We start from the raw sequence: 57,671 nt of genomic DNA on the forward strand, positions 1-57,671 counted from the left end.
AAGGCGGTTGTACGATCACACGCAGCGCAGTCAACGAGACTCCCCCCGACACACCTCGGCGAACACCTCAGTGATGGGTTTTCGCGGGAAGCGTTTGCTCAGGGCCTTGACCTTGGCGCTCAGGCGCACCAGGTCGCGGCCAGGCGGGGCCCATTGCTCGGGTGGAAGGGGTTCGGACCATTCGCGCATGGCGTCTGGCAATTCTCGACGTCCGACTTTGGCGATGCGCTTTATCTCCCACTCCACCAGCCGGTTCGGCAGTGTCCACAGGGTCATCACGTGGTAGAAGTACCAGAAAAACCCGTACACCCAACCTGCTTCTTTGTCCCGTATCTGCTGGTGCAGACGGGCGCGGGCATTGCGGAACGTGTGCAGGCCTTCGTGGAGTGGATCGTCAGGCCCTGACAACTCCAGCGGGTCCTGAACAGCCTTGAGTTCATCTAGTTCGTATTCCATATACCCGCGAACCGCCTCCCAATGGGCGATCGCCAACTGCAGCCCCCCGCACAGGAACTCCAGCCGCACCCACTCCCCTTCGTGCTCGAAACCCATGCCCATTTCATACTCACGTACCACCCCGTACTGGCTCGCTGCCTGCTCCTGCACCACCCAGGCCGACAACGACTCCCACGGCACAAACAACGGCTCCGCCTCCTCCTCGAGCATAAAACACACCTCCCGTCGCTGACGGTTGAAGCGCGTGGGAATGACCCGGATAAACAGCAGGTGATGGTAGAGCCAGATGGCGAAGCACATGGTTGATGCCGCTAGCCAACCATAGATAGCTGGTCTCCAGGCAGCAAAAAACATCCCTTTGATCGAGTTCAGAATAACCTCGCCACTTAATCCTAAAACCACGCCTATACCTCCCCCTATCAGAGGAAACCCAAAAGCAACCAGACAGGCGTACGCAAACACCCCTCCCAAATTCATCTGATAAGAAAACACATTCGGCATCCCGCCCCCAAAGTCCAGGTAGATATCGTTGTGGTCGCTGATATACGGGCAATAGGGCTGCGCCCCGGTGGGCAGCGGCAAGGGCGCCAGGTAGGTTTTCTGCCCGGCAGGGAAATACTCGATATCACCGGCACGTTTGACGGGTGAAGGAGAGGGCTTTACAACGTCAGGCTGCGTCATGCCCGGCCCTCCTTGGGCTCCCCCCGACACACCTCCGCGAACACCTCAGTGATGGGTTTGCGCGGGAAGCGTTTGCTCAGGGCCTTGACCTTGGCGCTCAGGCGCACCAGGTCGCGGCCAGGCGTGGCCCATTGTTCGGGTGGAAGGGGTTCGGACCATTCGCGCATGGCGTCAGGCAATTCTCGACGTCCGACTTTGGCTATGCGCTTTATCTCCCACTCCACCAACCGGTTCGGCAGTGTCCACAGGGTCATCACGTGGTAGAAGTACCAGAAAAACCCGTACACCCAGCCTGCTTCTTTGTCCCGTATCTGCTGGTGCAGACGGGCGCGGGCATTGCGGAACGTGTGCAGGCCTTCGTGGAGTGGATCGTCAGGCCCTGACAACTCCAGCGGGTCCTGAACAGCCTTGAGGTCATCGAGTTCATACTCCATATACCCGCGAACCGCCTCCCAATGGGCGATCGCCAACTGCAGCCCCTCGCACTGGAACTCCAGCCGCACCCACTCCCCTTCGTGCTCGAAGCCCATGCCCATTTCATACTCGCGCACCACTCCGTACTGGCTCGCTGCCTGCTCCTGCACCACCCAGGCTGACAACGACTCCCACGGCACAAACAACGGCTCCGCCTCCTCCTCGAGCATAAAACACACCTCCCGTCGTTGACGGTTGAAGCGCGTGGGAATGACCCGGATAAACAGTAGGTGATGGTAGAGCCAGATGGCGAAGCACATGGTTGAACCGGCTAGCCATGTCTTTACGCCGTATGACCAGGTAGCCAAGAAATAATCCCGCGCAAACAACCAGCTTTCTGCAGCACTGCCTCCCTGAAACACGCCCCAAAACCAGAGCAATATTGAAAACCCCCAAGTCGTGAGAGAGGCGCACATAAGCGGAATACCCAAGTTAGCTTGATAAGAAAACACATTCGGCATCCCGCCCCCAAAGTCCAGATAGATATCGTTGTGGTCGCTGATATACGGACAATAGGGCTGCGCCCCGGTGGGCAGCGGCAAGGGCGCCAGGTAGGTTTTCTGCCCGGCAGGGAAATACTCGATATCACCGGCACGTTTGGCAGGTGTCGGAGAGGGCTTTACAACGTCAGGCTGCGTCATGCCCGGCCCTCCTTGGGCTCCCCCCGACACACCTCGGCGAATACCTCAGTGATGGGTTTGCGCGGGAAGCGTTTGCTCAGGGCGTTGACCCTGGCGCTCAGGCGCACCAGGTCGCGGCCAGGCGTGGCCCATTGTTCGGGTGGAAGGGGTTCGGACCATTCGCGCATGGCGTCAGGCAATTCTCGACGTCCGACTTTGGCGATGCGCTTTATCTCCCACTCCACCAGCCGGTTCGGCAATGTCCACAGGGTCATCACGTGGTAGAAGTACCAGAAAAACCCGTACACCCAGCCTGCTTCTTTGTCCCGTATCTGCTGGTGCAGACGGGCGCGGGCATTGCGGAACGTGTGCAGGCCTTCGTGGGGTGGATCGTCAGGCCCTGACAACTCCAGCGGGTCCTGAACAGCCTTGAGGTCATCGAGTTCATACTCCATGTACCCGCGAACCGCCTCCCAATGGGCGATAGCCAACTGCAGCCCCTCGCACTGGAACTCCAGCCGCACCCACTCCCCTTCGTGCTCGAAACCCATGCCCATTTCATACTCGCGCACCACCCCGTACTGGCTCGCGGCCTGCTCCTGCACCACCCAGGCTGACAACGCCTCCCACGGCACAAACAACGGCTCCGCCTCCTCCTCGAGCATAAAACACACCTCCCGTCGCTGACGGTTGAAGCGTGTGGGAATGACCCGGATAAACAGTAGGTGATGGTAGAGCCAGATGGCGAAACACATGGTTGAACCGGCTAGCCATGTATTAAAAGCGATCCACCGGCCTGCCAAAAATGCACCGGTCATTCCCTCCCATATCTTCTCTATGCCACTCCCCATAAGTGCGAAACCTAAGCCAAGCAATAACGGAGCACCGACGCCAATTAAGCAAGCGCACATAAACGGAATACCAAGGTTAGCCTGATAAGAAAACACATTCGGCATCCCGCCCCCAAAGTCCAGGTAGATATCGTTGTGGTCGCTGATATACGGGCAATAGGGCTGCGCCCCGGTGGGCAGCGGCAAGGGCGCCAGGTAGGTTTTCTGCCCGGCAGGGAAATACTCGATATCACCGGCACGTTTGGCAGGTGTCGGGGCTGGCTTGATCTCACTGCTCATTGAAGAGTCGTTCACTGAGGAGCCGCTCATTGCACGACCTCCTCGAGTTCCAGGATATGCACCGCCAGCAACGGCAGGCCGGGGCTGGGCTGGCTCGGCTCGGTAGCGGGAAAGCGCCCGGTTTCCCGGGGGTTGAAGCGAATGCAATAGGTTTGCACCAGCACCTCGCCGCCCTCATCCAGGGTCTGCAGTACCAACTCAAGCACGATCTCCTCGGACATTAACGCTGAGGCTCGCTCAGGGTTACGCGGTAATCGCAACGTCAATGCCAGCGGGCTGCCCTGGCCTTCGCGCTCTTGCTGGCTCACCACCCGACTCAAACCGGCCTCCACCTCGGCACTGATGTCTTCACGCCGTACCAGAGGCAAGCCGCGGCTGCCCTCGCGAAGGGTGGTGGTGCGTTGCGCACCAATCAGCAAGCCACGCCAGGCTGTACCCTGCAGCGTGGCTTGAAAATCCGCGCGACTGAGCCCCGGGAAGACCAGGAAAACCTCACCCGGTTGGCTGGTGAGCAGCAGGCTGCGCCAGAACGGTTCCTCTTCTGCGCCCTTGATCTGGACAAAGGGCGCCTGCAACAGAGCCTGCAGGTAGAGCTGAAACAGCTCGAAGCTCACCGCCTTGCGCTTGTCGGCCTCCCGGCCCCACGGGGTGCATTGCAGCCATTTATCCTGGGCGCTGAGGTTGTAGCGGTTGTACAACCAGGTCCCGGCCAGCTCAAGAATCGTAAACAGGCCGCCGGCCGGGCTGGAACGAAAGAACACACGACTAAGCCGCTGTCCGGCCGCTCGCCATGCGGCCCGCCGGGCTTCTCCTTTGGCAGCCTTCAGTACGAGATAACCGGAATAAAAGGTATGGTTAAAACCGTAGGCGTTGCTCAGCATCAGGCCTCCCGCTGCGACCATTGTCACGATGGCACTGTGCTGGGCCGCCCGATTGCCGCTGCGCACCGCTTGCACCCAATTGGAGCGATATGCGTCAAGACTGATCCCCGCTGAAATGAAGCCCATAAGGTAAGCGCCTCCCCCTAGGCCAACGTGCAGTTTTCCCATCCACACTTGCAGCCGGCTCAATGTGTTGGTGTTCATTGCCAGCTGCAAGACTTTCGCCTGGGCACTTAATGCTGTGTCGAAAATACCCTGAGCCGCCGCAAAACCTGTGGCACCAGTTGCAGCTACCGCACTGTAGAAGGGTTTCCAGTCCTGTTTATTTGGGCTCTGACCTGCCAACTCCTTTATCACCTGCACCAAATTCACCGCCTGGGCCACAAACAGCAGCAGCGCCGCTCCATCCCCCAGTACGTTCAGCGGTGGCGCGCTGGTGATGCCTTTGCGGAAGTTTTCCATCAGGCCGGCGACTTGTTGCCGGCCCTCGGGCGGGAAGATGGCCGTCAGCCCCGCGCGTCCCGGCGTGGCCCCATACAGCCGTTCGTGGTAATCCGGCAGTTCCGGGATCGGGCTCATGCTGGCGGCCAGCCGTCGCTGGTTGACCTCGATCTGCCGGTTAAGCTCGTGGAGCTCTGCCATGAGCGCTTGGGATTTTGGGGACTTGTGCCCATTGAGACGATTGGACTGGCCGCGCTCTTTCTTGAGCCAGGCCTTTCTGGGCAGTTGCTCCGCCAGCTCCTGCAAGGTGGAACGCAACTTGACCAGCTCCTGCGTCGAGGCGAACTTGAACGTGACGCCTTCGGTTTTAGCCGCCACCAACAATCGGGCTTTGAGGCCAGTGGGCAGCCGGCGCAACAGGTCGTCGACATCGGGAATGGCTTTACCGTCAAACAAGCCCTCAAAGCTGGCGAGCAACAGCTCCAGCCCCCGATTGAGGGCCGGGGTCAAGGTGTGCTGCGCGGCATTGACCACGATCCGCGTGCTCTCGGGCAAGTCATCCAGTACCGGTAAACGTCCCTGCTCAATGCGCATCATACGGGCCAGCAGCTCAGGCCCGTTGTTGAACAGGGTCAGGCCGGCGGCGCTCAAAAACGCGTACTGCACCCACAATGCGGTTTGCTCACTAAAGGGCAAGGTGTAATAGAGCGGGCGGCTGAACTGCGGTTCGCGCTCGATGTAGTCAAACAGCTGGTCGCAGGCTTCGTCGCTGCGGCAAATGTCCTTGAGGCAGGCATATTCGAGGGTAAAGGCATGCCGGGCATGGGCGATGTAGAGCGGGTCGAAATACCACGCGGCCTTGTGAAAGGCGCCGCCCGTCACCAGCGCCACGCGATCGGCAGTGATGCGATCGAGCAGCAGGTTCCAGCGCGCCAGCCCGGCACGGTGGGCCGTCAGTTCGCGGTCCATGGCATCACGGTCAATCAGGTCATTGACCCCGCGCTGGCCCAGTTTGCTGCCGTGCAGGATGTCGTCGATCTGCCGATGCTGCTGCTTGCCCAGCGCCACCAGCGCTTCGAAATGGCTGTCGACGAAAGCAGCCGGCGCGCTCCGAAAGTGCTCGCGGGTAAAATACCGACGGTCGACATCTTCCATCGCTCCCAGCGCCTCCATAGCCAGGCCCCCGTTAAACGAAGGAGCACTCCGTGCAGCCTGTTCCTGCGCCGCTGCGCGGGCATCCGCCAGTGCTTCAGGCACCGCACTGCCAGCCGGTGGCAGCATCAGACCGCCCTTGTTCAGGTAGTCACGCAGCGCGGCCTGAGTCTCCCGACGCTCGGAGTCGGGCAAGCGCTCCAGGTCGGCAAACAGGGCATTGATCGCCAGGTCATCGCTGGTATTGGCCAGAGCCGAAAGATCAGACTCGCTCATTTGGCTGAGGGATTCGATGTAGCAGGCCAGCAGATAATCGCGCTCGTTATCGCCCTTCTGCGCACCGCCGCTGGCCCAGTCATCGATCCAGCCGATCACCTGATCCTGATAGTTGGCCAGGTCACGCAGCACCCCGAGGGTGTCATCCAGCACCAGGTACAGCGTGTCGTCACGGTAGTGCGGGTCGATGCAAGCGGTCAGCCGGTTCATCGACACCTGTTCAAAACGCTGGGGGCGTTCCCACACATAGGGCTGGCGCTCATGCTCGGGCAGCGCGTCATCCATTCGCCGGCGGGTGCTTTCTGCCTGCTCGTCCAGGGAGGATGCGTGCTGCCCGGCCTCGACCCGCTCGGTTGCCGCTTCAGCCAGCCAATGCTCTGCCATGTCATACGTCAGCAAATGCGGCGCACCGGTTTCACAATCGACGGCACTCAAATCCACCGCCTGCATGAAGTGATCACGCTCGCCGGGATCATCCAGCACCTGATGGCATTTTTTCGCCGTCCATTGCACCTCGGCATAAGCCACATGCACGGTGCTGGACTTGGCAAAGATCAGGCTCGGCAGATGGATCGGGGCTTCGCGCTCATCCTCCACCACCGCCTGGCCCTGCCACAGCATGGCGCTGACCAGACCGTCCTCCACGCGGTACTCGGACAACAAGCCGCTGCTGCCCTCGATCACGTACAACCAGCCATCGCGCAACAAGCGAATCCCCAGCGGACGCGCACTGAGGGCAAACGGCATCGTCACCTCGGCAGACGGATCCAGCATCGGATTGTCCACGAGCCCGTAACGCAACGGCACCAGTTGCACCGTGGACTTCATCAGCGGGCAGACGCCCATGAAGCTTCGTGCATCACTGCGCGACTTGATGACGTTGTTGGGGTTTTTAGGAAAGAACGCAGTCGACATCAGAAGGGCTCCTGCAGGCCTAGCGCTCTGCATCTGGCGATTTCAGCGGCTATTTCAACGCGCCGGGACGGGGTCAACGCCGAGCCACGGCTCAGAAGATGCTCAAGGTCAGGATGGGCATTGAGCGCGTCCTCTCCGAGATAACCGTGAATGTTGGCGTAAAGGGTGATATCGAGTTCGCTGCTGAATCCCCGCGCATACGATGCCGTTACCAGCTCATTCAACCGATCCCAACGCCCGGTCAGCGGGACATGCTCCAGGTAGGCAGGAAAGTAATGTTGCATGTGGGCCTTGAGCACCATCATTACGTTGCGCAAACTCACGGTTTCGAGCACTTCCAGGTCTTGCGCGGATAATGCGTAGCGCGTGCCATGTCGCGCTTTGGATGCAGGGCCTGGACGCGAGTGCAGATGCCAGCCACCCAGGGCGCCGTCGGCGAGCAGGATCTGATGACACGGGCCGAACAACGTGGGATCACCCGCCTCGACCGCCCTGTCCAGCAACCCATGTACGACACCCGGGTCAGCTATGCGCAGCAAAACATCCTGCCCGTACGGCATGCGTACCACGGTTAACCAGCGCAGATGTTCCATCAGGGTTTCCCAGGAGCCATCGCAGAACAGCAGGTAGCCCCACTCTTCATCAGCCTCGGCCAGAAACTGTTGCAACACCGCCTGCTGCGGGCCTTCAACTTTCACCACACGAGGCGACAGGCTCTCGAGGCCCGCCATATGCGCAGCGGTGTAAAGAGGCTCAAAGACCCAGGGATTGGTCCACTGTTCCAAGTGGCGGGATAATTTGATCAGGCGTACCGCATCCAGTAACAACCCGGTACAACCTTGCCAGTCCAGATCGACGGGCAAGCCGTCGGACAACGAAACTTCAGGTTTAAACATACTGAGTCACCTGCGTACGTCATCGGCCCGTATAAGGGCCGATGACGTGTTAGGGAAACCTGGGTTTAACTGGCGACCGGTGTCCGCCAGTCGTCAGAGCCGGAAGTCCCACTGATTTCGTGAGTCCATGTAATTTTGCGATACGTGAAGTGCACGTCTTCGAGGTGAGTGAAGTGCGAGTTGGCCGGGTCCTGGCAGTTATGCATGTAATCCTTGATATCCACGATGATCGCGTCTTCAAGCAGGGTGGTGTAGTAATGCTCTTGAGTACCGGAAGCCGAAGTCCGATACCACTTGATTTCTACCGAAGTAATCCGCTCACCGGAAGTCAGGGCTGCCAGTAACAGCGGCGAGGCCTTGTCAAAGACTTTGGTAATGCATACCGGTTTGTGAACGCGCTGCCCGGTGGGTTGGCCCGACTGGGGATCACGGGGAATGATGACTTCATGGCTGAAGGCCTGAACCATCACTTCGTCTTCATGCCCTTCCTGATAGATATTGCCCACTGAGTCGGCGGTAAAAGCACCACTCGTGATCAGACCTTGTCTCTCGCCATTGACAGACATATACGCTGGCGTAGCCATGGAACTCTCCTTGCAAAAGTTGTAGTTTTCCCGCGAAAAAAGTCTGCGAGACCACAACAAGAGTTCAAGACTTATGCCAACTTATATTCAACCCTTATAAACCACTGACTGCAGCGTAACTTTGTTTAGTTCAGGATAAAAAACACCCTTAAAACCACTAAAAGTTGCGCAAGAAGTTGCGCAGCGTGTGCAATTTCTTGCGCACTCCTCTACAGGCCTTGAGCGATAAGCCCTGCGAGGTGTTATCCACAACGTGATCAAGTTTGAACTGCGCAAATAATTGCGCAGTTCACTATTGCGACAATGGGCAGATTCAATCCTTGCACCTGCCCGTTAATGACTTAAACCGTCTGTGGTAAAAGTAAGTCGACTTCACTTTCGACACGGGCCGCATCGGGGATCCAGATCAAGAACGGATCCTTGGCAGGTCGATCGTCATGACGACGCGTGCTGCCCTCTTCGCTCCCCTCATCATCGCGCTGAAATCCAAACACCTGGCGCCGCTCGACATGAATGCTCGGCGCCGCACCTTCACCGCTGGCAGGTTCGATGTCCATCGCCTTCAAGGTTGCCAGCAGGTCATCGATAATCGCTTGGCGATTGAGGGTGAACGCCGAAGCAAAGCAGCGCCAGAAGCGCCAGCCCGCCCGTTCCAGAATGCGTTGCCGGCGCATGTCACTGTCCCAGCGATCCGGGCCGTGAAAGCGATCGCCATCGCACTCGATGGCCAGACGGCTGTCGTTATGCCCTTCAACCACCATGTCGATGCGATAGGCGCCCACGCCGACCTGCGGGATCACCCGATAACCACGTCGGGTCAGCTCATCGTACATATCGCACTCAAAGCCGGACTCACACAACTCGCGCAAGTCAGTGACCTGCACCGCATCCTGGGCAAACGGCGTTTCGAAGTGTTCGATCAGGCCACGGCGCAAACTGTCGACAGGGCTCAGGTCGCTGATCTCGACGCTGCGCACCAGGTACATGCGGTCACGTGCCCGTGAAGCCGCCACGTTGAAACGCTGGGCAATCGAGTCACGGGTATTGGCAAAACAGTCTCCCGGGGACGCGACCATCGACAGGAACATGATGTCGCGTTCCTTGCCCTGGAACGTACGCGCATCACCACAGCTGATCTGGAACTGGGTGATCACCTCTTCCCCCAGTGCCTGGGTCAGCATCTGCATGATTTTTTGCGCTTGCTCGGCTCCCAGCAACGAGACCACGCCGATGCTGCGGCCCGCAATCTGCGGCATGGCAATCAAGCGGCGGATTTCCTCGACGATCACATTGGCTTCGCCGAGGTTGAACTTGCCTTTTTTCACCCCGTCCATCACCAACAGGTCGATCAGCGGCGGGTCCAGCCGCTCGATCATCATCGGCAGGCGCAGTGGCTTGAGTTCGTGGTTATAAAACTCGCGCTTGGAGTATTCAATGATGGGCGCCACACAACGAAAGTGTTCACGCAGCATGGTTCCGCTCTTGGCAAACACCACTTTGAACAGGTCATAGAGCGAGCGCTCAGGGGACATCAATGGCCGATACAGCGCCACCTGATTGCCCAGAAAACGCGTCATCATGGTCTGCACGCGCTCTTCTTCCATGCCGATACCGTCCGGCGAGACCTGCTTGTCATCCCCCACTACCAGCACTTTCCTGGCCCGTAGCAACGCCGGCAATGCACTCAAATCAGACTGCGATGCTTCGTCGATGATCACCAGGTCAAATGCGCCGTACTGTGCCGGCAGGCTCTCGCAAATCCGGTAATGGGGCATGATCCAGCACGGGATAGCCGAGATCGCCACATCGGCCGCCAGCCGCGCATCCTGACGATAACGACCGGCTCGTACGCCGGTGCCCTTGCCGATTTTACGGATCGCCGTACGGTACAACTCAAGGGCCGCCCTGACACTTGGCGTGGCGTTCTCCGACAAGCGCAGCCAGGTCCGTTTAACCACGGCATCCTGATACAGCCGCGACAGGCTCAACTCCAGCTCACCGCGTACTTTAAACAACCGCTTGAGGTCTTTGCGGCCATCGATGCTCTCGAGGTAATGCGCCAAACGGCTCAGGCGCCAGACGTCCAGGCAGTTGTCCGCCAGCAGGGTATCCACCGGCTGCAAGCCGGGCTCTTCGCGCAAGCGTGCAGCCCAGATCAACCCACCGCTCTGTGCGATGAGGTCCGTCACCCGCTGTACGGTAGCGAGCGAGTCTGCCAGCGCCAGAACCCGGCGCAACTCGTCCATCAGCTCAGACCACTGCGCCTGAATGTCGGACGTATCCACGCCGGGTTGCCCCAGGCTCAGGTCGAAAAACCCTTGCAACCGCTCGCTCACCGCCCCGCCACAGCCCGCCAGCGCCTTGTTGAAGGCTTCCTTGGTGGCCCAGGTGGCGGCCAGGCGATGACGAATCAAATAGTGCTGCAAGATACTTTGCGCAGTGGCCAGTACCGCGTCATCCCCACTCAGCTGGCTGGCTTCAGCCCACTCCGGGAGTAACTGCCTGAGTTCAGCCTGGGCGCGGGTTTCCCAGTGATGAGCACGCACCAGATCATCGAATAGCTCAATCGCCCGGGCGGCGGCCACCAGATGCTCGGCATCCGTTTCCAGCGTCGGCAGCGGCATCTCGGCTGCCAGTGCATTCCAGCGCAGGAGCAGGGTTCGGCTGTGCTGCTGGAAGCGCACAAACCCATGCACATGCGCCCAGTCTTCATCGTTTTGCGGCTTGCTGCCGAGCACGACTATTTCGTCCAGCAACTGCCTTTGTGCGCCTTTGCCGATCAGTCCCGACAGGCCGAACGGGCGGCGGCCCTGGGCCAGGTTCTCGATGGCCGTCAGCACTTCAGGCTGCGCTTGCAGCTCAAACGTCAAGCTCACCGGCCGGGCCACGAAGGCTTTTCGTCCCGACAGGAGGGTTTCTATTTCACCCTTGAGAGTGTCGAAAAGCCCCAGTACATCGCTGTCACCGCTGCGTGACAGATAAGCCTGCATCGCGGGCACCCAGTCCTGGGCGGTGGTCTTGATCTGTGTACGCAGCGCCTGCAAGTGCTCCAGATGCTCAGCCAATGCCTGCGCCTGCTCCAGGGTTTGAGCACTGGAATCCACCAGCCGAGGCACTTCGCCCGTACTTTCCTTGTGCTGCAGCTGGCTTTCCCGAGCCAGGTCCTGATGAACCTGGATCAGCGTCTGTGCCTCTGGAAAATCAGCCAGCCGAGGTACGCTGTGTCCCAGGTAAGACAACGATTCCCGGAGCTCTGAACGGGCCTGACGCAAGGCGATAATGTCTTGCACAGTGAACTGCGGACGGTGCTCATCTCCCAGACTGAGACGGTCGGCAAAACGGGTGACTTCGTCCTGATGCGTGGCGACCTGCTGCGCGGCATGGGTCGGGCTGAGGCGCTCGCCGTCTATTTCGAGGTCCGACAGATTGCGCTCGGCCCAGTGAGTGATTTCCCGATCCACACCGGAAATCTGCCCGTGAAGCGCATTGATTTCGTCATCAATCTGACTGATTTCACGCTTGTACAGCGCTCGATCAATACGCTGAACCTCTGCCGATATCTTTTGAATCGCGAACTCGAACTGCTTCATGCCGTCCGCTTCACTGCTCAACAAACTGATCGCCAGTGGACGAATGTCTTCGGGGAGTTTTTCCTGGAGCACCGCCAGCGCCGGATCCTTCATGGACGTCACCAATACACGCTTGCCGTTGGCCAGGTAATGACTGATGACGTTGGCGATGGTGTGGGTCTTGCCGGTTCCGGGCGGGCCCTGAACCACAACGCCGTCATGCACTTCCAGCAACTGGATGATTTGCACTTGTTCGTCGTTATACGGTTTGGGGAAATACAGCTCGTGGGCCTTCGCAGCGGGGCTATCACCTCCTTGTGAGCCGCTGACATATGACAATCCGCGAAACGGCGGCAGCTCAAGGTCTTCCAGCACGTCTGAAGGCTCGGTCAAAATCGCCTGCAAAGCCGGTGGCATTACCTCCAGCGCGTCCATTGCGCCTTCAAACCGCCCCAGATCCTCGATAAACATATTGCTGTCGCGGGCACGTGCAAACAGGGTCCAGGTGTCTGTGACACACAGGTGCTCCCCCGCCTTGGGCACCGAACGGTCCTCTTCAGTGAGCGTGGGTGGCAGGTACACGCCCTGGGCATCCAGCAAGGTGGATGCCAGGCGAATCACAGGCTCATGGCTGGCGGCATCAAACGGGCTGATACCGGCCTGTTCCTGCTTGAAAAATGCCTTGGCCTGCTTATCCAGTGGCCCCACACCGGCGATTTCCGCCGCCACATAGGCGTCCACTTCGAGTCGGGGTTCGACCGAGCGCGGGCGCACTTCAATGGCCATGTTGTCCGGGTTAATGCCGACCTCGACCAACTGGCTAATCAACGGGTAATGGATGACACCGACCACGGGGTGTTCCCATGTCGAAACGCCCATCCCCCAGACCAGCTCCAGCTGGGCATCCCCCAGGTTGCCTTGCATCTGCTGCACCAGCAAAAACAGTTCAGCGTAAAGCTCAATGCTTTTACGGCGCTGCTTTTCTTCCACCGCCCATACCTGCCACGCGGTTTGGGTGTAGGACTTGAGCTGAGCCTTTATATCATCGGCATCCAGACAGTCGTCCAGATTCACCCACTCATCAGGCAAAACCTCTTCGCCGACATGGATACCGGTGGCCGTTAAGCGTGAACGCTCGGGTTCGGACAGCACACCGCTGTTGAGCAGCTCCTGGCGGTTCACCCGCGCTTTGAGGGCCGGTTCGGTCTGCGGAGTCCCCTTGAGTTCAATCCACTGCATCAGCAACAGGCTGAGTGGCGCCGGAGGCCTGGTTTCGTGCAATCGCTCAAGCCGTAACCATATTTCATCGTCGGCGGCGTCTTGCACATCCAGGCTGACGCCCGGCAAGGCCCTCAGTTTTTCTTCAGTGATGCCAAATGTTTTGTGCTGGCTCACTGTTAGCGCCGGGCGCTTTTGCATGAGCGCCGTCTGTTTGACGAATTCAATCAGACCGGCGAGACGTGCGCGTACTGTATCCATGTTTGAACTGAACCACTTTGATAAGAGGGCGCGGTCTTCATCGAGAAAACCTGAGTGCGCCGGGTGAAAGCGAAAAAACCTGCAATGGTCGACACGATACAGAGGTTCGGGCGGTAGTCAGCTACATCATTCTGTAAAAACCTCCCGTTATACAAGACGGTCCGGTTATTACAAAAAAAGGTCGTTCGCCATGCCCGCCTCACCCCAGCGCCTTGCACTCGCCATTGCGCTCATCAGCTCCAGTGGTTTTATCTCGCAGACGTTCGCCAACGACACCGTCCTGACTTCCCCCGAGACCGGCGCCCTGAAACTGAGCGCCAGGGATTCCTTGACCCTCCATTCGAACGCCAGCCTGACGACTGCCAAAGTGGCCGTCACCCTCAAGGGCAGCACCCTCGGCAAAGGGGTCGTGATCGATAACGCAGGCAGCCTGATCTCCACGGGCGGACGCGCTATCGACAGCAGCGGCAGTGAAGACGGCGAACACCGCTACAGTATTCTCAATCGCAGCGGCGCGACGATTCAGGGCAACAACGATGCCTTGCGTATCGATACCAACTTCAGCCGCGCCAGCCTGCTGATCGACAACAGTGGCACGATCCGTTCCACCGGCAGCGGCCAGGGCATTGACCTCGACGCGTTACGCAGTCCCGGCGTTTCCACCACGGTGCTCAATCGTACGGGAGGTGTGATTCGCGGGGAGTTCAGCGACGGGATAAAAACCGGCGCCCATGCAACGATCCTCAACGATGGCGAAATTTCTGCGGGCGATGCACTGACCGACAACGACAAGTTCGACGGCATCGACATTGACTCTGCCCCCGGCGTTGTCGTGACCAACCACGGCAGAGTGTCCGGCGGACGCCACGGGATAACCACCGACCTGGGCGCCACGCTGTACAACCACGGCGACGTGACCGGGCGTAACGGTTCGGGCTTCGGCTCGGATGGTAACGGCACGGTGATCAACTACGGCACCATTACCGGTGCTTACTCCGGGCTCAAGCCCAACGGTGATGGCGACGGTGTGGACATCGACCTGGTCGCCCATATCGAAAACTACGGGGTGATTGAGGGCGCCGGCGCCGGGGGTGTCGACAAGAACGGCTTCGCCAACGGCAGCGAAGGTATTGCCCTGGGCGGTGGTTATGTCCTCAACGCCCAAGGCGCACGGGTCATTGGCGCCAACAATGCGTTGCTGGTGGATGATGGCAGCGAGGGTTCCGGTGTCGCCGCAACGACGCTGGTTAACCAGGGCAGCATTGAGGGGCAAAACGGGTTTGGGGTGAAGTTTGTCGGCGAGTTTGATGATCGGGTGCTCAACCACGGCCTGATCAGTGGCAGCAATGGCCAGGCACTGGATCTGGGTGCAGGCAATGACTCGCTGACATTGGGCGGTGCCAGCCACTTCAACGGTGTGGTCGACGGCGGCAGGGGTGATGACCGTGTGGTGTTTGAGGACCCGGCGGGCGGCAGCTTCGGTAACAGTCGAAACTTCGAATGGCTGGACGTGAAGGCCGGCAGCTGGACACTCACCAGCCAGGATGACTTCAGCGCTGGCGGCAAGATTTTCAGCGGCGCACGCCTGATCAATCAGGGCGCCATCAACGGCACCCTGACCGTCGATGAGGGCGGTGTTTATGCGGGCGGGGGCAGTGTCGGCAACCTGTTGGTCAACGGTACACTGCAAACCGATGCGCAACGGGGCAGCGTAAGCGTCATCCATGACCTGATACTCGACCGGGGCGCCACCCTGGCCTATGGCGTCAATGCCGATGGCAGCAGTGCGCCCCTGCACGTCGGAGGCAGCGTCAACCTGAACGGTGCCACCCTGGCAATCAATGCCGGCAGTGGCACTTATCCCTGGCTAAGCCAGTACACGGTGCTGAACGCAGGTTCGGTCAACGGCACCTTTGGTGAAGTCACCAGTGATTACGCCTTTCTCACCCCCACCCTCAGCTACACCCCGGGCAGCGTTGAGCTGAGCTATGCGCGCAATGACGTGGCGTTTGCCGATTACGCCAGCAGCGCCAACGGTCGCAGTGCAGCCCTCAGCCTGAGCCAGCTAAAACCGGGCAACACGTTGTATAACGCCCTGCTCAACACTCATGCACAAGCCGCTGCGCCAGCCATTGAGCAACTGGCAGGCAGCAGCAATGCCAGCCTGAGCAGCGCCACCCTGGGCGCGACCCGACAAGTCGGCAACAGCCTGCTGGCAGCCATGTACTCACTGGGCGCGGGCCACGGGCTACAGGTGGCAACCAGCCGTCACGACACCCCGTCGCTGGTGGCTACCGGGGTTCCGTCCGGAGTACGCCACCTCAATGATCCACAGGCACAAGGTCGACTCTGGCTTCAAGGGATCGGCAGTTACGGTCGACTGGACGGCGAGCACGGCAGCAACGATATGACGCAGCGCACCCAGGGCGGTTTGCTGGGTGCGGACTGGGCACTGACCCCGGACTGGCGCATGGGTCTGCTGGGGGGGTATTCAAAAACCGAGGTTGACTCCCGCGGTATGGACGGTGCGGTCAACAGTTGGCATGCCGGCGCATATGCCATTCGCCAAAGCGGTGCCCTGGCCTTGCGTTTGGGGGCGGCCTATAGCGGCCATAACGGCGACAGCAAACGCACCGTCGCATTTGACGGTTTTTCAGATCAGCCCAAAGGCGATTACCACGCCAACAGTCAGCAAGCCTTTGCCGAGTTGGGCTATGCGCTGGGCAGCGGGCGTCTGACTGCTGAGCCTTTCGTCAATCTGGGTTATCAGCGCTACCATCGCGAGCGCTATACCGAAAAAGGCGGTGCCGCGGCACTGCGAGTGGAGGCGCAAACCCAGGAAAACGCCAGCAGCACACTGGGCGTGCGTTTAGCACACATGGGCCACCTGCAGAACGGCATGAGCCTGACACCGCGCCTGAGCGCTGGCTGGAAGCACACCTATGGCGATACCGGCAGTTCTACCCGCCAGGCCTTTGTACTCGGCGGATCAGCGTTCAATGTTGAAGGCAGCTCGCTGGATCGCAACAGTCTGGTGCTCGAAGCCGGGCTTGATCTCGGCCTGTCAGCGCACCAGACACTGGCCGTCGGCTACACCGGTGATATCGGCAGCAACAGCCGCAACCACGGTCTGATGGGGCAATGGCAGCTGAGCTTCTGAGGAAAACCTGATGGGTTACCCGCGGCTGCCGCTACAAGACCGGCATTAAAAAAGGCCCTTTCCGAAACCGGAGAGGGCCTTTTTATTAACGCCGGGGTTTAGCCCAGGTTAACGCCAAAGTTCGATGCCAACGGTGCCAGACCGCCTGCAAAGCCTTGGCCGATTGCCTTGAACTTCCACTCTTCGCCATTGCGATACAGCTCGCCGAAAACCATCGCGGTTTCAGTCGACGCATCTTCACTCAGGTCAAAGCGTGCCAGCTCTTTGTTGTCAGCCTTGTTCAGAACGCGGATGTAAGCGTTCGACACTTGACCGAAGCTCTGCTTGCGGCCTTCAGCTTCGTGAATGGTCACGGCGAAAGCCAGTTTCTTGGCTTCTTGTGCCAGGCCAGCCAGGTTTACGTTGACCTGTTCGTCATCGCCCTCACCTGCGCCCGAGCGGTTGTCGCCCTGGTGCACGACGTTGCCGTCCGGAGAAGTTTTGTTGTTGTAGAACACAAAGCTGCCGTCGTTCAGCACTTTGCCGCTCTCACCCACGATAAATACCGAGGCGTCCAGGTCGAAATCCTGACCGTCGGTAACCCGTGGATCCCAACCCAGGCCGACAATAACTTCTGTCAGGCCAGGTGCTTCTTTAGTCAGGGAAACGTTACCGCCTTTACTCAGACTTACTGCCATGTTCGTGAACCCTTATATAAAAAGTTGATGGGGACAGATCAGAATTTCAGGCCATAGCTTTCAGCCAATGGCTTCAGGCCACCGGCGAAGCCTTGACCGACCGCGCGGAACTTCCACTCGGCGCCATTGCGATACAGCTCAGCAAAAATCATCGCGGTTTCGGTGCTGGCATCTTCAGCCAGGTCATAACGTGCGACTTCGCTGTTGTTGTCCTGGTTCACGATGCGGATGAATGCACCGCGTACCTGACCAAAGTTCTGCTTGCGCGCTTCGGCTTCGTGAATGGTCACCGTGAAGGCGATCCGGTCGATATCGGCCGGGACTTTGGACAGGTCGACCTTGATCGCCTCGTCGTCGCCGTCGCCTTCGCCGGTACGGTTGTCACCGGTGTGCTCAACCGAACCATCGACGCTTTTCAGCTGGTTGTAAAAAATGAAATCGGAGTCAGCCCGGACTTTACCGTCAGCCTTGAGCAAGAAAGCGCTCGCATCCAGGTCGAAATCTTGACCATCGGTGGAACGAGCATCCCAGCCCAGGCCTACCAGGACTTTAGTCATCCCGGGGGCTTCTTTGGACAGAGACAGGTTGCCGCCTTTGGAAAGGGAAAGTGCCATGAGTAATTCTCCTTAATAATGTGCGATCAAGCGTTCGTGTCGTTTTTAACGTCGGATTGCTCTTCATCCTTACCAGGAAAGATGATGCTGGCCACGATACCAATGGCCAATACCACCAACACCACGATCAGGCTGGTGTTTGGATCAATTTCATAACCATGGCCAAACAAGTGATCGGTCGCGTTCAGGGCCAGCTTGCCGGCGATAAAGAACAACAGTGCGATAACCGCTTTTTCCAGGTGAACCAGGTAACGCTTCAGGGCTTCGAGGACAAAGTACATGGTCCGCAGGCCCAGGATGGCGAACATCATGGCCGAGTAAACGATCAACGGCTCACGGCTGACTGCGATCACTGCCGGTACGGAGTCGAAAGCGAACAGAATGTCCGAAACCTCGACCACCACCACACACAGAAACAGCGGCGTCGCAAACAAAGCGCCCTTGCCCACCAGGGTCATTCCCTTGTTCTGCGGCTTCGTGATCTCTTTTTCAAGCTCTTTGCGTGAAACAAAGAAATTATGTCCGTGCAGTTTCGGCCAGACCGGGAACAGTTTTTTCGCAAAACGGTAGGCCATGTGCTTGGAATAATCTTCCTCTTCGTCTTCTTCCTTGCTGCGCAACATCATGATCGCCGTCCAGGCCACGACCACCGCGAACAGCACTTCGACCCAAGGGCCAAAGGCCAGCAGGCCGGTACCGATAGCTACGAAGATCAGGCGGAATACGATGGCGCCGATGATCCCCCAGTACAGCACCCGGTGACGCAAGGCATCAGGGATCTTGAACCAGGCGAAGATCGCCATGAACACGAACAGGTTGTCGACACTGAGGACTTTTTCCAGTGCGTAACCGGTAACGAACAGGCTGGCCACGCTTGGGCCGTGGGCGTAATACAGGTAGCCCGCAAACGCGAGCGAGATCAGCACCCAGAACACCGACCAGACGGCGGCGTTGGTCAGCGAGACCGGTTTATCGCTTTTGTGGGTGAACAGGTCGATTGCCAGAGCAATGACCGCCAGAGCCACAAATACAGCGATGGTAGTTGGCGGAAAGCCAATTGCCGTGTTTTCCATGATGTCCTCAGAGATCAAAATCGCCAGGGTTCAACCCCAGCTCATTGCAGATAGTGCGGCAAGCAGCCCGCTCACTTTCATCAAAGTTGCCGTCGGCACTACCGATTGCGCAGCACACACGCACCAGCAGACGGGCAGCATCTTCTTTTTTACGTAATTGACCAATCGCCTTCAGTGCTTCTGCACGGCCGATTTGCTGGTCAAATTCAAACTTGTCGCAGACCTCGCTGAACGACTTGATCACGTCTTTGACATCAAACGCTTTCAGCTCATTCGAGTTCTGGATAAAACCGATCATCTTCTGTTTTTCGCTGCTGCTGATGTCGCCATCGGCAGCCGCAACCAGTGCACACCCGGAAACCACGGCTTCCATGAATTCACGGTTCTTGAACTTGCTGACTTCCGATGAAAGCTTGTCACGGGCAGCCGTTGCGTTGGTTTTCAGCCATTCGAGCATGGGAGTTACCTTTTCAAAAGTTGAGGGAACAGCGCCTGCCTCGGCAGGCGGCCAATTACACAGCGCTCATTTGGAGCCGGCAGACCAGCGCATGCCCCAGCCAAACGCTTTATCCATATCTGAATGCCCTTTGAAAAACTCGACCTTGCGGTTCACCTTCACGCTGCCGCCGACGTTTTCGAGCAGAGCAATGGCGCACATGCCCTTGGTACCGCCCTCTTCGCTCAGACGCACCTCGATCGGCGGTTCACCCGGTATGTACAAGGTGATGACACCGTCCGTGGTTTGCCAGTTCGGTGCACCTTCGTAGATAAACGCGTAAACCAGCACACGGCGCATCTTGCGCCATTCCTTACCGTTGATCCGCAGCCACTCGCCATCGCTCACGGCACCGGTACGGTCATCGCCCATCAACTGGATGAACGGTTCGTCACGGAAGTCGCCAAAGGCATTGCCCAGGGCCTGGACCGCGCCCTTGCGGCCATTGTCCATTTCGTACAGGCAGCCTACATCCAGGTCGATGCCGCCCGACTTGCCGCGCAAGGAAGCAAAGAAACCGCCACCGCCGCTCGGCGTGGCGCGGTTCCAGTTGAGGTTGATTTTGATCTCGCCAAAATCCCCGTCCTTTTTCTCAAGGCTGATCGACGGCCGTTGCTTGTCCAGGGTGATCTTCGACAGGTTGACCCTTGAAGCAGGGGCTGGCGCGGGGGCAGCAGGGGCCGGGGCTGGCGCCGCTGCAGGTGCAGGTGCAGGTGCAGGTGCAGCAGGTGCGGGTGCAGCGATTTCGACACCAAAATGCTGAGCGAGGGGGGCCAGACCACCGGCAAACCCCTGGGCAACGCAACGGAACTTCCACACGCCCTGGCGACGATAGAACTCACCGAGGATCAGTGCGGTTTCCTGCATGCCCTGGGTCGGAATCGGTGCTTCAATACCGCCACTCACCGAGACCGTCAGCTGTGGGAATGCGGCGAAGTTGGCCTTGTTCTCATAGATGGTTGCGGTCAGCGCGACTTTCTCGATCGCAGCATCAATCGCATCCAGATTCAGGCTGAACACACTGCGCCCGGCAGCTGACTCAACCAGCTTTACGGCGCCATTATTGACGCTCTGCTGGCCGAAGAAACACATGTCATTGTCGCCACGCACCTTGCCCGATTCATTGAGCAGGAACGCCGACACGTCCAGGTCGGCGCCCGGTACAGGGGTGTAGCCGATCGTGACGCTCAACGTACCGGAAGCGACCGCCGTGTTGGCGCCCGGGGTCAAAGTAGTCATGCGCGCACCGCCTTGGCTGCCTCGTTGCTCAGATCCTGAGCAGTACGACCATTGGCAACCGAGCCGATTGCCGTCAGGTCCCAGCCCGCCGACGTGCGGCTCAGGCAGGCCATGACCACACCCGTATGACGGCCTTTCTCGGACAGGTTGAAACGCGCCAGCTCTTTACCGGTGAGTTCATCGACGATACGGCAGTAAGCATTTTCTACCGCTTCAAAGTTTTGCCCGGTGAACGAGTTCACGGTAAACACCAGATGCTTGACCGCCGAAGGCAGTTGCTCCAGGTTGACCTGGATCGACTCGTCGTCGCCATCGCCCTCGCCCGTGCGGTTGTCGCCGGAGTGAACAATAGAGCCATCGTTGGATTTGAGCTGGCGAAACCACACCAGATCCAGGGGTTGCTTGCCGCTGTCGAGCACGATGCACGAAGCATCCAGGTCGACAGCCGCATCGCTGCTCAGCAGCTTGGCAAAGAAACCACTCGGTTTGACCGGGTCCCAGCCAAGGCCCATGCGGATTTTCTTGAGGCCGGTTCCGGCTTCTTTCTCAAGGGATATGGTTTGGTTCTTGGACAGCGAAATGGCCATGAAGCGTCTCCTTGTCTGCAATGGTGCACGAGGTGCTGTTTACCATAGGGGATTGCTGATTATTGACATGCCTGGCTTACGCCTTGCTTACAGTTCTTCACGCAAGCACACATCAAGTGGCCGCTTGCGGCGCCACAGCGCGTGAAACTCGCGCCAATGTGGCTCATGAGCAGCCCCGAGCATTTGTTCATCGCCCCGGGTGTCACCCCAGGCGCGCAGTGTGTATTGGGATAAAGGCCCATAGTGCGCCTCCAGCCGGATGACTTTTTGTTCACAGCGACAGTTGGTACCGTCGATCTCACCGGTGAGCACGCCATCGACGGACGCCAGTTGAGTGCCGATCAGGCCAATGCCCAGTTTTCTCGCAAAAGGTGCCAGCACCAGTTCGGGTGATGCAGAGCAAATCGTTACGCGAGCGCCCTGCTCAAGCTGGCTGGCGACAGATGTTAAGCCCAAAGGTCGCATTAGACGCTGCCACGAAACGTCACAAAATGCTTCGGCGCGTTCCTTGACCCACGCCTCTTTGGCACCGGTCAGGTACACCGTGATCAGCTTTTCCTTCAGGTCGTTACGCGATATCCGCCCCACTAAATAGCAAAGGGTAGACGGAATCATTCGCAGCAAGCGCATGGCGAACAATCGGTTGCCAAAGGCAAAGCGTAAAAACGGCACAAAACTGTCGTGATAGGTCAGCGTTCCATCGAAATCGAAAGCCGCCAACACCTGTTTTGATGTAGCCGGGGAATTTAAAACTTTGTTCAACCTACCCATTCAGCCAATCGCAGGCTGCCTCCAAAAGTGTCCGTCGAGCTGGCGGTTTCAGGGCGAACCCCTTGCCAGTGCGCTCGTTCAATTATCGTTTGCGCCCATTTGTAGTGGGTCGCCGGCTCGCACATGGCGTCGTTGAACCTGAACACAGCAGGCGCCGCCTCATTGACTATGTGGCGTGCACTGTTGAGATCTTCAAGGCTGACTTGCAGCGCTTTGTGAATCACGCCTATTTGCGACGGGTGGATTGCGGTTTTACCCACCAGCCCGTGAGCGAGATCCAGCCCCAGCTCTTGTTCCAGCAGGTGCGGTGTATTGAGCTGTTCAAACACCGGGGCCGTCAGGGCAAAGCCCGCTGCGCCCATGATTCCGCACAACATCGGGATCACATAGCTCATGGGCGTGCTGTACAGGGTCATCGCAGGGTTGCGACGCAATCCCAGGCATCCCATCAGGTCATTGCCACCGATGCGCAAGGCGATAATACGCCCGGGCAGTTGCTCAAGCATGGCGCTGCGCAGCTCGACCATGGCACCGGGATCAAAGACTTCCGGCGTTTCAAGTGTCGGCATCAGGATCAAGTCACTGCGCGTAACGGCCAGCTCCCATTCGCGGATATTGCTCAGGCGCAGCTTGGGCACCACGAAGCCATCGACGTGACGCATCAAGGACCACTCGTTCAGCACCGCCGCCATTTCCGCATCCCGAGGCCGGACGAACAGCAGAGGGCCGCCAACCGGGCGGCAGCCACGTGCCTCGATCCCAAGTAACAGGTTTTTCAGGTTGTTCAGTGCCTGCTGCACGTCGGTTTCGGCCACTGCGTCTTCCAGACACACGACCAGCGAACGCAACCCATGAATTTTCTCACCCATGACCACGTCCAGGATGTCAGGACGGGTGGCTGGCATATAAAGCGTGGCCCCCAAGGCATAGGCTGAATACTGGCTCATCAGCTAACACTCCTGATTACGGTCACTGCGCGATACGGACCCAACTCATCACCGACTTCTTCGACCTCGATGCTGGCCTGGCGAGTCAGGTGCATCAATAGCTGCACATCCTGATCATCTCGGCTGCGAACCAGCACGTGGTCAGGCACGCGACGCATGACAGCGCGAGTCGCTTCGGCAATGCCGGGCTTGACGCGGTTGGGGTTGCTCACCGCAAAACGTGTCGAGATACGTTCGACAGCAGCCACCGCCGACCGTTGCAACAACAACGCTTCTTCCGGCGTCCAGGGCTGGGCCGCGGCCACCGGCGCCAGCTGTGCACGTTCGGCTTCGATGCTGTGGATAAAACTCATGGTCACGTCATGTCCGGCCAGGTGTTCGTACACCACGCAGCCATGCAGCCCGGGCGCTTGAGGCCAGATGGAACGTGAAACAAGGCCGGAAACCGTCGCCCCGAGAATGCCTGACGGGATCAACCAGTCTTGCGCGGAAGCCGCCAGCCAGGCACGGCCGCACGGGTCGGCCAATACCACCAGGCGTGGATCCGCCGGAAACCGCGAGTCTCCCGCCAGGCTGTCACGGATCTGGCCGCTGATCGCCCCTTTACCGGTCCAGCCGTCGACAAACACGATGTTCTCGGCGCCGTGGGTCTTGATGATAGCTTCGAGTGCCACGTTGTCGATGCCGCGATCACGAATAATGCTGATCCCGTAATGCCGGGCATCGCGGCCCATTTCAACCAGAGCCCGACGCAGCAGCACGCCAAGAGGCAAGCCCGCCCGGACAAATGACACCAGCGCAATCGACGCGCCGTTGTAACGCTCGTTCAGGGCCAGAGCCAGGGCCTGCACATCGGCAGCCATGCGGGCGCCATTTTGTGCCAGGGCCTTTTGATACAAGCTTTTATGCGTATCGGACGGCGGATGCTCCTGACTGATCATCTCGGAGTAATGGCGCTGCCGGGTCTGAATCAGGCGTTCCTTTTCCTGCACGTCGGTGACTTCAATTTCCATCGCCTGCAGTAAAAAGTGCACGTCATCCGCGTCGTAGCTGCCGCTGCCAACGGTGCTCAGCCCTTCAAACGCGTTATTCATGATCCACACTCGCCAGCACATGACTGGCCAGTTGACCGCGCTTTGGCGTGCCCCACCAGTCGCATTCCGCCATAAAGCCGAGGTCTGACACGCTGTCGCCAAAACCGAGCAGTGGACGTTTGCCGTTGATCGCCTGATCGCGGCGGATCCACTCACGCACTGCCTCACGCTTTTGCAGCGTCAGTGGCAAAAACGCCAGGTTGTTGCCATTGCCGTGGACATATAAACCGTCCAGCAAGCCTCGCGCCTTGACCTCTGCGAGGACAATGCGCAGCGCTTCGTCGGTTTCGTTGTTGTGTTTGGTCACCACATAATTGGCCAGCCCTTGCTCTTCAACGACCCAGCCACGCAACGAGAAGCCCAGTTCGGCGCCAATGAGCAGCGTTTGCTCGCTCAATTCATGCAAACGGGTTTGCTCGAATGCCAGCTCATCGCACATGCGGGCGTGCCACTGCGCGTCCAGAGTGCCGTCGGCGCCCAGAATCACGCCCCCGTGAGCACACACCGCGCCGTGGACGAACGGTAATTGCACGCGCTGGTAGGCCTCGATACTGCGAGCGGTCACGGGCACCACATCGCTGGTGGCCAGCAGCCATTCAACGAAGCTCTTCTGAGTGGCGCTCATAAAGCCGTTGGGCTGTCCGTCCACATCCAGCGTGGCCGGGAAGCGCGGCTCATCACCCATCTTGCGGGCGGTCTGGAACAGCGTGTCGTCAAGATCAACGAACACCAGTGGACGATTACTTGTCATCAACGATCACCTGCGCGCTCAACGCGCTGACCAGCGCCGGGTCGACGGCTGCCGCCGGGGTTTCGCTGCAAATCAGCACGCGGTCAAACTGGCCGGGGGCAACGTTGTACAAAAAGTTGGGAATGCCCAGGCCATAGTTGTCCGAGAACGACAGCGCATGATCAATCGCATGCCCAAGGGCAATCGGCGAACGGCTGGTGGAGCTGAAGTGCACATCGGCACCCGCACGTTCCAGGCGCTCTGCCAGCAGAAACGGACGCCACACGAATTCGCTGGTACCGATCACCAGCACACGCTCTCCGGGCTTGACCTGCAACCCCGGCGCCAGAGTGTCGAGGTGCTCGCGCACGCCCATGCGGCCCCAGTCACGGCTCGGATCGAGCGGCCAGTCACCTTGGGCAACACTGCCCACTTCGGGCATGTCTGGCAGTTCGGCGGTGACATCTTCGGCGAACGTGTAGCGACCATCGAGCAGTGACACGCTGCTGACGTGATCCCCCATTGCCTTGCGCACGGCATCCTGCGACCAATCGGTCAGGGTGGCAGTGACAACCCGCTCAATCGAATGCAGCCCGGCTTCAGCCAGGGCTCGGGAGAGGTTGATAAAGGTGTTGCCGGTCGAGGCTTCATCGTCCACCAGCACCAGCGACCGAGCGTTCAGCATCAACTCGCGGGTCTCAGGGTCCTGCGGCAGATGCAACAAATGCGAGCTGGCGTGGCTATGTTCTTCTTCAAAACGGGCAAACAGCTCACTGCCAGTAGGGTGTCGACTGCTCACCAGATACACGCTGTCGTCGCGGGTCTGGCTCAGCGCCCGGTGCACGCCCGCACCGAGGCCCACGGCGGTTTCAGCCATGCCGATGACCAGCACCGGGCCGGGCAGGTCTGCAGGGATTTTGGCCGCCAGGGCATTGAAGCTGTCGGCCATCAGCGATGGTCGGGCCGGAATATGTCGCCCCAGCACGCGGGACACAAACAAAAAGGCGCGCTTGGGGTTACGACGCTCAGCAAAACTGAAAAGAGCCTGAGGGTCGAAGGTCGATGAATTGACTTCGACTTCCAGACGACCGCGCTTAAGGTTTGCGTGCAAAGCCTTGGTTTCGGTCATTGAGTTACCGCTGTTCATCAAAGTTTATTACCTGGAAATACTTAAAAAGTGGGGGACAATTCGCGAGTTGAGGATTTAAGACAAGCGCAAAATGGTTACTGGAGATGGCTAAGATCCATTCACCCTCACCCGGCCTGTGTAGCCGGGCCGGATCGGCATGCCTGGAGAGACGCTCGCGGCCCCCCGGTTAAGCCGGCACGCGAGGTTCATGGATGGGCGTCGGACGCCACTACGGTCTTGATCCGGCAGCCACCGTCAAACCCGATGACCGGCAGTTGCTCGGGCTTTCTAGCACCTTAACAGCTCATCTGCGCGAACCGAAACGACGACCGTAATCGCTTTGACCTGCAGGTCCTCACGCCATGCACTCACAGGCTCGGGCAGACCGAGACGACGCGCGGCGAAAATACCCGGCAAATTAACCCCCGCTTCACGGGTATAACCAATGCCGCCGGAATAACGCAGATTGATCTCAAGCAAATGCGGCTGGCCCGCGGCGTCATCGCGGGTCTGCACGTTGACGATGCCGTCACACTTGAAATGCCGCGCCGCCTTGATCGCCAGTTCCACAGCCGCACTGTCACGCTCGAACGACTGCATCAAGCCTTGCTTGCGGCGCCCGACGTAAGCCACCGCCTTGCCCGCTTCGCACACCATGTCCACCGAGCACTCACTGCCAGGCATGTAGGGCATCACCAGCAATGGCTTGGGATCAACCGATTGACCGTAGGCCCGGGCGAATACCGCAGCATTCACTTCATGGGCATCCGCGTTGGCAAAACTGCGGAAGGGATCGACGTCATCAGCCAGGCGCCAAAAGCCCTGGCCATAAATGCCACGGGTCGGCTTGACGCACACCTGGCCGTCACGGGACAGCCGGGCGTAAGCGTCTTGCAGCTCGTCCTGAGTGTGGACAGTAATGGCCGGAATACAGGCCAGTCCCGCTGCCAGCGCTTCACGGGTAAACACCGACTTGTCGTCAACCCGCTCAAAGGTGTCCCCATCCAGAGCACCCGTCACCAGCTGCAACCCGGCGGCTTCAAAATCAGCACGATGGGTTTCATAGACGTGGCCCACTCGTCCGGCCAGCAGCACCTTGATCTGGTTGGCACGGGCCTGCTCGATAACCCAGGCGATGCGCTCTTCGTTGTCCAGCGGTTCACGCCAGGCGACATCGGCCAGGCCAGTGATTTCAGGACGACTTTGTCGGTGTGAGGCAAAGATTCGAACGGCTTCGGGCAGTGCCAGGCGGGCACCTGCAATTACGTCGCGTTGGCTGGATTGCCCTTCAAGAAACCAGATCATGGACATCCCTTGCTTCAGATAGAGGAGAAACTCGTTAAGCGCGGGATTCTAGCGGATGAGGTCTGCTGATGCCGCAGTCATTGCGACTGCGCGAAAGGTTGTTGAAGGACGGCCCGCCGCATGACCGGCGACAGGTCACAAATGCGATGTCTCCAGGCCGGACGTAACGGCCCCCGTCATGCCGGGCACCAGATGCCCCCAGTCTTCGGGGGCAATATAGCCCAGCATTTTCGGCTGGGCGCTGCTGCCATCGACCTTGATGAACAATGCAGAACCGTAGCTCAAGGCCTTGTCGGTTGGCACCTGCAGGTCCATTTCCATCTGCTCCATGCACTCGCTGTGAGTCACCAGTACCAGATTGCGGCCCGGCACCTTGTGCCGGAGCGCATCACGCAACATCGTTCCCCGGCAGCTGAACAACCAGTCCTGCGCCTCAACGGGACGAATAAACATGGCATCGGCTGTTTGGCGGGCCCGGGTCAGCAAGCTGCTGTAAATATCGACGGTATTAAGCCCTAACTGTTGAAAGTCCATGCCCAGCTTTCGGACGGCCGCTTCGCCGCGCACGGTCACACCGTCTGCGGGCCCCAAACAAGGGGCTGTCGAGCGGTCACAGCGTTCGGCATGACGCACCAGGGCAATCACATCGCCGCTTTCCCAGCTTTCGGTCAATGCGAGCACCCGGCTGGCGTTACCGGGTTGCGCCAAATCCGGCGCCGATGCAGGCGCCAGCAATTTAAGGGTGAGCGCCACCGTGAGCAGCGTCGCTGCGGTCACCACCAGCACATTTTTGTAACGTGCCAGCCCGCTGAGTAATTGCGCTGGCTTAACGCCGGTCAGACGAAGACTCGATATCACAGTAAGCATGCCTTTAGGCCGTCGGTGAGTAACACAGGCCGCCACCCTATCGGACGAATATGACAAGGGAGCAAGGGGCGACCTGGAGGAAAGAGACGATCCTGAATGCAACCGATCTCGCTAAATGAGCGCAGTCTAAAAAAGCCCACGTCGGAGCCAGGTGAAACGAATGTGAAAAAAAACGTGAACGCCGGACTTGTCCACACGAATAAAAGGGGTGTTCATCCCGGGAGCGATGCACCGAAAAAAACGTTTCAGCTCTGGGCAATCCCGCCGATACAGCCCCACACACCTTCTGCTGGGCCAGAACAATAAAACCCTCCAGCGAACTTCCCCCAGACGTGCACTGTTCCTGGAGAACAAAATGAATAGCTGGTTGAGCAACATCAGCGTTAATTTGAAACTGGCTCTTGGCTTCGGCCTGGTACTGGCCCTGACGTGCCTGATGGCAATCGGTAGCTGGTTCAGCCTGGACACCTTGATTGATCGCAGCAACTGGATGAGTGACATCACGCGGCTCAACAGCGCGCTGACCAACCTGCGGGTCACGCGCCTGCAGTACATGCTCACCAACGGCGACGAAACGGCTGCCCAAGTGGTGCAAAACAGCCTGGAAGCGTTTGCAGATCAGGAAAAACAGCTGATCGCCAGCTTCAAGAGCCCGGAAAACCTCAAGCTGCTCAATGAGCAACTCGACATGATCAATCGCTATCAGAGCGCGCTGGTGATCATGCGCAAGGCGTACGTTGAATCCGCCGTGTCCCGAGACACTATGGATCGCCAGGCCAACGCGGCACTCGCCGCCATCGACACACTGAATGACCGCGTATTGCAACGCGCTGCCGGCGAAGACGGACGTTTCGAACAGTTCCAGGAAGTGACCCGGGTACGCGAGCAGTTCCTGATGGCCCGTGATCAGGTACGGGCCTACATCGGCTCACCCACCGCCACCACCGAACAGGCCGCACGCACCCGACTCAACCTGGCCTCGGCCAGTATCGAAGGGCTGAATGCCCACTTTGCCAACACGTCAGCCGACACCTTGCGCTCCCTGCGCGAGGCTATCGCCCAGTACAAAACGGCGCTGCAGCAATACGCCGACACGGACAACACCATCGTAGAAATGCGCAAGGAAATGACCGAGTACGGAAATGGCATCGTTAGCCGCAGCAACGAACTGTATAAAATTCAGCTCGAACGCCGCGACATCGAAAGCGCCGAAGCCAACAGCCTGCAAATGATCAGTACGTTGTTGGTGTTGCTGTTCGGAATCAGTGCCGCCGTGATCATTACGCGCCAGATCACCCGCCCGCTGCGCGAAACCCTGGAAGTTGTAGAACGTATTGCCAGCGGCGACCTAAGTCAGGATCTGCGCGTGACCCGCCGCGATGAGCTGGGTGTACTGCAACAAGGCATTGCACGCATGGGCAGTACCCTGCGCGAATTGATTGGCGGTATCCGCGATGGCGTGACACAGATCGCCAGCGCCGCCGAAGAACTGTCTGCCGTTACGGAACAGACCAGCGCCGGTGTTAACAGCCAAAAGATCGAGACCGATCAAGTGGCAACCGCCATGCACGAGATGACCGCCACCGTGCAGGAAGTCGCGCGTAACGCCGAGCAGGCTTCGCAAGCTGCCGCTGCGGCTGACGGCGAAGCCCGCGAAGGTGACAACGTGGTGAATCAGGCGATTGACCAGATCGAGCGCCTGGCAGTGGAAGTCGGCCGTTCGACCGAGGCCATGGCCGTGTTGCAACAGGAAAGCGACAAGATCGGCAGCGTCATGGACGTGATCAGGGCCGTGGCCGAACAGACCAATCTGCTGGCGCTCAACGCCGCTATCGAAGCCGCTCGAGCCGGTGAAGCGGGCCGTGGTTTTGCCGTGGTCGCCGATGAAGTGCGTGGCCTGGCCCAACGCACCCAGAAATCCACGGAAGAGATCCATACCCTAGTCGCCGCACTGCAAAGCGGGACTCAGCAGGTGGCCAGTGTCATGCACAACAGCCGTACCCTGACCGACAACAGCGTGGCCCTGACTCGCCAGGCCGGTACATCACTGCAGGGCATTACCCGTACCGTGTCGAATATTCAGTCAATGAATCAGCAAATCGCCGCAGCGGCCGAACAGCAAAGTGCTGTGGCCGAAGAAATCAGCCGCAGCATTATCAATGTGCGCGATGTGTCGGAGCAGACCGCTTGCGCGAGCGACGAAACCGCCAAGTCCAGCGTCGAGCTGGCGCGACTGGGCAATCAACTGCAAATGATGGTGAGCCACTTCAAGGTCTAGCCCCTGAATGCTGCGGGCCCCCGCGCACGGGCCCGCAGCAAGGACTCTAAACGTGCTGTACGCGGGCGCGCTTGAGCAGTTTTTTACAGCGCTCGGACAGGTGCAAAACCCGCAGGTGCTTGCCCGCTTTGCTGTAGCGCTCACGCAACGTGTTCAAGGCCGCAATGGCTGAGTAGTCGACGAAGCTCAAGTGACGGCAATCCAGTGTCACCTGGGCCGGATCACTGGCCGGGTCGAACTGCTTCAGAAATGCAGTAGTCGAGGCAAAAAACAGCGTGCCATGCACCCGGTAAAGCTTGCTGCCGTCACTCTCAAGGTTCGCGTCGGCATACAGCTCGCGGGCCTGTTGCCAGGCGAAATTGAGCGCCGCGATGATGATCCCGCACAGCACCGCGGTGGCCAGGTCGGTAAACACCGTGATCACGGTGACCGCAATGATCACCAGGACATCGTTCAGCGGCACCTTGTTCAGCACCCGCAACGACGCCCAGGCGAACGTTTGCTGTGACACCACGAACATCACCCCCACCAGTGCTGCCAGCGGGATGCGCTCGATGAACGGGGCGAGAAACAATATGAACAGCAGGATCATGATGCCAGCGGTCACGCCTGACAGTCGGCCCCGCCCGCCTGAGCTGAGGTTGACCACGGTTTGCCCGATCATGGCGCAACCGCCCATGCCGCCAAACACGCCCGAGACCATATTCGCAGCCCCCAGTGCTACGCACTCGCGATCCGGGTAGCCGCGGGTTTCGGTGATTTCGTCGGTCAGGTTGAGGGTCAGCAACGTTTCCAGCAGCCCCACCAGCGCCATCAATATCGCGTAGGGCGCGATGATGCCCAGGGTCTCCAGCGCCCACGGAATATCCGGAAGGCTGAACGTCGGCAAGCCACCGGCAATGTGCGCCATATCGCCCAAGGTACGGGTCGGCAAGCCCAGCAGGTACACCGCCAGCCCCACCCCCAGAATCGCCACCAGCGCCGGCGGCACGGCACGGCTCAGCCGCGGCAGGCCGTAGACAATGGCCATGGTCAGCGCCACCAGCCCGATCATCATGTACAGCGGTGTTCCGGTGAGCCAGGCGTCTCCATCCTTGAAGTGATCGAGCTGAGCCATGGCAATGATGATGGCCAGGCCATTAACAAAACCGAGCATCACCGGGTGCGGCACCATGCGCACCAGTTTGCCCAGCCTGAGCACCCCGAACGCCAGCATGATCAACCCGCCCAGCAGCACCGTGGCCAGCAGATACTGCACCCCGTGTTGCACCACCAGCGCGACAATGACCACCGCCATTGACCCGGCGGCACCTGACACCATGCCCGGGCGTCCGCCGAAAAGCGCGGTCAGGGTGCAAATAATAAAAGCGCCATATAACCCCATCAACGGGTTGAGGTGAGCGACCAGCGCAAACGCAATGCACTCAGGCAACAGGGCGAACGACGTCGTGAGTCCGGCCAGAACATCGGCACGCAGACGGATAGGTTTCATGGGTTACCTGAAGGGGAGAAACGGGTCACATATGGTAACAAACTGTAAAGCTGAATCCTGCATCTGCAAAACCTGTAGGCGCGAGCTAGTTCGCGATGGCGTCTAAAACGCAGTGTGTATCCAGCAAGTACACGCGTAATCGTCAGCGACTCTCGCGAGCAAGCTCGCTCCTACAGGGGGTGGTTTGCTTACTTCACGACCATGCCGACACCACGACCACGCGGGTCGGAAGCGGTTTCAAGCTGGGTGCCGTTAACCCGGATGGCCTGGATATCCCCCATGTTCCAGCCCTGATCTTCCAGGGTGTAACCCATGGCCTTGAGCTCATCGGCGACTTTGCCCGACAGGGGCGCGTAAGCGTCGTAGTAGATCGTATCTTTAGGCAACAACTGGTGATGCACGCGCTGGGCGGCCACGGCCTTTTCCAGCGGCAGGTTGTAGTCATAGAGGTTGTTCAGTACCTGGAAGATCGAGGTGAAAATCCGCGACCCGCCCGGCGTACCCAGCACCAGCGTGACCTGACCGTCGCGCGTCACCAGGCTTGGGCTCATGGACGACAGCATCCGCTTGCCCGGTTCGATGGCGTTGGCATTCCCCCCCACAACCCCAAAGGAGTTGGCCACGCCCGGCTTGGCGCTGAAGTCATCCATTTCGTCGTTGAGCAAGAAGCCTGCGCCCTTAACCACTACGCCGCTGCCGTAATCCCAGTTCAGGGTGTAGGTATTGCTGACGGCGTTACCGTCCTTGTCGACGATGGAGAAGTGCGTGGTCTGATGGGGTTCCAGGCCCGGCTTGACCTTTTCAGTCGCAGAAATGGTCTTGGGGTTAACCTCTTCCGCTCGCTTGGCGATGTAGGCCGGGTCGGTCAATTCAGCCACCGGCATCTTGCCGAAGTCCGGGTCACCCAGGTAATCGGCGCGATCGGCAAATACACGTTTTTCGATTTCAGCCAGCAGGTGGATATACGGCGCAGAGTTCAGCTCGACACCTTTGAAGTCGGCTGCACGGGCCTCCTTGATGCCGATCAACTGGGCCAGGGCGATACCGCCTGAGCTTGGCAGCGGTGCCGTGTACAACGTGTTGCCACGCCAGTCGACACGCATCGGCTGACGCCAGTTGGCTTTGTACTCGTTCAAGTCCTCATGAGTAATCAGGCCCTTGTCCTGCTTCATTTGCGCAATCAGCAGGTCGGCGGTCTTGCCGTGGTAGAACTCTTTCGCACCTTGATCGGCAATCCGCTCCAGAGTGGCAGCCAATTCGGGCTGCTTGAAGGTTTCGCCGGTTTTCATGCTGCCAAAATAGTCGCCGAAGTTGGTCGAGCCGTTAAACAGCTTCAGCGCATCTTCGCGATATTGGTACTGCTTGTTCGCGACCTTAAAGCCGTTTTTCGCGTAGCCCACGGCCGGTGTCAGCAGTTCGGACCACGGCAACTTGCCAAAGCGCTGGTGCGCCTCCCACAAGCCCATGACCGTGCCCGGCACGCCAGCAGCGCGCGCGCCCACCAGGCTCATGTTCTCGATGATTTCGCCTTTGTCATTGAGGTACATATCACGGGTGGCCGCCTTGGGTGCGGTTTCGCGATAGTCGAGGAAGTAGGGTTTGCCATCGACAAACAAGGTCATGAAACCGCCGCCACCGATGTTCCCCGCCTCAGGGTAGGTCACGGCCAGGGTGAAGGCCGTGGCGACCGCAGCGTCGACAGCGTTACCGCCCTTTTTGAGAATTTGTGCGGCCACTTCGGCGCCGTATTGATCCGGCGCCGCCACGGCGCCGCCATCCAGCGTGACCGCAAAAGCCGAGCTGCTGGCCGCGATTGCAGCCGTTAAGGCCAGGGTTTTGAACCAAACAACACGCATGATGATTTCCTTTTATTTTTGTAGGACGCTGCTGAACCATGTCTGATTTCAGCATCACTTTCAAACAACAAAAGCAAAACTGCGAGGTGATACACAATCCCTCGAAACAACAGCGCCTGTAGCCGCTGCCGCAGGCTGCGATAAGGCCCGAAGAACCTTTACGATTTCAGCCCCCTCCAAAACCCGTAGCCGTTAACGAACGCAACGAGGCGACGTCGGCTTTTGATCTGATCCGAAAGGCCATACGAAGGCTGCGCCGCCGGACGCGGCCTCGCTCCGCTGCTACGGATGATGGAAAAACGCAGGCGCAGGACATCCGTAGCCATTGATGAGTCGAGCGAGGTTACGGCCGCATTACTGCTACTGCTGGAAATCGCAGTTCGTATAACGGGTCAGCTTGGCCTGGATAAAGTCCAGAAAACACTGAATGCGCAGCGCCAATTGCGAGTTGCGGTAATACACCGCGTGAATCGGTTGGCGATAGCCGCTGTTGAATTCGCCCAGAACCACCTGCAAGCGTCCCGCGTGAATGTCTTCGTGGGTCATAAAGTGCGACAGGCAGGCAATGCCCTGCCCTTGCAGCGCCAGATGGCGCACGGTTTCACCGCTGGAGGCGCTGATGGCCGGCTGGATGGGCCAGCGATCACCCTGTGCATAACGCAACGGCCACTGGTTAAGTCCATCGTTCTGGGTGAAACCGATCAGGGTGTGGTGGGCCAGATCTGCAACGCTTGTGGGTAACCCGTGGGCAGCGATGTAGTCGGGGCTGGCGAGGATGTTCAGCGGGCTGCAACCCAACGAACGGGCGTGCAGGGTGGAGTCGGTCAGCGCACCAATGCGAATGGCTATGTCGGTACTTTGCTCCAGCAAATCGATGATCAGGTCATTGCTGTTGAGCTCCAGCAGGATCTCGGGGTACAAGGCGCGAAATTCGGCGATGTACGGCACGATGGCGTGCAGCATGAAAGGTGCGGCGGCGTTGATCCGCAGACGACCCGAGGGCGTGCGCTGATGCGAGACCAAACGTTCTTCGAGCTCATCCATTTGCTCCAGGATCTGCTTGGCCCGCTCGAAGAAAAACCTGCCCTCTTCGGTCAGGTCCATGCGCCGTGTGGTGCGGTTGATCAGGGTGGTGTCGAGCTTGGCCTCCAGCCGTGACAGCGTGCGGCTGACGGCTGACGGCGTTTGCCCTGCCTGTTCGGCAGCAGCGGAAATCGAACCGCACTCAATCACCGAGACAAAGATTTGCAGTTCATCGGATCTGGCTTTCACACATGCCCCTCATGGATAACAGCCTTGATAGTAGCCGCATGCGGGGCAAATGGGTCAGGCCCGCAGGCCGAACACTTCAGCCAGGTGCTGTTCGTAACGGGCCGCGTCAGCCTCAGGTTGCGGACGTTTCATCACGTCGACACACAGGAAGGTCGGCAAGCCGGCCATACCCAGGAACTCATTGGCTTTGTGAAACGGGAAGTACACCGCGTCCACGCCTTTTCCTTCAAAGAAGTCAGCCGGATCGTCGAAAGCTTGCTGCGGCGCGTTCCAGGTCAGCGACAGCATGTAGTGCTTGCCCTGAATCAGGCCACCGCTGCCATAGCGCTGTGAAGCATCAGAACGCGTGCGGCCGTCACTGGCGTACAGCTTGCCGTGGCCCTGGGTGAACACTTCATCGACGTATTGCTTGACGATCCACGGCGCGCCCATCCACCAACCCGGCATCTGGTAAATAACCACGTCAGCCCAGAGGTATTTTTCGACCTCTTCAGCCACGTCATAGCCTTCGTCGATGTGGGTCACCTTGACTTCAAACCCTTGGCGATCAAAAAAAGCCAGGGCCGTATCGTGCAGGGTCAGGTTGTAACGACCATCGGAATGCGCAAATTTTTTAGCACCGTTAAGCAACAGAATTTTCTTCATCATCAGCCTCGTCAGGAATTAACCCTCGGCGCTGTTGAGCGGCGTTGGGTGTTAAAGGTTTAAAACGTGACGGCAGGATATAGACCACCCCACCCAGGAAACACCCGCGTCCGGGCAAATTACATTTGCTCTAAAAGCACGAATCAACAACCTATTGTTGCCTTAAGCTTTTTAGATACTCACGCTAAAGAGCTGCTTCGATGACCCCACTGCACGGATTTATTCTTCACGCCTACACCCAGCCTGAAAAAGCCGACGCCTTTGAAGCGTTGTTTCGCGCGTACGTACCCCTCAGCCGTCAAGAGGATGGCTGCATTGAGTACCACATGCTGCGCGACCAACTGGCCCCGTCACTGTTCATCTTTTACGAGATCTGGCAGTCACGCGAGCACCTGGCCGTGCATGAAAACTTGCCGCACATGAAGCAGTTTTTCGAGCAGCGCATGGACTACCTGGCCCGTGACTTTGAAGTGCGGATGATCGACATGCTCAGCCCGTCGTCGGCTACCCGCTGACCAGCAGGTGCGTGCCCAGCAGCGCCATGCCCACAAAGAACACCCGCTTAAACACCACGGCACTGATGCGCTGGCGTAGCCATTGTCCCAGCCACAGGCCGAGCATGGCCGGCAACAGCGCCAGCAATGAGGCATTCAGCTCTCCGCCGCCCAGATCGCCGCGCCAGTAAAGCCCGGCGGCCAGGGCCACTGTGGAGACACTGAAAGATAATCCCAAGGCCTGAACCAGCTGATTTCTGTTCAAGCCCAAGGCTTGCAGGTACGGCACGGCAGGAATCACAAAGACCCCCGTGGCCGAAGTAATCACCCCGGTGATCAGACCGCTGGCTGGCCCCAACCACCGTTCTCGATGCGGGGCTACGCGCAGGGTGGGCAGAAACAGGCCGCTCAGGGCATAGAGCAACAATGCCGCGCCCAGCGCCCTGACCACCCAGCTGTCGCCATCGACACTCAGCCAGAGCATGCCAAGCCCGGTGCCCAGCACTATCGCCAATTGCATCGGCCACAGGCGTCGGATCAAGGCGCGCAACTGCCCGCCCGCAACCAATTGCCAGGCATTGGTCACCATCGAGGGAATGATCAGCAACGCCGCAGCCTGTGCCGGAGCAATAGCCAGGCCAAGCAAACCCATCGCCACGGTCGGCAGGCCGAGACCAATCACGCCTTTCACGGTTCCCGCCAGCAGAAAGGTGAACAGCACCAGCAGTGACAGGGCCCAGCCCAGATGTTGGTAGAACTCGATTAATGTCTTCATCGGCGTATGCTGATACCCATGGCATCGGCTGAAAATGCGTCATTGGCTGAGCCAGCCTCTTGTCTGACAATAGGCACATCCCGATTGATATGAGGCGCACTTGAAAACATGCACTTCGACCTGATTGATCTGCGCTTGTATTTGAATGTGCTGCAGGCGGGCAATATCACCGCCGGGGCCGGCCTCAGTCATTTGTCGCTGGCCGCCGCCAGTGCGCGCATCAGAGCGATGGAAGCCTCGCTGGGCGTGGCGTTTCTGCAACGCAGCCGCCGCGGGGTCAGCCCCACACCAGCGGGGCAAGCGCTGGCACAACACGCGCGGTTGTTGCTGCAACAGGTCGCCCGGATGAACCACGACCTGACCGAGTACGCCCAAGGTTTCAAGGGGCAGGTCCGGCTACTGTGCAACACCGCCGCCCTGACCGAATACCTGCCAGAGTTGCTGGCGGACTTTGTGCGCCAGCACCCTTCCATCAGCATTGATCAACAAGAACTCACCAGCTTGCGCATTACCCATGCCTTGCGTCAGGACGCCGCCGATATCGGGGTTATCTCCAACGCCGTGGATACCCGTGACCTGCAGACCCGCCCTTTTCGCGACGATCCGCTGGTACTGGTGATGCCACGGGATCATCCGCTCGCCGATCTGCCATCTCCCTCGTTCAGCGACACCTTGAGCCATGACTATGTCGGGCTCGGGGCAAACAGTGCCTTGGCGGTGTACCTGGAGGAGCAAGCGCTGCACAGCGGCGAGCGGATGCAGGTGAGAATCCGTGCCGAAGGCTTTGACGGCGTATTGCGCATGGTGGCCCGTGGCGCCGGGTTGGGCATTGTGCCCAAGGCCACCATTGAGCGCTGGCAAGCCCCGCGCACCTTCAATGTGGTGAGCTTGAGCGAGCCTTGGGCGGACCGCAAACTGCTGCTGTGCGCCCGTTCGTTCGAGCACTTGCCGGCCTATGCCCGCGCGCTGCTGGAAGCACTGACGACTCGATAAATCTGTAAGAAATATCGCAGAGTTGCCCTGCCCTGTATGCCTCACTTTTTACCCGGAGTAATATCCGGGCCATCCTGATCCCCGGAGAGACCGCCGGGGCCTTTATCCATATCAAAAACAACAACGAACAGGGCACCTGATGGCTGACGACATTTCTCCCCCCATCACACTCAAGCGTGGTTTGAAGAATCGCCATATCCAGCTGATTGCTTTGGGCGGCGCCATCGGTACGGGACTGTTTCTCGGATCGGCAGGCGTACTCAAGTCGGCAGGCCCGTCGATGATTCTCGGCTATGCGATTGCCGGTTTTATCGCATTTCTGATCATGCGCCAGCTGGGCGAAATGATCGTTGAAGAACCCGTGGCCGGTTCTTTCAGCCACTTCGCCCACAAGTACTGGGGCGGCTATGCGGGCTTTTTGTCAGGCTGGAATTATTGGGTGCTGTACGTACTGGTGGGCATGGCCGAGCTCACGGCGGTCGGTAAATACATCCAGTTCTGGTGGCCCGAAATCCCGACCTGGGTCAGTGCCGTGGTGTTCTTTGTATTGGTCAACCTGATCAACACACTGAACGTGAAGGTCTTCGGTGAGATGGAGTTCTGGTTTGCGATCATCAAGGTCGTGGCGATTATCGGCATGATCGTTCTCGGCTGCTACCTATTGATCAGCGGCACCGGCGGCCCTCAAGCCTCAGTCAGTAACCTCTGGAGTCACGGCGGTTTCTTCCCCAATGGCGGCACCGGGCTGCTGATGGCGATGGCCTTCATCATGTTTTCGTTCGGTGGCCTGGAGCTGGTGGGCATCACTGCCGCTGAGGCCAGCGAGCCAAAAAAAGTGATTCCCAAGGCAATCAACCAGGTGGTGTACCGGGTACTGATTTTCTACGTCGGCGCACTGACCGTGCTATTGGCGCTGTACCCATGGGATCAGTTGCTTGTAACCCTCGGGGCTTCCGGCGATGCGTACAGCGGCAGTCCGTTTGTACAGATCTTTGCCCTGATCGGCAGTAACACCGCCGCACAGATCCTCAATTTCGTCGTGCTGACCGCCGCCCTGTCGGTCTACAACAGCGGCGTGTACTGCAATAGCCGCATGCTGTTCGGCCTCGCCGAACAAGGCGACGCCCCTAAAGCCCTGATGAAACTGACCCGCAATGGCGTGCCGTTGCGGGCACTGGGCGTGTCGGCGCTGGTGACCCTGCTGTGCGTCGTGGTCAACTACCTGGCACCGCACAAGGCGCTGGAGCTGCTGTTTGCGCTGGTGGTTGCGTCCTTGATGATCAACTGGGCACTGATCAGCCTCACCCATCTCAAATTCCGCAAGGCCATGGCCACACAAGGTGTTGTGCCTTCGTTCAAAGCGTTCTGGTCCCCATTCAGCAACGTCCTGTGCCTGGCCTTTATGGCGGTGATCGTCTCGGTTATCTGGATGATCCCCCACGTTCGCGCCTCGGTGTATGCCATCCCGGTGTGGCTACTGGTGATCTACGGGTTCTACCGCTTACGCCTGATCAAGGGCCAGGCGCTGCTGAACAGACACTGATCACGGGACGGTCCCCGGCGCTTTGACTAAAGCTGTCGACACGGCGCATTCGGGTTGCTGGGGGTCGAACCCAGACATCTGTCAGGGAGCGGAGACGGTTACGGTGGGGGTTGTGTCTTAACCCATCACCGGAGTTCTTATGTCTGCGCCGATTACCGTTCTTCGCGATACCCACCCATTACCTGTACTCGATGCCTGTAAATGGGAGAAGCTGGAAGGCGACCCGCACACTGTCAACCTCAACGCTTACACCAGCGAAGACGGTAGCAAAATCATGGGCACGTGGATTTGCACGCCCGGCAAGTGGTACGTGGAGTATGTGAAGTGGGAGTACTGCGATTTCCGCGAGGGTTATTGCATCATCACGCCAGAAGGCCGGGAGCCGATCCATCTGCGTGCAGGGGACATCTTTGTGATTGAGCCGGGCATGAAAGGCACATGGGAAGTGGTTGAAACCGTGCGCAAGTATTTCGTCTTCGCCTGATTGTCACCCCGCAAAAAACCGGGAACCCGCCCGACGCGGATTCCCGGAAAACCCCTATTGGGGTTTGCGATAGCTGTTGATGATGGCCGAAAAGTCTTTACCGCCTTCTCCGCGCAAACTCATGGCTTGATACAGTTGCTGGGCCACAGCGCCCAGCACCACCGGCTGATGCGCCTGACGTGCCGCCTCGGTGGCCAACCCCAGATCCTTGAGCATCAACTCGGCACCAAAGCCGCCGGTATAGCCGCGCGAGGCCGGCGCCGTTTCGACGATCCCGGGCCACGGGTTGTAGGCCTCCGAGCTCCAGCAACGCCCGGTTGAACTGTTGATCACCCCGGCCAGTACTTCGCTGTCGATGCCCAGTGCCGCGCCCAGCGCCATGGCTTCACTGACACCGACCATGGAAATCCCCAGCAGCAGGTTGTTGCAGATTTTAGCCACTTGGCCGGTGCCCACATCCCCACAACGGACGATGTTGCGCCCCATGAGTGAGAGTACCGGGTGCAGCGTGTCAAACAGGGCTTGAGTGGCACCGACCATAAACGTCAGCGTGCCGGCTTGTGCGCCGCCAGTGCCGCCGGACACCGGTGCGTCAGCCATTGGCACGCCCTGTTTGGCCGCGGCAGCAGCAACATCACGCGCGGTCTGCGGGTCGATGGTGCTGCAATCCACTGCAGGGACACCGTCGCCGATTCCGGCCAGCACGCCGTCCTCGCCCAGCCACACACTGCGCACATGGGCCGCCGCCGGCAGCATGGTGATCACCAGCTCCGTGCCTTTGGCGGCCTCGCGTGGCGAGGCACTGATGCGGCCGCCCAAGGCCGCCAGCTCTGCCAGGATGTCTTTGTTCAGGTCAAACAGGTTTAACGAATGCCCTGCCTTGAGCAGGTTGCGCGCCATGGGGGCGCCCATGTTGCCCAAGCCAATGAATGCGATGTTCATGATCCGGCCCTCAACGAAGATGGATGGTGGTATTGACGCCATCATTCACGCTGTCATCGTCGAACCAGCGACTGGTGACGGTCTTGGTCTGAGTATAGAACTGTACGACTTGCTTACCGTACGGCCCCAGATCCCCGAGTTTCGAGCCCCGTGAGCCGGTGAAACTGAAGAACGGCACCGGCACCGGGATCGGAATATTGATCCCGACCTGACCCACATCGATTTCGCTCTGGAACTTGCGTGCCGCGGCCCCGCTTTGAGTGAACAGCCCGGTACCGTTGCCAAACGGGTTGGCGTTAACCAGCGCGATGGCCTGATCCAGCGTGTCGACCTCGATCACCACCAGGACCGGTCCAAAGATTTCCTGGGTATAAATCTGCATGTCGGTGGTCACCCCGGAAAACAGGGTCGGCCCCACAAAGTTGCCCTGTTCAAACCCCGGCACTTTGATGCCGCGACCATCGAGTTCGAGAACCGCACCCTCTTTGATCCCGCTTTCGATCAGCCCCAGCACGCGTTCTTTCGCACGCTTGGAAATCAGTGGCCCCACGTCAGTGCCCGCTTCGCTGCCCGCGTTAACCTTGAGCTGCTGCGCCAGTGCCTTGAGGTCCGGCAGCCATTGTTTGGCCGCGCCCACCAGCACCACCACCGAGGTCGCCATGCAACGTTGACCGGCGGCACCAAAGCCCGCGCCGACCAGCGCATTGAGGGTTTGCTGGCGATTAGCGTCCGCCAGCACCACGGCGTGGTTCTTGGCGCCCATCATGGATTGCACACGTTTGCCGTGCCGACCGGCCAGGTCGTAGACATGAGTGCCGACAGCGGTTGAACCGACGAACGACACCGCCTTGATATCCGCGTGGGTGCAGAGTGCATCCACCACGTCCTTGCCACCGTGAACAACGTTCAGCACGCCTGGCGGTACACCGGCCTCCAGCGCCAGCTCGACCAGCATCAACGTCGACAGCGGGTCTTGCTCGGACGGTTTGAGGACAAAGGTATTACCGCAGGCAATGGCCATCGGGAACATCCACAACGGAATCATCGCCGGGAAGTTGAAGGGCGTGATCCCCGCACAAACACCGATCGGTTGACGCAAGGTGTAGGTATCAACACCGCCCGCGACGTTTTCAGCGAATTCACCCATCTGCAATGTGCCGATGGAGCACGCGTGCTCGACGACTTCAAGGCCACGAAAAATATCGCCCTCGGCGTCGGCAATGGTTTTGCCTTGTTCAGCGCTGAGGACGGTGGCGATGCGCTTGGAGTGCTCGCGTATCAGCGCCTGAAGTTTGAGCATGATGCGCATCCGGGCGCCGATTGGCGTCAGCTTCCAGGTCTGGAAGGCGCGCTGGGCAGCGTCGATGGCCGCGTTGACTTCATCGGGGGTGGCGAACGGAACTTTGGCCAGCACTTGTTGAGTGGCCGGGTTAACGATGTCGTGCCACTCAGTGGTCTGCGACTCGATCCATTCACCATCAATCAGCAAGCGGGCGTTTTGGTATGGGGCGGTAGAAACGTTCATGGAAGTCTCCGACATTATTTTTATGTTGCGTCAGTAGCGCGTGTACGGGCGTCCAGATTGGTCGCAGGACTGTTTTTGGAGTATAGGTGTGCGTTCTTCTAATAAGAACGCACATAAAAGCCGGTCTAACATGCAAAAAAACATCACATCGTTAAGCGCTTTGAACTGGGACGACCTGAAGTTTTTTCTTGAGGTGGCCCGCACCCGCAAAGCCAGCAGCGCAGCCAAACGCCTGGCCGTGGACTACACGACCGTGTCGCGCCGCATCAGCTCGCTGGAGGCCGCGCTCGGCACCTTGCTGTTTGAAAAATCGCGCACCAATGGCTTTACCCTGACCAGTGAAGGTCAGCGTCTGCTGGGTTATGCCGAGTCGATCGAAAGCACGCTGCACATGGCTTGCGAGCAGGTTTCAGGCTCTGGCGTGGCATTGTCGGGGCACGTGCGCATGGGTTGTACCGAGGGGTTTGGCAGCTTTTTCATCACGCCACAGTTGAGTCACTTTGTGGACGCCTACCCGGCCATTTCGGTGGATATCCTGCCACTGCCACACTTCATCAGCCTCTCCAAGCGCGAGGCGGATATCGTCATCGCGCTGGAGCGCCCGGAACACGGCCCCTACGTGTGCTGCAAGCTGTGCGATTACCGCCTGCAGCTGTTTGCGACCCAGGAATATCTGGATCAGCACCCGCCGATCCGCCGGCCTTCTGACCTGGCAGAGCACCCCTTTATCAGTTACGTCGACGATTTGGCATTCAGCTCGGAGTTGCTGTACCTGGCCAATGTGCTGCCCGGCGCCAGCGCCAACCTGCGCAGCACCAGCGTGATTGCGCAGTATGTGGCCGCTCAGCAAGGACGCTCACTGGCGATTCTGCCGTGTTTTCTGGCCGCCCAGGACCCGCGTTTGCTGCCGGTACTGCCGCAGGAGATCAACCTGACACGGCAGTTCTGGATGTACTGCCGGGAGGACCTGCGCAAGCTCAAGCGGATCACCCTGTTGTGGGATTACATCCGCGAAGTGACGGAGCTGAATGCGCCGTTGCTGCTGGGGGAAACCCGGGGGATGAAGTTTGCCGATTAACAGTTTTTCAAGGAATCAGGTGGCGAAATCGTAACGAGGTCAGCAAACCTTTTCCAACGGTTTGTAACATGAGTTGGTACTCAACTTGTAACACCTCGACGTCGACTTTCAGAGACACACAGGCACGCGATAAGGACCCCACGCGGGCACCCATGAAGAGATGCTGAAACACCAGTGTGAATTGCTGTGTGCTGAGCTGGAGAGGACACGCCGAGATTCACGCAGAGCGCACAAGAACATCGCCGGTCTGATCGTGATGTACCGTGACACCTCAGGAGAGCTTGGAGCCCTTAAGGTTGAGCATAAGCGACTACGCTAGACATTGAGCGATATGTACAGACGGGAAACAGAAGTGGTGACGAACAAAATGACTTATGCCTACGGCGATTAACGCTATCGACCTGATGAGCGGTGATGATTCGGTGACAGAACCTCAAGTACACCAAGAAGGGATGTTGACCATGACGAAAGATGAGCTTTTCGATGCCGTGCTAGCAGAAATGGAGCGTGTGTGGGGTGATCAGGGGTTTGGGGGTCACGTCGATGCTTACGGATGGTTGTACGAAAATTACGGCATCACTGAACAAGACGACCTCCATTGGCAGGACATCTGTGACCACTACGGGAACAATTTATCTGAATCGCTGGCAGACCTCTCAGATGAAGAGATTGCAGAGGTGATGGAGTTTGTTCAAGACGATAGTAGAGTGGAACGTTTTCTCACTAACTTTTTAGATCAGTATAGAAGCTCTACTGCGGTCTACTCTCATCCACCCGAAAAAGAATAGCCAGAGCACATAATGATAAAACGATTCGCAATATTTCTAGGCGTGATTGCAATAAATTGCAATGTGCATGCAGTTGATGCCAAGTATGTGACGCCTGAATTCAATGACAAGAATAGTCATGTATCCATGGTCTTTCTCTGTGCAGTGATCGGGGAGAAGGGTGGCTTTGATGCCGAGGCATTGCCAGCAGTGGCTAAATCATCTGCAAAAATGGGTGTACCTGCAAAGAAGGCAGGAGAGCTAATGGGTGATGCACTGACATGGTGGGAAACCAATCATGAGCAATACGACATTACAGGCATGTGGGAAGGCTCCTGTAGAGAGCCTTTGAATAACATGCGAAGAATGTACGTCGACCAATAATAAGCGAAGATATAGAATGCCCACCTCCGACTTTCTTGAGCAATCATTACAAACACTATCCAATAAAATTGGCAGTCTAAATGAACATAAGTGTGAGGCCGGCAAAATCTTTGAAGCACAACACAAAGCGATCTTAGAAGCACACGCACAGCTTCCAGAGTGGAGTATTCAGGCTCAAAAAGGGAAACTCTACTTCTTCCACTTTAGTTCGCCCTCTACCGGAACTCCGCTATCACTCCAAGGCAAGCACTTCGACCTTTCAGCACAATTAGAACTCAACACGATCCAGAAGTTAAAAGTCTACCAGTGGCTGCTTGTTGAAGCATATGAAGCGATTGAAGACTTTCTTGAAAAAGCCTATGCATACTGTGGTTCAAAGGGTATGGAACTGTGGGAGCGACCTAATAAATGGCAGCACGGAAGCTCAGAGGAAATCGACCACTACCTTAGCGTAAAATTGAGGGGCACTCCTTACGCACAACTAAAGGCATTCCGCACAAACTTGCATCACTTTGCAAAGTACGAATCCACAAACCCTAATCAAGTGAATTACAGGGTTGTTTTTGTATTGATAGAAAAGCTTCGCCACTTCATTGTACACAATGAGGGCTATGGTCAAGATTTCGATAAATTGATGACGCGGATACGGGGTGAGTTACCCGGCGTGGACTCCAAGCAACTTAAAAACTACGTTGACTCCTTCTTCACTTTGCATGGCGACAGATATTTGGTTGATTTGCTAGAGTTCCCAGTAGAAGACCCAACACTTCCGATTGGCGCGTACCATGACCAGATGCTAGGGCTTTTCAGAAACATTATGGAATATGCGGTTCTTATAACCGAGGGAATATACGAAAAACTTTTGAGCAACAACGACAATCTGCACAACGCATCTCCATAAAAACCCACCCACCCGCCGTGGGAAGTGGCCTTATGTATATGGCACTTGATTTTTTGCTGGCAAATATAATAATAGTGGCGCTGTAATTATTGCCCTGAGCAAGAGACATGAGTAGACTCAGCCAAACTCACATCAGAAGAGCAACCCATGAACACCTACAAATACTCAGCCTACTATAAAAATGGGCTAACATTTGAAGAGCTTTCCAAGGAAGAGCAAGAGCGTAATATCGGGCTGTTTTACACCGATGTGGTTAGCTACTTTGAGGATGGCGATGAAATCATCTCAATGGATGACAATGGTGTCGTGAGCATTCAAACAACTCTGGATGAGAAGGAGTGTGATGATCTGGTTGCAGAGGTAGCTATAGGGTTAGACCTCTTGCCGATGAAACATTGAATAGAGCGATTGCACAAGGATGAATCGCCCCGGGTTTCCTAGACACCTCTTTGCCTTAAACTGAGGCCAATTAGGAGGTGCCATGAGCAACCCGCGTTACCCCGAAGAATTCAAAATCCAAGCGGTCAATCAAGTTACTGAAAAGAAGCTTCCTGTCGCTGATGTAGCGGCCCGTCTCGGCGTGTCGACCCATAGCCTCTATGCCTGGATAAAACGCTACAGCAAACCTCAAGAAGAACGGCAGCAGGACTATGATCAGCACGCTGAACTGCGTCGTCTGAGAGCCGAACTAAAGCGCGTCACTGAAGAGTGAGACATCTTAAAAAAGGCCGCCGCGTACTTTGCCAAGGAGTGCGGTTGAAGTACGCCTTTATCAAACAGCGAGCCGGCGACTATTCCATTCGACGGCTTTGCCTGACGCTGAAAGTCCATCCCAGTGGCTATTACGCCTGGTTGTCTGAGCCGCAATCTGCACGTGCCAAAGACGACCAGCGACTGCTGGGTTTGATCAAGCATTCATGGCTGGAAAGTGGCGGCGTTTATGGCTATCGCAAAATCCATGACGATCTGCGCGAGGTAGGTGAAGTCTGCGGGCGCCATCGTGTGGCAAGGCTGATGCGTCTTGAAGGGCTGCGCTCTCAGACAGGTTATCGACGCCGCCCTGGAAAGTACGGCGGTAAGCCAGCGGTCGCTTCACCCACTACCTGTAGCCCTTAGACGCATGTAGTAAATACCGTTGCGTCGGTAGTGATACGGCTTGGCGAGTCTTGTCGTCGGCCTCACGGGAAACGTAAAACTTGTAACGCTGCTTGATACAGCAGATCGAGCTTCAAGAGTGTTCATGACGGTTAGCCCCTGTATTCATTGGGTTAACCTGATTTCCTTGAAGTTCTGGATGTACTGCCGCGAGGACCTGCGCAAGCTCAAGCGGATCACCCTGTTGTGGGATTACATCCGCGAAGTGACGGAGCTAAATGCGCCGTTGTTGCTGGGGGAAACCCGGGGGATGAAGTTTGCGGACTAAGGTCCTGAGGGTCTTAGCCACACCCGGGCGGCGATACACATCATCGCAGCCCGTGGCAGCGGCTACAGGCGGCCTTTAATCGGCGATCACCACGATCGACACCCGGCGGTTTTCAGTGCGTCCGGCACGGGTTTTGTTCGACGCGACGGGTTCGCGGCTGCCCAGCCCGCGGATCTGGATATTCTCAGGACGCATGCCCGTACGGGTCAGCACCTTGACCACGCTGTTGGCGCGGCGCACTGAAAGCTGTTCGTTATAAGACTCCTGCCCCGAGGCGTCGGTATGGCCATCAACCCGCACCCGCTGAATGTCGACTGCAAGCAAGGCGTTGCCGATACGTTCAACGATTTCCTGGCTCTGCGCATTGAGCACTTCAAGGTCGCTGCCAAACAGTACTTTGCCCGACAGGCCAAACGCCCAACCTTCTTCCGTCAGCTCAAATCCTTGCTGTTGCAATACTGCAATCTGCGCAGGGTTCAAGCCCGTTTGCGGAGCTGTCTGACAACCGTTCAAGGCCAGCATTGCCAACAACATGGCAAGCCCGAAAAACGGTGAATAACGTTGGATCAAAGCACGCATGGGGAAAATTAGCTCCTGGAAATAACGGAATTAACGGGGCGCTCCAGCACCGCGATCTGTTGTCCGCCTCGGGCGAGGCGTTTGGCCTGGTACATCGCCGAGTCCGCTGCACGCAGCAACGTATCCGGGTCAGCACCATGGTCGGGATAAACGGCAATACCAATGCTGAGCGAGGTCACTGCAGTGGTTTTACCGGGCAATTGAATCGGCTCCAGCATGCTGGCGATGATCTTGTCAGCAATGCGTTGAGCATCTTCGATCCTGTGCAAAGGGGTCAGGAGAATTGCAAACTCGTCACCTCCCATCCGTGCCACGACGTCACCTTCGCGCAATTGACCGCGAACCCGCGTCGCCACCGCCATCAACACCGCATCGCCCGCCGCATGACCGAAGGTGTCGTTGATGTCCTTGAAACGATCGCTGTCGAGAAACAGCACCGCGGCTTTTTCGGTGGGTTTGTGCAGCGAACGCAACGTCCGCGCCAGCCGGCCTTTAAAGTAGCCGCGATTGGGCAGGTTGGTCAGCGAGTCATGATTGGCCTGATGCGCCAGGGTCTGGTTTTCGTGCTGCAAGTGGCTTTGCCATGACTCCAGCTCATCGAGCAGCGCATTGAAGTCGTTGCCCAAGTCGTCCAGTTCAGCGATATCGGCGGGAGGCACTCGACGATCGAATGCCCGCTCGCACCGTGCCCCGTGAGCGACCTCGGCCAATTGCTGCAGCGGCCCGGTGATGCCCCCCAGTAAACGGCGCGACAGGTGCAGCGCACTCCATACGCTCAAGGCTGTGCACACCATGACCCCAAGCACACCACCGAGTAAGAAGCTCAACATATTGGCGCCGTGCACACTGACCACCACCGCCCCGATCTCATCCCCCTGATGCAGGATCGGCACGCTGATCGGTTGTTCAAGCAGGCTATTGGCCAACAACATTTCTACCTTCGACATCACGCCGTTATCGGGACGCTGCCATTGCGCCAGCAACTCACCCTGGGCGGTATAGATTTCGGCTTTGGCCACGGCCTCGGTGGACGAAATCATCGCCAACGCTTCGGTCGCCGCTACCCGATCATCGAACACCACGGCCGCTTCCACGGTGTAATTGATAGCACGGGCAATCAACTGCAGGTTGTGATCGGCATAGACCTTGAGCGCCAGAGCGCCCAACAATGTGAGCGAGACACTGGCCAGTGTCACGGCCACCAAGGCGACACCCAGGTGACCTCTGCGCAACACCGAGCGCAGGCGGCGACGACGACGAATACCAGGCGTTTTTGGCTGGTTCATGGCTGGGCTGCCCGGCGGCGTGACAGCTGCAACACACTGGGATGAATGCGTACGCCACTGCGGGAAACGGAATCGAGGTTGACCTCAAATGAGACTTTCTGATCACTGATGTGCAGACAAAACAGGCTGCCGACGGTGCATTGGTTACCGTCTTCACTGATGCTCAGCACGGCCAGTCCGTTCAACCGGCTAAACAGGTGGCTGCGCTCTTGCGCACTTAACCTGCCGAGATACACAGCGTTGCAGTCACTGGGAATGGCGGGATTATTCGTCAGCAAGCGACGGACGTGCACCGGCCTGCCGCTGGATTGAGTCGCACCTTTAAGCAGGTCATCGGTGTATTCGGTAGGCCCGATCACACACAACTGTAATTGGGTGGGCTCTGTCGGCCAGCGAGCGTAGCTGAGTATCCCCAGAACAACTTGGGTAACGGCTTTGGCACGTTGATCAGCCAGACTGATCGGCACGAGTGGTTGAGCCAGGCAAGGAGTGCTCAGCAGCAACACACCAAGGAGTAGCAGCCACAGCCGCCATCCAAGATGCTGTTCCGCTGAAGAGACTGCCACGTCCATGCAGGATTTCTCTGATATCGTTGTAGGAGTAATGTCGCAACGATAGCACAGCCTTTATCCAGACTGTGACACACATCACATTACGTCGACTCCTCTGCCGCAATTACGTCAAATCCAACATCAAGCCGCTCAAGCGTTTGACCTTGCGCTGCACAGCCTCTTCAAACACACCGGCACGCGGCTCGATCAGGCTGAACCAGTGCTTGGCGCGGGTGATGCCGGTGTAGATCAGCTCTTTGGTCAAAACCGGATTGAGTGCTTCCGGTAGAACCAGCGCCGTGTGCGAAAACTCCGAGCCCTGCGATTTGTGAACGGTCATGGCGTACACCGTTTCAACATCATTGAGCCGGCTTGGCAGAACAAAGCGGATCCCGCCCTGCCCGTCGTTGCGGGCAAACGCCACGCGCAATACAGAACGTTGCGTCTGGCCATCACGCTCCGGGAGTTTGAGCGCGATACCAATGTCACCATTCATCAAGCCCAGACCGTAATCATTACGGGTCATCAACACCGGGCGGCCTTCATACCAATGCTGATCGCTGTCGATCAACTGGCTGGCGTACAAGGCGCGGGTAATGCGTTCATTCAAACCCTCTACCCCCCATGGCCCCTTGCGTACGGCACACAGCACCTGGAACGCCTCGAATGCGTCCAGCACCTTGCCCGCCCAGGCGGCCCAACACGGGTCTTCCAGCCCGGCATCTACCGCCGGCCGCTGATTGCGCAACACTTCAAGATAATGCCGGTAGCCCTTGGCCTCGGCACTTCGGCCCTCCAGCGCCAAGCGCTCAAAGGCACGGTCACGCTCGCCCTTGAGCGGTAGCGCGAACAAGTCGGCATGGCTGCCGGCCGCCAATAACGCCCGTGCCTCCCGGGACTGTTGCTGATTGACCAGTCGCGAGAGCCGACCGATGCCGCTGCCTTCACCAAAACGTCGTGAATGACGCAACATCACCACTTGCTGAGCCAATGGATGCGTACCGTCCAGGTCTTGCTGCAAGTCACTGGTGCTGAGTTGTTCACCGCTGACCTGCTCCAGCCACGCACGGGTTTGCGGGGTGTACCAGCCCGCCTCTGCATCGCGGCACAAATCCCCCAGCACCGCACCGGCTTCTACCGAGGCCAGTTGATCCTTGTCCCCCAGCAGCACCAACCGTGCATGGGCCGGCAAGGCATCGAGCAGGTTGGCCATCATTTCCAGATCGATCATCGACGCTTCGTCGACCACCAATACATCCAGCGGCAGACGGTTACCCGCATGATGACGAAAGTGTCGCGTGCCGGGACGGCTGCCCAGCAGGCGGTGAACCGTCGTCACGTCGCTGGGGATTTTTTGCCTGACCTTGTCGTCCACTTCCAACGATTTGACTTGCAGGCTGATGGACTCGGTCAGGCGGGCTGCCGCCTTGCCGGTTGGCGCTGCCAGACGGATGCGCAATGGCACGCCCGCTTCGACAGCCGGGGCCTGGAGCAGAGCCAGCAAACGCACCACGGTGGTGGTTTTGCCGGTACCCGGCCCCCCGGTCACGATGCTGAAGGCACCCCGGGTAGCCACGGCGCAAGCCAGTTTCTGCCAGTCAATCGGTGCAGTGGCCGCTGGCGTGCCGAACAATGCCGTCAAACGCGCTGGCAAGTCATCCGGCGTGGGTTCCGGGGCCGCCAGGCGCTGGCGCAACGCGCTGTCGATTCGTCGCTCATAAGCCCAGTAACGGCGTAAATACAGACGGCGTTCGCTCAGGACCAAAGGCCGGCTGGCGGCATCTGCCGTTGGCCGGCCTGCATGCTCGACCAGCGCACTGGCCTGAAGGGCTTTGCACCAGGCGTTGCCATCCAGCGCCTCCAGCAACTGCGAGGGCAACAACATGGCCCCGGTCTGGAGGTCGCCTTCAGGTGGCAGAGACAGTGCGAAGTCCGGCTCCTTGAGGGTTTCAAACAGATCAAGGCACACATGCCCGTGGCCCAGTTGATGACTGGTCAACGCCGCCGCCAACAACACCAACGGATCGCCGTGCGGATCACGCTCATGGAGAAACGCTACGAACGCTTTATCCAGCGCACGCAACCAACCCCGCTCGACCCAACGCTCCAGCAACAGCAGCAAGTCGCCGGCCTGGCTCAGGGGTTGCAACCGGGCAAGGCTTTCGGCCGTCAACGGTGTCGGCAACAGCTCTGCAAATGAACGACTCATAACAACACTCCCTGTTCCCACACCGGTTCAGCCTGCTGCAGGGGTTTGCCCTGGAACATCAGGTCCAGGCTTTCGATCAACACCCGCGGCGGCCGTGTAAAGAACACGCCCTGCCCTTGAGAACGGGTACCGCGCAAGAATAAATACAGCGCGCCCCCCATGTGCCGGTCGTAGTCGTAATCAGCCAGCCGCGCCTTGAGTTGACGGTGCAGGGCCAACAGATACAAGACGTATTGCAGGTCGTAGCGGTTATCCAGAATAGAGGCCGTCATCGCGTGCTCGGTATAGGCCTCGTCGTCGCTGCCCAGCCAGTTGGATTTGTAGTCCGCCACGTAATAGCGCCCGGCATGCTCGAAGGTCAGGTCGATAAATCCTTTGAACATGCCATTGAGCAAGCTCGGCTCGACCGCGGCACGCGAAGCACCGCCGTGAGTGTGCTGACGCACAAGCGCGTCCAGTTGCACCACATCCACTTTGTGGCTGGCGAACCAGAACTCCATTTCGATCTGGTACTGACTCAACTGGCTCAACACCACCGCTGGCTGGCCATTGTTCAGACGCAGCGGTTCATCCTGCAGGTGGTGCAGCCAGTCGCTCAGGGTTTCGATCCAGCCCTGCCAGCCGCGCCGGTTACACCGCCGCGCCACCGCATCGTGGATGGCCGGCGGGGCGGCCTTGAACCCTTCGCTCCCGGCCCATTCAAGCAGGCCGTGAAGGAAGGTCCCGGGATTGGGCCCACGAGGAAAGCGGTGAATATCGCCACCGCTGAGCAACACATCACGCGGCGCATCGGGATCCAGACGCTCGTCATCCGAAAGCTTCTGTGCCAAGGCGCTTTCAGGTGCCTCGGCTGGGCTAAGGCTGTCGCTGATTCGCAATGCACTGTAGGACGCAATCCACCAGTTCTCGGCTGCGCGCCGCACCGGGACGCGAGGTTTCAGCAAGCTCGCTTGATTGGCCGGCGGGTAGAAATGCTGCTCGCTAACGAGAGGTACAGGCATGCACTGCATGCCTTCACACCCTTGCTGCGTGTCGGCAAGCCAGCATTCCAGCCCCACAGACTCGGAGAGCAACGCCCCGCCACCCAACAAGTAACCCAAGGCCGAAAGGTGCAAAACCGAGCGATTGTTGTTACCCCGCTTGAGGTCGGCCACACCGAGCCAGCAAGCATGCCGGGCACGGGTCAACGCCACGTAGAGCAAGCGCAAGTCTTCGGCCAGGCGCTCGTCATCGGCCTGGACGATCAGCTCCGGAGCAGGGCTCAAACTGACGTGAGCATTGCCTTGGGCATCGTGGTAATGCAAAGGCAGGCGACTGCCATCCACAGGCTTTGCCGAACAGATGAACGGCAAGAACACCAAAGGATATTCCAGGCCCTTGGACTTGTGGATGGTCACCACTTTGACCAGTTGTTCATCGCTTTCAAGACGCAGGATCTGCTCTTCGCCCGCCTGCCCGGACAATGCCAGGTGTTCGGCCAGATGCCGAATCAACGCCTGCTCACCATCCAGTTCGGCGGCAGCCTGTTGCAAGAGCTCGGACAGGTGCAGCACGTTGGTCAAGACACGCTCGCCATCGACCCGGGCGATCAGTGCCTGGGGCAGTTCAAAGTCATGGAGCAAACGGCGCAACATGGCGAGCACCCCTTGCTTGCGCCAGGTTTCGCGATAGCCACGGAATTGCATAACGCGCTTTTCCCAGGCCAGTTCATCCTGATTCAAACGCTCCAGCTCGATCAAGGGCAGGTCCAACGTGATGCACGCCAGCGCGGCGCGTAGGGGGCGCTCGACGTCAGGCTCGGCGCAGGCTTTGAGCCAGGCCAACACATCGTGCGCTTCCTGTGCGGCGTAAACCGAATCCTTATCCGACAAGTAAACGCTACGCACACCACGACTCAACAGTTCGCGCCGAACAGCCTGCGCCTCCTTACCGTCACGTACCAGAATCGCGATATCAGCCGGCAACACGCCTCGCACAATGTGGCCGTCCACGGCAAAGCCGCAGCGACCTTGCTGCCCGCCATTGAGCAACTCAACAATCTGGCTGGCACACACTGCCGCCAGTTGCTGACGATAAACCGCACCCGACACCGGTTGCTCTGAAGGCAATTGCCAGAGGGTTAACGCAGTGGCGGGCTGCCCGTCCAGCTGCAAGACTTCCTTGCGCCCCTGGGATTTCACCGAAACAAATGGCACAGGGTTTTCAGAGCCCTCGCGGAACAGGAATGCACCCCGGCCATTCTCTCTGTGCTCGGCCCGCTCAAAGATGTGGTTTACCGCGTTGACCATCGCGTGACTTGAACGGAAGTTGGTGTCCAGCGTGTGCAGTCGCCCCTGAGTAGCGTGACGGGCACGCAAATAGGTGTAGATGTCAGCACCGCGAAAGGCGTAGATCGCCTGCTTCGGATCGCCGATCAGGAACAGGCCGGTGTCGGGGTTGTTCTCTTCGATGCGGTAGACGGTTTGGAAGATGCGGTACTGCACCGGGTCGGTGTCCTGAAATTCATCAATCAGCGCCACCGGGAACTGTTCGCGAATCAGGATCGCCAATCGCTCGCCACCCTCTGCCTGCAGGGCATTGTCCAGTCTGAGCAGCATGTCATCGAAGCCCATCTCGGCGCGGCGCCGTTTTTCTTCTTCAAAGCGTACGCTAACCCAGCAGGCCGCATGCTGCAGAACGGCGGCATCCGGGGTCGGCAAGGCATCAAGTGCCGCTTTGAGGACAAGCATGGCGTCCAGTGCCGGATGCTGCGGCGGTTCACCTTTCCAGGCCTCGGCCATACCGTCCGGGGTCAGACGGCTGAAGCCGGTGCCCAGGTCCAGTTGCTCCTGGGACTCGTCGCTGGCCCAGGCGCTGAGTTTTTCAAACCAGGGCTCAAAATAGCGGGCCTGCATTTTTCGACCGTCGACCGTTTTACTGGCAACGCCTTGCAGGCAAATCTCGCGCAACTCCTGGGCCCATTGCAGCCACGGCGTTTTAAGTTGTGACAGCGCCTCGCGACGCTGTTGCAAACAAGCCTCAATCATTTCTGCCGGCGTTTGCTCTGTGACAGGCGCCTGACGCGAGCTGGCGAACAGTGCCCGAACCCGCGGCAACAAAGCCGCAGGCCCGCTCCAGTTGGCACGTACCCAGTTCAATGCATCACCGTGCATGGGGTAGCAAAACAGTCGCCAATAGTCGCGTAATACTTCGCCCAGCAAATCGCTGTGGTCGGTTTCAAGCGTTTGGGTGAACAGACTGCCGCTGTCAAAAGCGTGCTCACGCAACATCCGCTGGCACCAACTGTGGATGGTCGAAACCGCAGCCTCATCCATCCACTGCGCAGCGATATCGAGGCGCCCGGCACACGCGGCCCATTGCCCGGGATCGAATTGATCACGCAGCTGTGCAACCAAGGTATCGGGGGCGTCAATCTCGTCACGGAAATACCGTGCAGCCTCTGCCAGCCGGGTGCGAATACGATCACGCAGCTCTTTGGTGGCCGCATCGGTGAAGGTCACCACCAGGATTTGCGGCGGTAGCAACTCGCGGCCAAAGTCCGCGCCATCGCCACCGTGCCCCAATATCAAACGCAGATAGAGTGCTGAGATAGTGAAGGTTTTGCCGGTGCCGGCGCTGGCTTCAATCAACTGGCTGCCGCGTAACGGAAAGCCTAGTGCCAAAGGTAGGGTTTGCGCACTCATCAACGGGCTGCCTCGCTGCTCAATGAACGCCAGGGCGCCTCAAATAGGGGTCGATAAAGGGCGTCGCACCACCCTTCGAATTCAGCATTGGCCATCAAGGCCGCATAGTCCGGAAACTGGCGGGCCAAGGCTGCGCTTTCGCGGCGCTCACCGTCGCTGGTTTGTCCGTCACCTTCGTAGGCTTTTTGCGCTGCAGCGTCGGCCTTGGCCGGGTCTGTCTGTGCCAGCCAGGCAAATGCCGTTTTGACCGCAATGGGCAGCGGACGCCCCATGCCGACTTTCCAGGACACCAGCAAATTACCCAGAATGTCACGGGCTTGCCCGGGCTCCAGAGGCCCGAGCAGCAAAGTGTCATCGCTGGCCACCAGCGCGGTGGACATGTCCAGGCCGCTGGCACAGGCCACCAGATGATTAACCCAGGGGCGAGTCAGTCGGTGCCATTTACGGGTTTTAATTGCGCCGATGCTATTCGGAATCGTCGTGACGGACAGTAAGCCTTTGTCACTTCGCTGATGCAGGTGACTGAGCCAGCCCTCAAGGAGCAGGCCATGGTCTTCGAAACTGACAGGCAGGGCCGTGTTCAGCGGTGTTGGCCACAGGGCCAGTAACTGCTGATAGCGTTGCAGCACATCCGGTAACGGCTCGATCAACTCATCCTGCAAGCACTCGCCAAAACCGGCCATGGGTAACAAGCCGCTCCCCTGCAACCGCAAAGCACGCGCATGCAAGGCCTGCTCAAACTGATCAGGCTGCGCCAGTGCGGCTTCGAGCAAGCTGTCACTCAAGGTGTAACGCTGTAACGCATCAAGCACGAATGGCTCTTCATCCGCCAAAGGCACTTCGGCTGCCTCAAAGAAGACTTTCAGACGCTGACTAAAGAAGTGACGAACGGGGTTACGCAAAAAATCCTGCAACTGCGTCAGATTCAGCGGTTCTTCCTGTTGATAGGCTTCCAGCGTGGCGGGCAGGGCTCGCTCAGGCTTGGGCTCGTGCAATTGCTGCCATTCACGGGCATAGCTGAACAGGTTCGAATCGCCTTCATGGAAATAGCGCGTACTGAACGGCTGAAGCGGATGCTCCTGGGTCATGGCATCCAGCAGGTCATGGTCGCCTGACAGTTGCCAGCCGTTGGCCAGGTGATCGCGTAGCTGGCCGATCAATACACAGGCCGGACGCTCTGAGTTGTCGCGAATACTGCGCCCTACCCAACTGACATAAAGCTGATCCCGGGCAGAAAGCAGCGCTTCGAGCAGCAGATAACGATCATCCTCACGGCGGGATCGATCGCCCGGACGATAGTCGCTGCCCATCAAGTCAAAATCCAGAGGCGGCTGTGCCCGCGGGTAGTCACCATCATTCATGCCTAGCAGGCATACCAGCTTGAACGGGATCGCACGCATGGGCATCAAGGTACAAAAATTGACGGCACCGGCCAGAAAGCGTTGTGACAACTTGCCTTGGTCGAGTCCGGCCAGCCATGCTTCGCGCACCACCGTCAGCGGTAACTCATCCTGCAGTCCCACTTGCTCACAGGTCTCCAGCCATGTTTCACGCAGCTCCTCAAGCTGGGCCAGCAAGTAATCGTCGTGCTCGGTTTCGGCCAGGAAGAACAGCTGCATCAAGGCTTGCAGGCGCTCTCCCCACTGTTGTGGCAGCGCCGGTTGCGACAGTTCCCGGTGGGCAATTTCCAGGGCATCAAGCAACGCCACGAGCGGTCCGATCAATACCGCATCAAGGCCGCCAATTTCATCATAGGGCTCGATGCCATCGCAGGCCTCGCCACTGCCGACGGCATAGCCGAGCAACATGCGACGCAAGCCGAAGCGCCAACTGTTTTGCTCCAGTTGTGACGGCAAGCCAAGGCCCGCCCGCTGCTCGGCACTCAACCCCCAGCGAATCCCTGCGCCCTCAATCCAGCGATGCAAGGTCGGCAAATCGCGCTCTTGTACTTTAAAACGAGCACGCAGGGCTGGCACATCCAGCAGGTCCAGAATTTCACTGACCGGGAAGCGGCTATCAGGCAACTTCAGCAGATGCTCAATGGCAATCAATAACGGGTCACGCCCACGCTGACCTTGATCGGCCAGGGTGTAGGGAATAAACCGGCGATCATCACGTTCGATTTGTCCAAATACCGCACGGATATGCGGCGCATAACTGTCGACATCCGGCACCATCACAATCACATCGCGAGGCTGCAGATCAGGATTTTCACTAAAGCGTGCAAGTAACTGGTCGTGAAGGATCTCAACTTCTCGTTGTGCACTG

The 57,671-nt window shown here is 58.5% G+C and carries 44 protein-coding genes and 3 pseudogenes (1 of these 47 running past the window's edge); 14 read left to right on the forward strand and 33 right to left on the reverse strand.

Going from position 1 to position 57,671, the window contains the following annotated elements; translation table 11 throughout:
- Positions 1-30: 30 nt before the first annotated feature.
- The 7 genes from AWM69_RS20530 to AWM69_RS20560 form a co-directional block, all read right to left on the reverse strand.
- Entirely contained in the window at positions 31-1,137 is a 1,107-nt protein-coding gene (locus AWM69_RS20530; RefSeq protein ID WP_218728215.1) for a hypothetical protein, read from the reverse strand.
- Positions 1,134-2,252, reverse strand: a complete 1,119-nt coding sequence (locus tag AWM69_RS20535) for a hypothetical protein (protein WP_218728216.1) — start codon at positions 2,250-2,252, stop codon at positions 1,134-1,136. Before AWM69_RS20535 ends, AWM69_RS20530 begins: the two co-directional genes overlap by 4 nt.
- Positions 2,249-3,391, reverse strand: coding sequence for a hypothetical protein (locus AWM69_RS20540; RefSeq protein ID WP_256930468.1), 1,143 nt, complete (start codon positions 3,389-3,391; stop codon positions 2,249-2,251). The genes AWM69_RS20535 and AWM69_RS20540 overlap by 4 nt, the downstream gene beginning before the upstream one ends.
- Complete coding sequence (locus AWM69_RS20545) at positions 3,388-7,026, reverse strand: toxin VasX (protein ID WP_256930469.1); 3,639 nt, start codon at positions 7,024-7,026, stop codon at positions 3,388-3,390. Before AWM69_RS20545 ends, AWM69_RS20540 begins: the two co-directional genes overlap by 4 nt.
- A complete protein-coding gene (locus tag AWM69_RS20550) occupies positions 7,026-7,922 on the reverse strand; it encodes a DUF4123 domain-containing protein (RefSeq protein ID WP_218728217.1) in 897 nt (298 codons plus the stop codon). Before AWM69_RS20550 ends, AWM69_RS20545 begins: the two co-directional genes overlap by 1 nt.
- Before the next feature lie 65 nt (positions 7,923-7,987).
- Positions 7,988-8,506 (reverse strand): Hcp family type VI secretion system effector, encoded by a 519-nt coding sequence (locus tag AWM69_RS20555; RefSeq protein ID WP_218728218.1) that lies wholly within the window; start codon positions 8,504-8,506, stop codon positions 7,988-7,990.
- 341 nt (positions 8,507-8,847) lie between these two features.
- Entirely contained in the window at positions 8,848-13,554 is a 4,707-nt protein-coding gene (locus AWM69_RS20560; RefSeq protein ID WP_218728219.1) for an AAA domain-containing protein, read from the reverse strand.
- Between the two features lie 190 nt (positions 13,555-13,744).
- Between AWM69_RS20560 and AWM69_RS20565 the strand changes: the two genes are divergently transcribed.
- Positions 13,745-16,714: an autotransporter domain-containing protein gene (locus AWM69_RS20565; RefSeq protein WP_218728220.1), complete on the forward strand. Its 2,970-nt coding sequence runs from the start codon at positions 13,745-13,747 to the stop codon at positions 16,712-16,714.
- 98 nt (positions 16,715-16,812) lie between these two features.
- Here the strand turns inward: AWM69_RS20565 and AWM69_RS20570 are convergent, their stop codons facing one another.
- The 13 genes from AWM69_RS20570 to AWM69_RS20630 all read right to left on the reverse strand — a co-directional run bounded on the left by AWM69_RS20570 (position 16,813) and on the right by AWM69_RS20630 (position 28,243).
- Positions 16,813-17,391, reverse strand: a complete 579-nt coding sequence (locus tag AWM69_RS20570) for a TerD family protein (protein WP_048383510.1) — start codon at positions 17,389-17,391, stop codon at positions 16,813-16,815.
- Between the two features lie 38 nt (positions 17,392-17,429).
- Positions 17,430-18,005: a TerD family protein gene (locus tag AWM69_RS20575; protein ID WP_048383507.1), complete on the reverse strand. Its 576-nt coding sequence runs from the start codon at positions 18,003-18,005 to the stop codon at positions 17,430-17,432.
- A 26-nt stretch (positions 18,006-18,031) separates the two neighbouring features.
- On the reverse strand, positions 18,032-19,078 hold the full coding sequence (locus AWM69_RS20580; protein WP_131654923.1) for a TerC/Alx family metal homeostasis membrane protein: 1,047 nt from the start codon (positions 19,076-19,078) through the stop codon (positions 18,032-18,034).
- A 7-nt stretch (positions 19,079-19,085) separates the two neighbouring features.
- A complete protein-coding gene (locus tag AWM69_RS20585; RefSeq protein ID WP_131654922.1) occupies positions 19,086-19,535 on the reverse strand; it encodes a tellurite resistance TerB family protein in 450 nt (149 codons plus the stop codon).
- 66 nt (positions 19,536-19,601) lie between these two features.
- On the reverse strand, positions 19,602-20,813 hold the full coding sequence (locus AWM69_RS20590) for a TerD family protein (protein WP_218728221.1): 1,212 nt from the start codon (positions 20,811-20,813) through the stop codon (positions 19,602-19,604).
- On the reverse strand, positions 20,810-21,400 hold the full coding sequence (locus AWM69_RS20595) for a TerD family protein (RefSeq protein ID WP_131654920.1): 591 nt from the start codon (positions 21,398-21,400) through the stop codon (positions 20,810-20,812). The genes AWM69_RS20590 and AWM69_RS20595 overlap by 4 nt, the downstream gene beginning before the upstream one ends.
- An 87-nt stretch (positions 21,401-21,487) precedes the next feature.
- A complete protein-coding gene (locus AWM69_RS20600; RefSeq protein WP_218728222.1) occupies positions 21,488-22,162 on the reverse strand; it encodes an HAD family hydrolase in 675 nt (224 codons plus the stop codon).
- Entirely contained in the window at positions 22,159-23,118 is a 960-nt protein-coding gene (locus tag AWM69_RS20605) for an HpcH/HpaI aldolase/citrate lyase family protein (RefSeq protein WP_131654918.1), read from the reverse strand. The genes AWM69_RS20600 and AWM69_RS20605 overlap by 4 nt, the downstream gene beginning before the upstream one ends.
- Positions 23,118-24,212, reverse strand: coding sequence for a cysteine protease StiP family protein (locus AWM69_RS20610; RefSeq protein WP_131654917.1), 1,095 nt, complete (start codon positions 24,210-24,212; stop codon positions 23,118-23,120). The genes AWM69_RS20605 and AWM69_RS20610 overlap by 1 nt, the downstream gene beginning before the upstream one ends.
- Positions 24,205-24,963: a trehalose phosphatase gene (locus AWM69_RS20615; protein ID WP_131654916.1), complete on the reverse strand. Its 759-nt coding sequence runs from the start codon at positions 24,961-24,963 to the stop codon at positions 24,205-24,207. Before AWM69_RS20615 ends, AWM69_RS20610 begins: the two co-directional genes overlap by 8 nt.
- Positions 24,953-26,089, reverse strand: a complete 1,137-nt coding sequence (locus AWM69_RS20620) for a phosphoribosyltransferase domain-containing protein (RefSeq protein ID WP_218728223.1) — start codon at positions 26,087-26,089, stop codon at positions 24,953-24,955. Before AWM69_RS20620 ends, AWM69_RS20615 begins: the two co-directional genes overlap by 11 nt.
- Positions 26,090-26,359: 270 nt before the next feature.
- Positions 26,360-27,376: an ATP-grasp domain-containing protein gene (locus tag AWM69_RS20625; RefSeq protein WP_218728245.1), complete on the reverse strand. Its 1,017-nt coding sequence runs from the start codon at positions 27,374-27,376 to the stop codon at positions 26,360-26,362.
- Between the two features lie 135 nt (positions 27,377-27,511).
- Positions 27,512-28,243, reverse strand: a complete 732-nt coding sequence (locus AWM69_RS20630; RefSeq protein WP_218728224.1) for a histidine phosphatase family protein — start codon at positions 28,241-28,243, stop codon at positions 27,512-27,514.
- Positions 28,244-28,733: 490 nt separating this feature from the next.
- Here AWM69_RS20630 and AWM69_RS23145 point away from each other — a divergent pair.
- Together AWM69_RS23145 and AWM69_RS23150 are read left to right on the forward strand one after the other, a co-directional pair.
- Positions 28,734-29,618, forward strand: a pseudogene (locus AWM69_RS23145) (methyl-accepting chemotaxis protein); the annotation flags it as partial.
- A 198-nt stretch (positions 29,619-29,816) separates the two neighbouring features.
- Positions 29,817-30,521 carry a methyl-accepting chemotaxis protein gene (locus AWM69_RS23150; protein ID WP_373274344.1) on the forward strand — a complete coding sequence of 235 codons (705 nt, stop codon included), beginning with the start codon at positions 29,817-29,819 and terminating at the stop codon, positions 30,519-30,521.
- A 46-nt stretch (positions 30,522-30,567) separates the two neighbouring features.
- Here AWM69_RS23150 and AWM69_RS20640 read toward each other — a convergent pair whose 3' ends face one another.
- From AWM69_RS20640 to AWM69_RS20655, 4 genes are all read right to left on the reverse strand, one after another.
- The gene (locus AWM69_RS20640; RefSeq protein WP_218728226.1) at positions 30,568-32,013 is read right to left on the reverse strand and encodes a SulP family inorganic anion transporter; all 1,446 of its coding nucleotides are present in this window, start codon (positions 32,011-32,013) and stop codon (positions 30,568-30,570) included.
- A gap of 188 nt (positions 32,014-32,201) precedes the next feature.
- Complete coding sequence (gene ggt, locus AWM69_RS20645; protein WP_131654910.1) at positions 32,202-33,869, reverse strand: gamma-glutamyltransferase; 1,668 nt, start codon at positions 33,867-33,869, stop codon at positions 32,202-32,204.
- 360 nt (positions 33,870-34,229) lie between these two features.
- Positions 34,230-35,141, reverse strand: a complete 912-nt coding sequence (locus tag AWM69_RS20650) for a LysR family transcriptional regulator (protein WP_218728227.1) — start codon at positions 35,139-35,141, stop codon at positions 34,230-34,232.
- Positions 35,142-35,195: 54 nt separating this feature from the next.
- Positions 35,196-35,786, reverse strand: a complete 591-nt coding sequence (locus AWM69_RS20655; RefSeq protein ID WP_218728246.1) for an NAD(P)H-dependent oxidoreductase — start codon at positions 35,784-35,786, stop codon at positions 35,196-35,198.
- A gap of 200 nt (positions 35,787-35,986) precedes the next feature.
- Here AWM69_RS20655 and AWM69_RS20660 point away from each other — a divergent pair, with 200 nt between their 5' ends.
- Positions 35,987-36,301 (forward strand): putative quinol monooxygenase, encoded by a 315-nt coding sequence (locus AWM69_RS20660; RefSeq protein WP_218728229.1) that lies wholly within the window; start codon positions 35,987-35,989, stop codon positions 36,299-36,301.
- Here AWM69_RS20660 and AWM69_RS20665 read toward each other — a convergent pair.
- Complete coding sequence (locus AWM69_RS20665) at positions 36,291-37,055, reverse strand: sulfite exporter TauE/SafE family protein (RefSeq protein ID WP_218728230.1); 765 nt, start codon at positions 37,053-37,055, stop codon at positions 36,291-36,293. The genes AWM69_RS20660 and AWM69_RS20665 overlap by 11 nt on opposite strands.
- A gap of 108 nt (positions 37,056-37,163) precedes the next feature.
- Between AWM69_RS20665 and AWM69_RS20670 the strand changes: the two genes are divergently transcribed.
- The 3 genes from AWM69_RS20670 to AWM69_RS20680 all read left to right on the forward strand — a co-directional run bounded on the left by AWM69_RS20670 (position 37,164) and on the right by AWM69_RS20680 (position 40,075).
- On the forward strand, positions 37,164-38,048 hold the full coding sequence (locus AWM69_RS20670) for a LysR substrate-binding domain-containing protein (RefSeq protein ID WP_218728231.1): 885 nt from the start codon (positions 37,164-37,166) through the stop codon (positions 38,046-38,048).
- Between the two features lie 139 nt (positions 38,049-38,187).
- Positions 38,188-39,591, forward strand: coding sequence for an amino acid permease (locus AWM69_RS20675; RefSeq protein ID WP_218728232.1), 1,404 nt, complete (start codon positions 38,188-38,190; stop codon positions 39,589-39,591).
- Positions 39,592-39,730: 139 nt separating this feature from the next.
- Entirely contained in the window at positions 39,731-40,075 is a 345-nt protein-coding gene (locus AWM69_RS20680) for a cupin domain-containing protein (RefSeq protein WP_048383465.1), read from the forward strand.
- A gap of 54 nt (positions 40,076-40,129) precedes the next feature.
- Here AWM69_RS20680 and mmsB read toward each other — a convergent pair whose 3' ends face one another.
- A complete protein-coding gene (mmsB, locus tag AWM69_RS20685; protein ID WP_218728233.1) occupies positions 40,130-41,017 on the reverse strand; it encodes a 3-hydroxyisobutyrate dehydrogenase in 888 nt (295 codons plus the stop codon).
- A gap of 10 nt (positions 41,018-41,027) precedes the next feature.
- On the reverse strand, positions 41,028-42,542 hold the full coding sequence (locus AWM69_RS20690) for a CoA-acylating methylmalonate-semialdehyde dehydrogenase (protein ID WP_131654904.1): 1,515 nt from the start codon (positions 42,540-42,542) through the stop codon (positions 41,028-41,030).
- 130 nt (positions 42,543-42,672) lie between these two features.
- On the opposite strand from AWM69_RS20690, the gene AWM69_RS20695 reads away from it, so the two are divergent.
- The 7 genes and pseudogenes from AWM69_RS20695 to AWM69_RS20725 form a co-directional block, all read left to right on the forward strand.
- Positions 42,673-43,620, forward strand: coding sequence for a LysR family transcriptional regulator (locus AWM69_RS20695; protein WP_048383459.1), 948 nt, complete (start codon positions 42,673-42,675; stop codon positions 43,618-43,620).
- A gap of 374 nt (positions 43,621-43,994) precedes the next feature.
- On the forward strand, positions 43,995-44,408 hold the full coding sequence (locus AWM69_RS20700) for a hypothetical protein (protein ID WP_168757204.1): 414 nt from the start codon (positions 43,995-43,997) through the stop codon (positions 44,406-44,408).
- 12 nt (positions 44,409-44,420) lie between these two features.
- Positions 44,421-44,771, forward strand: coding sequence for a hypothetical protein (locus tag AWM69_RS20705; RefSeq protein ID WP_218728234.1), 351 nt, complete (start codon positions 44,421-44,423; stop codon positions 44,769-44,771).
- A gap of 16 nt (positions 44,772-44,787) precedes the next feature.
- On the forward strand, positions 44,788-45,672 hold the full coding sequence (locus tag AWM69_RS20710) for a hypothetical protein (protein ID WP_218728235.1): 885 nt from the start codon (positions 44,788-44,790) through the stop codon (positions 45,670-45,672).
- A gap of 147 nt (positions 45,673-45,819) precedes the next feature.
- Positions 45,820-46,071, forward strand: coding sequence for a hypothetical protein (locus AWM69_RS20715; RefSeq protein ID WP_218728236.1), 252 nt, complete (start codon positions 45,820-45,822; stop codon positions 46,069-46,071).
- Between the two features lie 82 nt (positions 46,072-46,153).
- A pseudogene (locus tag AWM69_RS20720) lies at positions 46,154-46,770 on the forward strand (IS3 family transposase); the annotation flags it as partial.
- Between the two features lie 178 nt (positions 46,771-46,948).
- Positions 46,949-47,095, forward strand: a pseudogene (locus AWM69_RS20725) (LysR family transcriptional regulator); the annotation flags it as partial.
- 75 nt (positions 47,096-47,170) lie between these two features.
- Here AWM69_RS20725 and AWM69_RS20730 read toward each other — a convergent pair.
- The 6 genes from AWM69_RS20730 to recC form a co-directional block, all read right to left on the reverse strand.
- Positions 47,171-47,674 carry an OmpA family protein gene (locus tag AWM69_RS20730; RefSeq protein WP_218728237.1) on the reverse strand — a complete coding sequence of 168 codons (504 nt, stop codon included), beginning with the start codon at positions 47,672-47,674 and terminating at the stop codon, positions 47,171-47,173.
- An 8-nt stretch (positions 47,675-47,682) separates the two neighbouring features.
- Positions 47,683-48,960 (reverse strand): diguanylate cyclase domain-containing protein, encoded by a 1,278-nt coding sequence (locus tag AWM69_RS20735; RefSeq protein ID WP_218728238.1) that lies wholly within the window; start codon positions 48,958-48,960, stop codon positions 47,683-47,685.
- Complete coding sequence (locus tag AWM69_RS20740; RefSeq protein WP_218728239.1) at positions 48,957-49,532, reverse strand: YfiR family protein; 576 nt, start codon at positions 49,530-49,532, stop codon at positions 48,957-48,959. Before AWM69_RS20740 ends, AWM69_RS20735 begins: the two co-directional genes overlap by 4 nt.
- 103 nt (positions 49,533-49,635) lie before the next feature.
- Positions 49,636-51,720 (reverse strand): exodeoxyribonuclease V subunit alpha, encoded by a 2,085-nt coding sequence (gene recD / locus AWM69_RS20745; protein ID WP_218728240.1) that lies wholly within the window; start codon positions 51,718-51,720, stop codon positions 49,636-49,638.
- Positions 51,717-55,403 (reverse strand): exodeoxyribonuclease V subunit beta, encoded by a 3,687-nt coding sequence (gene recB, locus AWM69_RS20750; protein ID WP_218728241.1) that lies wholly within the window; start codon positions 55,401-55,403, stop codon positions 51,717-51,719. The genes recD and recB overlap by 4 nt, the downstream gene beginning before the upstream one ends.
- On the reverse strand, positions 55,403-57,671 hold the 3' portion of the coding sequence (gene recC / locus AWM69_RS20755; RefSeq protein ID WP_218728242.1) for an exodeoxyribonuclease V subunit gamma. The gene runs 1,181 nt beyond the window's last position; the window shows 2,269 of its 3,450 coding nt (coding positions 1,182-3,450); the start codon falls outside the window, past its right edge — the gene reads right to left on this strand; it ends in the stop codon at positions 55,403-55,405. Before recC ends, recB begins: the two co-directional genes overlap by 1 nt.

Source organism: Pseudomonas sp. D1HM, from assembly GCF_019266105.1.
GTDB lineage: Bacteria > Pseudomonadota > Gammaproteobacteria > Pseudomonadales > Pseudomonadaceae > Aquipseudomonas > Aquipseudomonas taetrolens.

Coding starts and splice junctions, on each gene's coding strand:
- AWM69_RS20530 (WP_218728215.1), bottom strand. CDS start 1,137: ATGACGCAGCCTGACGTTGTAAAGCCCTCTCCTTCACCCGTCAAACGT.
- AWM69_RS20535 (WP_218728216.1), bottom strand. CDS start 2,252: ATGACGCAGCCTGACGTTGTAAAGCCCTCTCCGACACCTGCCAAACGT.
- AWM69_RS20540 (WP_256930468.1), bottom strand. CDS start 3,391: ATGAGCGGCTCCTCAGTGAACGACTCTTCAATGAGCAGTGAGATCAAG.
- AWM69_RS20545 (WP_256930469.1), bottom strand. CDS start 7,026: ATGTCGACTGCGTTCTTTCCTAAAAACCCCAACAACGTCATCAAGTCG.
- AWM69_RS20550 (WP_218728217.1), bottom strand. CDS start 7,922: ATGTTTAAACCTGAAGTTTCGTTGTCCGACGGCTTGCCCGTCGATCTG.
- AWM69_RS20555 (WP_218728218.1), bottom strand. CDS start 8,506: ATGGCTACGCCAGCGTATATGTCTGTCAATGGCGAGAGACAAGGTCTG.
- AWM69_RS20560 (WP_218728219.1), bottom strand. CDS start 13,554: ATGGATACAGTACGCGCACGTCTCGCCGGTCTGATTGAATTCGTCAAA.
- AWM69_RS20565 (WP_218728220.1), top strand. CDS start 13,745: ATGCCCGCCTCACCCCAGCGCCTTGCACTCGCCATTGCGCTCATCAGC.
- AWM69_RS20570 (WP_048383510.1), bottom strand. CDS start 17,391: ATGGCAGTAAGTCTGAGTAAAGGCGGTAACGTTTCCCTGACTAAAGAA.
- AWM69_RS20575 (WP_048383507.1), bottom strand. CDS start 18,005: ATGGCACTTTCCCTTTCCAAAGGCGGCAACCTGTCTCTGTCCAAAGAA.
- AWM69_RS20580 (WP_131654923.1), bottom strand. CDS start 19,078: ATGGAAAACACGGCAATTGGCTTTCCGCCAACTACCATCGCTGTATTT.
- AWM69_RS20585 (WP_131654922.1), bottom strand. CDS start 19,535: ATGCTCGAATGGCTGAAAACCAACGCAACGGCTGCCCGTGACAAGCTT.
- AWM69_RS20590 (WP_218728221.1), bottom strand. CDS start 20,813: ATGACTACTTTGACCCCGGGCGCCAACACGGCGGTCGCTTCCGGTACG.
- AWM69_RS20595 (WP_131654920.1), bottom strand. CDS start 21,400: ATGGCCATTTCGCTGTCCAAGAACCAAACCATATCCCTTGAGAAAGAA.
- AWM69_RS20605 (WP_131654918.1), bottom strand. CDS start 23,118: ATGAGCCAGTATTCAGCCTATGCCTTGGGGGCCACGCTTTATATGCCA.
- AWM69_RS20610 (WP_131654917.1), bottom strand. CDS start 24,212: ATGAATAACGCGTTTGAAGGGCTGAGCACCGTTGGCAGCGGCAGCTAC.
- AWM69_RS20615 (WP_131654916.1), bottom strand. CDS start 24,963: ATGACAAGTAATCGTCCACTGGTGTTCGTTGATCTTGACGACACGCTG.
- AWM69_RS20620 (WP_218728223.1), bottom strand. CDS start 26,089: ATGAACAGCGGTAACTCAATGACCGAAACCAAGGCTTTGCACGCAAAC.
- AWM69_RS20625 (WP_218728245.1), bottom strand. CDS start 27,376: ATGATCTGGTTTCTTGAAGGGCAATCCAGCCAACGCGACGTAATTGCA.
- AWM69_RS20630 (WP_218728224.1), bottom strand. CDS start 28,243: ATGCTTACTGTGATATCGAGTCTTCGTCTGACCGGCGTTAAGCCAGCG.
- AWM69_RS23150 (WP_373274344.1), top strand. CDS start 29,817: ATGACCGCCACCGTGCAGGAAGTCGCGCGTAACGCCGAGCAGGCTTCG.
- AWM69_RS20640 (WP_218728226.1), bottom strand. CDS start 32,013: ATGAAACCTATCCGTCTGCGTGCCGATGTTCTGGCCGGACTCACGACG.
- ggt (WP_131654910.1), bottom strand. CDS start 33,869: ATGCGTGTTGTTTGGTTCAAAACCCTGGCCTTAACGGCTGCAATCGCG.
- AWM69_RS20655 (WP_218728246.1), bottom strand. CDS start 35,786: ATGAAGAAAATTCTGTTGCTTAACGGTGCTAAAAAATTTGCGCATTCC.
- AWM69_RS20660 (WP_218728229.1), top strand. CDS start 35,987: ATGACCCCACTGCACGGATTTATTCTTCACGCCTACACCCAGCCTGAA.
- AWM69_RS20665 (WP_218728230.1), bottom strand. CDS start 37,055: ATGAAGACATTAATCGAGTTCTACCAACATCTGGGCTGGGCCCTGTCA.
- AWM69_RS20670 (WP_218728231.1), top strand. CDS start 37,164: ATGCACTTCGACCTGATTGATCTGCGCTTGTATTTGAATGTGCTGCAG.
- AWM69_RS20675 (WP_218728232.1), top strand. CDS start 38,188: ATGGCTGACGACATTTCTCCCCCCATCACACTCAAGCGTGGTTTGAAG.
- AWM69_RS20680 (WP_048383465.1), top strand. CDS start 39,731: ATGTCTGCGCCGATTACCGTTCTTCGCGATACCCACCCATTACCTGTA.
- mmsB (WP_218728233.1), bottom strand. CDS start 41,017: ATGAACATCGCATTCATTGGCTTGGGCAACATGGGCGCCCCCATGGCG.
- AWM69_RS20690 (WP_131654904.1), bottom strand. CDS start 42,542: ATGAACGTTTCTACCGCCCCATACCAAAACGCCCGCTTGCTGATTGAT.
- AWM69_RS20695 (WP_048383459.1), top strand. CDS start 42,673: ATGCAAAAAAACATCACATCGTTAAGCGCTTTGAACTGGGACGACCTG.
- AWM69_RS20700 (WP_168757204.1), top strand. CDS start 43,995: ATGCCTACGGCGATTAACGCTATCGACCTGATGAGCGGTGATGATTCG.
- AWM69_RS20705 (WP_218728234.1), top strand. CDS start 44,421: ATGATAAAACGATTCGCAATATTTCTAGGCGTGATTGCAATAAATTGC.
- AWM69_RS20710 (WP_218728235.1), top strand. CDS start 44,788: ATGCCCACCTCCGACTTTCTTGAGCAATCATTACAAACACTATCCAAT.
- AWM69_RS20715 (WP_218728236.1), top strand. CDS start 45,820: ATGAACACCTACAAATACTCAGCCTACTATAAAAATGGGCTAACATTT.
- AWM69_RS20730 (WP_218728237.1), bottom strand. CDS start 47,674: ATGCGTGCTTTGATCCAACGTTATTCACCGTTTTTCGGGCTTGCCATG.
- AWM69_RS20735 (WP_218728238.1), bottom strand. CDS start 48,960: ATGAACCAGCCAAAAACGCCTGGTATTCGTCGTCGTCGCCGCCTGCGC.
- AWM69_RS20740 (WP_218728239.1), bottom strand. CDS start 49,532: ATGGACGTGGCAGTCTCTTCAGCGGAACAGCATCTTGGATGGCGGCTG.
- recD (WP_218728240.1), bottom strand. CDS start 51,720: ATGAGTCGTTCATTTGCAGAGCTGTTGCCGACACCGTTGACGGCCGAA.
- recB (WP_218728241.1), bottom strand. CDS start 55,403: ATGAGTGCGCAAACCCTACCTTTGGCACTAGGCTTTCCGTTACGCGGC.